Origin of the sequence: Bacillus sp. 3255 (assembly GCF_031456485.1) — a bacterium.
Taxonomy (GTDB): Bacteria; Bacillota; Bacilli; order Paenibacillales; family NBRC-103111; genus Paenibacillus_E.
Genome location: NZ_JAVDUS010000024.1, coordinates 1 through 57,671, shown reverse-complemented (window position 1 = coordinate 57,671; position 57,671 = coordinate 1). Strand labels below are relative to the sequence as shown.

Annotated in this window: 49 protein-coding genes and 1 pseudogene (1 of these 50 running past the window's edge); 44 read left to right on the top strand and 6 right to left on the bottom strand. The window is 48.5% G+C overall.

The window, feature by feature from the left end:
• The 3 genes in view from J2X61_RS30070 to J2X61_RS30060 are tightly spaced (each overlapping or abutting the next) and all read left to right on the top strand, a layout consistent with a single transcriptional unit that may run on beyond the window.
• Positions 1-473, top strand: partial view of an ATP-binding protein gene (locus J2X61_RS30070; RefSeq protein ID WP_310193385.1) — the 3' end only. 2,062 nt of this gene lie to the left of the window's left edge; the window shows 473 of its 2,535 coding nt (coding positions 2,063-2,535); its start codon lies off the left edge, out of view; its stop codon occupies positions 471-473.
• Positions 474-2,210 (top strand): DEAD/DEAH box helicase family protein, encoded by a 1,737-nt coding sequence (locus J2X61_RS30065; protein ID WP_310193382.1) that lies wholly within the window; start codon positions 474-476, stop codon positions 2,208-2,210.
• Positions 2,207-2,926: a hypothetical protein gene (locus J2X61_RS30060; RefSeq protein ID WP_310193379.1), complete on the top strand. Its 720-nt coding sequence runs from the start codon at positions 2,207-2,209 to the stop codon at positions 2,924-2,926. The genes J2X61_RS30065 and J2X61_RS30060 overlap by 4 nt, the downstream gene beginning before the upstream one ends.
• 19 nt (positions 2,927-2,945) lie before the next feature.
• Here the strand turns inward: J2X61_RS30060 and J2X61_RS30055 are convergent, their stop codons facing one another.
• Complete coding sequence (locus tag J2X61_RS30055; RefSeq protein ID WP_310193378.1) at positions 2,946-3,386, bottom strand: very short patch repair endonuclease; 441 nt, start codon at positions 3,384-3,386, stop codon at positions 2,946-2,948.
• 202 nt (positions 3,387-3,588) lie between these two features.
• Between J2X61_RS30055 and J2X61_RS30050 the strand changes: the two genes are divergently transcribed.
• Positions 3,589-6,219 carry an ATP-binding protein gene (locus J2X61_RS30050; RefSeq protein WP_310193376.1) on the top strand — a complete coding sequence of 877 codons (2,631 nt, stop codon included), beginning with the start codon at positions 3,589-3,591 and terminating at the stop codon, positions 6,217-6,219.
• Entirely contained in the window at positions 6,212-8,578 is a 2,367-nt protein-coding gene (locus J2X61_RS30045; RefSeq protein ID WP_310193373.1) for a hypothetical protein, read from the top strand. Before J2X61_RS30050 ends, J2X61_RS30045 begins: the two co-directional genes overlap by 8 nt.
• 325 nt (positions 8,579-8,903) lie before the next feature.
• Here J2X61_RS30045 and J2X61_RS36515 read toward each other — a convergent pair whose 3' ends face one another.
• On the bottom strand, positions 8,904-9,182 hold the full coding sequence (locus J2X61_RS36515) for a helix-turn-helix domain-containing protein (RefSeq protein ID WP_396135524.1): 279 nt from the start codon (positions 9,180-9,182) through the stop codon (positions 8,904-8,906).
• A gap of 266 nt (positions 9,183-9,448) precedes the next feature.
• Between J2X61_RS36515 and J2X61_RS30035 the strand changes: the two genes are divergently transcribed.
• The 7 genes from J2X61_RS30035 to J2X61_RS30005 all read left to right on the top strand — a co-directional run bounded on the left by J2X61_RS30035 (position 9,449) and on the right by J2X61_RS30005 (position 22,608).
• A complete protein-coding gene (locus tag J2X61_RS30035) occupies positions 9,449-10,714 on the top strand; it encodes a class I SAM-dependent methyltransferase (protein WP_310193371.1) in 1,266 nt (421 codons plus the stop codon).
• Positions 10,715-10,716: 2 nt separating this feature from the next.
• Entirely contained in the window at positions 10,717-13,302 is a 2,586-nt protein-coding gene (locus tag J2X61_RS30030) for a metallophosphoesterase (RefSeq protein WP_310193368.1), read from the top strand.
• Between the two features lie 80 nt (positions 13,303-13,382).
• Complete coding sequence (locus J2X61_RS30025) at positions 13,383-13,826, top strand: hypothetical protein (protein ID WP_310193365.1); 444 nt, start codon at positions 13,383-13,385, stop codon at positions 13,824-13,826.
• Between the two features lie 527 nt (positions 13,827-14,353).
• Complete coding sequence (cysD, locus tag J2X61_RS30020) at positions 14,354-15,277, top strand: sulfate adenylyltransferase subunit CysD (protein ID WP_274472640.1); 924 nt, start codon at positions 14,354-14,356, stop codon at positions 15,275-15,277.
• A gap of 1 nt (position 15,278) precedes the next feature.
• Positions 15,279-17,018 carry a GTP-binding protein gene (locus tag J2X61_RS30015; RefSeq protein WP_310193362.1) on the top strand — a complete coding sequence of 580 codons (1,740 nt, stop codon included), beginning with the start codon at positions 15,279-15,281 and terminating at the stop codon, positions 17,016-17,018.
• A 42-nt stretch (positions 17,019-17,060) separates the two neighbouring features.
• A complete protein-coding gene (locus J2X61_RS30010; RefSeq protein WP_310193359.1) occupies positions 17,061-17,201 on the top strand; it encodes a hypothetical protein in 141 nt (46 codons plus the stop codon).
• A gap of 313 nt (positions 17,202-17,514) precedes the next feature.
• Positions 17,515-22,608 carry an S-layer homology domain-containing protein gene (locus tag J2X61_RS30005; RefSeq protein WP_310193357.1) on the top strand — a complete coding sequence of 1,698 codons (5,094 nt, stop codon included), beginning with the start codon at positions 17,515-17,517 and terminating at the stop codon, positions 22,606-22,608.
• 58 nt (positions 22,609-22,666) lie between these two features.
• Here J2X61_RS30005 and J2X61_RS30000 read toward each other — a convergent pair whose 3' ends face one another.
• Positions 22,667-23,497 carry a WYL domain-containing protein gene (locus J2X61_RS30000; protein WP_310193354.1) on the bottom strand — a complete coding sequence of 277 codons (831 nt, stop codon included), beginning with the start codon at positions 23,495-23,497 and terminating at the stop codon, positions 22,667-22,669.
• Positions 23,484-24,794: a helix-turn-helix transcriptional regulator gene (locus tag J2X61_RS29995; protein ID WP_310193352.1), complete on the bottom strand. Its 1,311-nt coding sequence runs from the start codon at positions 24,792-24,794 to the stop codon at positions 23,484-23,486. Before J2X61_RS29995 ends, J2X61_RS30000 begins: the two co-directional genes overlap by 14 nt.
• Positions 24,795-25,142: 348 nt before the next feature.
• Between J2X61_RS29995 and J2X61_RS29990 the strand changes: the two genes are divergently transcribed.
• The 8 genes from J2X61_RS29990 (at position 25,143) to J2X61_RS29955 (ending at position 33,649) form a co-directional block, all read left to right on the top strand.
• A complete protein-coding gene (locus J2X61_RS29990; protein WP_310193349.1) occupies positions 25,143-25,286 on the top strand; it encodes a hypothetical protein in 144 nt (47 codons plus the stop codon).
• Between the two features lie 155 nt (positions 25,287-25,441).
• Entirely contained in the window at positions 25,442-26,548 is a 1,107-nt protein-coding gene (locus J2X61_RS29985; RefSeq protein WP_310193346.1) for a slipin family protein, read from the top strand.
• A 22-nt stretch (positions 26,549-26,570) separates the two neighbouring features.
• Positions 26,571-28,145, top strand: a complete 1,575-nt coding sequence (locus tag J2X61_RS29980) for a limonene hydroxylase (protein WP_310193344.1) — start codon at positions 26,571-26,573, stop codon at positions 28,143-28,145.
• 40 nt (positions 28,146-28,185) lie between these two features.
• On the top strand, positions 28,186-29,412 hold the full coding sequence (locus J2X61_RS29975) for an RtcB family protein (RefSeq protein ID WP_310193341.1): 1,227 nt from the start codon (positions 28,186-28,188) through the stop codon (positions 29,410-29,412).
• Between the two features lie 94 nt (positions 29,413-29,506).
• Entirely contained in the window at positions 29,507-30,073 is a 567-nt protein-coding gene (locus J2X61_RS29970; protein ID WP_379241040.1) for a Uma2 family endonuclease, read from the top strand.
• 261 nt (positions 30,074-30,334) lie between these two features.
• Entirely contained in the window at positions 30,335-30,997 is a 663-nt protein-coding gene (locus J2X61_RS29965; RefSeq protein ID WP_274472650.1) for a CPBP family intramembrane glutamic endopeptidase, read from the top strand.
• A gap of 390 nt (positions 30,998-31,387) precedes the next feature.
• Entirely contained in the window at positions 31,388-31,564 is a 177-nt protein-coding gene (locus tag J2X61_RS29960) for a hypothetical protein (protein WP_310193338.1), read from the top strand.
• Between the two features lie 1,734 nt (positions 31,565-33,298).
• Positions 33,299-33,649, top strand: a complete 351-nt coding sequence (locus J2X61_RS29955) for a DUF805 domain-containing protein (protein ID WP_274472689.1) — start codon at positions 33,299-33,301, stop codon at positions 33,647-33,649.
• Between the two features lie 61 nt (positions 33,650-33,710).
• Here J2X61_RS29955 and J2X61_RS29950 read toward each other — a convergent pair whose 3' ends face one another.
• Positions 33,711-34,415, bottom strand: a complete 705-nt coding sequence (locus J2X61_RS29950) for a YHYH domain-containing protein (RefSeq protein ID WP_396135523.1) — start codon at positions 34,413-34,415, stop codon at positions 33,711-33,713.
• Positions 34,416-34,439: 24 nt separating this feature from the next.
• Here J2X61_RS29950 and J2X61_RS29945 point away from each other — a divergent pair, with 24 nt between their 5' ends.
• The 3 genes from J2X61_RS29945 to J2X61_RS29935 all read left to right on the top strand — a co-directional run bounded on the left by J2X61_RS29945 (position 34,440) and on the right by J2X61_RS29935 (position 37,417).
• A complete protein-coding gene (locus J2X61_RS29945; protein ID WP_310193531.1) occupies positions 34,440-35,372 on the top strand; it encodes a phosphate/phosphite/phosphonate ABC transporter substrate-binding protein in 933 nt (310 codons plus the stop codon).
• 167 nt (positions 35,373-35,539) lie between these two features.
• Entirely contained in the window at positions 35,540-36,511 is a 972-nt protein-coding gene (locus J2X61_RS29940) for an aldo/keto reductase (protein WP_310193333.1), read from the top strand.
• A 33-nt stretch (positions 36,512-36,544) separates the two neighbouring features.
• Positions 36,545-37,417 (top strand): NAD-dependent epimerase/dehydratase family protein, encoded by an 873-nt coding sequence (locus J2X61_RS29935; protein WP_310193330.1) that lies wholly within the window; start codon positions 36,545-36,547, stop codon positions 37,415-37,417.
• Positions 37,418-37,772: 355 nt separating this feature from the next.
• Here the strand turns inward: J2X61_RS29935 and J2X61_RS29930 are convergent, their stop codons facing one another.
• Positions 37,773-38,750 (bottom strand): aldo/keto reductase, encoded by a 978-nt coding sequence (locus J2X61_RS29930; protein ID WP_274472657.1) that lies wholly within the window; start codon positions 38,748-38,750, stop codon positions 37,773-37,775.
• Between the two features lie 265 nt (positions 38,751-39,015).
• On the opposite strand from J2X61_RS29930, the gene J2X61_RS29925 reads away from it, so the two are divergent.
• The 21 genes and pseudogenes from J2X61_RS29925 (at position 39,016) to J2X61_RS29830 (ending at position 57,301) form a co-directional block, all read left to right on the top strand.
• Positions 39,016-41,055, top strand: coding sequence for a glucosidase family protein (locus J2X61_RS29925; RefSeq protein ID WP_310193328.1), 2,040 nt, complete (start codon positions 39,016-39,018; stop codon positions 41,053-41,055).
• 184 nt (positions 41,056-41,239) lie between these two features.
• A pseudogene (locus tag J2X61_RS36510) lies at positions 41,240-41,383 on the top strand (TerD family protein); the annotation flags it as partial.
• A 216-nt stretch (positions 41,384-41,599) separates the two neighbouring features.
• The gene (locus tag J2X61_RS29920) at positions 41,600-42,337 is read left to right on the top strand and encodes a TerC family protein (protein ID WP_274472659.1); all 738 of its coding nucleotides are present in this window, start codon (positions 41,600-41,602) and stop codon (positions 42,335-42,337) included.
• Between the two features lie 532 nt (positions 42,338-42,869).
• A complete protein-coding gene (gene eutL / locus J2X61_RS29915) occupies positions 42,870-43,535 on the top strand; it encodes an ethanolamine utilization microcompartment protein EutL (protein ID WP_310193528.1) in 666 nt (221 codons plus the stop codon).
• 19 nt (positions 43,536-43,554) lie between these two features.
• Entirely contained in the window at positions 43,555-44,058 is a 504-nt protein-coding gene (locus J2X61_RS29910) for a BMC domain-containing protein (protein ID WP_274472661.1), read from the top strand.
• A complete protein-coding gene (locus J2X61_RS29905) occupies positions 44,055-45,587 on the top strand; it encodes an acetaldehyde dehydrogenase (acetylating) (RefSeq protein ID WP_274472662.1) in 1,533 nt (510 codons plus the stop codon). Before J2X61_RS29910 ends, J2X61_RS29905 begins: the two co-directional genes overlap by 4 nt.
• Positions 45,588-45,618: 31 nt before the next feature.
• On the top strand, positions 45,619-45,906 hold the full coding sequence (locus J2X61_RS29900) for a BMC domain-containing protein (protein ID WP_274472663.1): 288 nt from the start codon (positions 45,619-45,621) through the stop codon (positions 45,904-45,906).
• Between the two features lie 6 nt (positions 45,907-45,912).
• Positions 45,913-46,725 (top strand): phosphate propanoyltransferase, encoded by an 813-nt coding sequence (pduL, locus tag J2X61_RS29895; RefSeq protein ID WP_310193323.1) that lies wholly within the window; start codon positions 45,913-45,915, stop codon positions 46,723-46,725.
• Positions 46,726-47,586: a hypothetical protein gene (locus J2X61_RS29890; protein WP_310193321.1), complete on the top strand. Its 861-nt coding sequence runs from the start codon at positions 46,726-46,728 to the stop codon at positions 47,584-47,586. It begins immediately after the preceding gene.
• A gap of 5 nt (positions 47,587-47,591) precedes the next feature.
• A complete protein-coding gene (locus tag J2X61_RS29885) occupies positions 47,592-47,894 on the top strand; it encodes a EutN/CcmL family microcompartment protein (RefSeq protein WP_310193318.1) in 303 nt (100 codons plus the stop codon).
• Entirely contained in the window at positions 47,876-48,217 is a 342-nt protein-coding gene (locus tag J2X61_RS29880) for a BMC domain-containing protein (protein WP_310193315.1), read from the top strand. The genes J2X61_RS29885 and J2X61_RS29880 overlap by 19 nt, the downstream gene beginning before the upstream one ends.
• 3 nt (positions 48,218-48,220) lie before the next feature.
• Entirely contained in the window at positions 48,221-48,661 is a 441-nt protein-coding gene (locus tag J2X61_RS29875; RefSeq protein ID WP_310193313.1) for a EutP/PduV family microcompartment system protein, read from the top strand.
• A 53-nt stretch (positions 48,662-48,714) separates the two neighbouring features.
• Positions 48,715-50,139 (top strand): sensor histidine kinase, encoded by a 1,425-nt coding sequence (locus J2X61_RS29870; protein ID WP_310193310.1) that lies wholly within the window; start codon positions 48,715-48,717, stop codon positions 50,137-50,139.
• Positions 50,136-50,747, top strand: coding sequence for an ANTAR domain-containing response regulator (locus tag J2X61_RS29865; protein WP_310193308.1), 612 nt, complete (start codon positions 50,136-50,138; stop codon positions 50,745-50,747). The genes J2X61_RS29870 and J2X61_RS29865 overlap by 4 nt, the downstream gene beginning before the upstream one ends.
• Entirely contained in the window at positions 50,740-52,215 is a 1,476-nt protein-coding gene (locus tag J2X61_RS29860; protein ID WP_310193305.1) for an ethanolamine ammonia-lyase reactivating factor EutA, read from the top strand. Before J2X61_RS29865 ends, J2X61_RS29860 begins: the two co-directional genes overlap by 8 nt.
• Positions 52,212-53,573, top strand: a complete 1,362-nt coding sequence (locus J2X61_RS29855) for an ethanolamine ammonia-lyase subunit EutB (protein WP_310193302.1) — start codon at positions 52,212-52,214, stop codon at positions 53,571-53,573. Before J2X61_RS29860 ends, J2X61_RS29855 begins: the two co-directional genes overlap by 4 nt.
• 15 nt (positions 53,574-53,588) lie before the next feature.
• Positions 53,589-54,440 carry an ethanolamine ammonia-lyase subunit EutC gene (eutC, locus tag J2X61_RS29850; RefSeq protein WP_310193298.1) on the top strand — a complete coding sequence of 284 codons (852 nt, stop codon included), beginning with the start codon at positions 53,589-53,591 and terminating at the stop codon, positions 54,438-54,440.
• A 56-nt stretch (positions 54,441-54,496) separates the two neighbouring features.
• Positions 54,497-54,625 (top strand): hypothetical protein, encoded by a 129-nt coding sequence (locus J2X61_RS29845; RefSeq protein WP_274472674.1) that lies wholly within the window; start codon positions 54,497-54,499, stop codon positions 54,623-54,625.
• A 45-nt stretch (positions 54,626-54,670) separates the two neighbouring features.
• A complete protein-coding gene (locus tag J2X61_RS29840; protein WP_310193295.1) occupies positions 54,671-56,194 on the top strand; it encodes an amino acid permease in 1,524 nt (507 codons plus the stop codon).
• Between the two features lie 86 nt (positions 56,195-56,280).
• On the top strand, positions 56,281-57,039 hold the full coding sequence (locus J2X61_RS29835; protein WP_274472676.1) for a YwmB family TATA-box binding protein: 759 nt from the start codon (positions 56,281-56,283) through the stop codon (positions 57,037-57,039).
• 52 nt (positions 57,040-57,091) lie between these two features.
• Positions 57,092-57,301, top strand: coding sequence for a hypothetical protein (locus J2X61_RS29830; RefSeq protein WP_274472677.1), 210 nt, complete (start codon positions 57,092-57,094; stop codon positions 57,299-57,301).
• Positions 57,302-57,671: the final 370 nt, after the last annotated feature.

The following is a 57,671-nucleotide window of genomic DNA, read 5'->3' as shown; positions in this document are numbered from 1 at the left end:
TTGAGGACAACCCTGAAAAAATCAGAGCTGATATTAATAGTTTTTTTGATTCCGTTAAGGAAAGACTTCCCTTGCTCTTCGGAAGCCTCATTTCTGATATATTTGATGATTTAACCGAAGAAGAGAAAAAAAATCTTGTTATAAACATGCTCGGAAAAGAAGACATCAGCCGTATCGGGGAAATGAGAATGGATGGCACATACCTCAAATATTTAGATGAGGAAATAATCGCAGGTTTATTTAATAAATACCCTGAAAAGTTTTTCGATGGGAATTTATGGACGACACCATACACTGGAATTAGTGGGCTGCCGGATACCGTTCTTGCTCCAATTCAATCTCGAATTAAACAAACATTTGGTAACTGTTTATCAGACATATCTGGTTTTGCGCGTGACCGCTCGCCGGAGCCTGGCATCTCCCAACGGGCCAGAATGTCCTTGGATTACTTGCTTCAGAAGGTGGCAAAATAGATGTTTTTTAATGAGGAAAGTTTAAAGTCAGGAACTTGGCAGGCTTTTGAAAGGACTGTCGGAAGACTCCTGATTCACAGTGGTTTTGAAGGGGTTAGACTAGTTGGGCAGTCAAGGGACCGCGGTGCGGATCTGTTAGCTCAATTTGCTGGCAAGCGGTGGTTGTTCCAAGTTAAACATTGGCGACAGAAGGTTGGCGTTTCAGTAATAGGAGAAACACTCGAAGCTTTACGTGTTTACCGCGCCCAAGTCCCCGTAATAGTATCACTTAGTGGATTTGAAACACAAATGCAGGAGCACCAGCGTGCATTGTTGAGTCGTCATATCCCATTACAATTATGGGATTCAAAAATGTTAATTACCAAGGCTATGAAATTGCCGGAAATGCCAGGCTTAAATCGTCCCCCCAGGCGTTATCAAGAGCAAGGGATACAAGACTTAATCAGAGTATATAACTCTGGGATAAATAAAGCTTTGGTTGTAATGGCCACAGGCTTAGGGAAAACTTTTGTGGCAGGGGAAACTGTGCGAAGATTAAATGCAATAAAACCTTTACGTGTGTTGGTCATCGCACATACTAATCCACTCGTATATCAATTAGAAAAGGCTTTTTGGCCGTTTTTGAATAAGTATCAAAATACTGTAGTATGGAATGGGTATGAGCATCTTTCCCATGAGCAAATAGAAAAAGCCTCATTTGTTTTTGCTTGTCTTAATACCGTAGAAGCGTTTATTCGAAATAGGAGAGAACTTGACCATTTTGATCTTGTTATAATCGACGAATGCCATCATGTAGGTGGGCAAATGTACAACAGCATCATTCAAGAATTGACGGCTGGGCAGGAGAATGGTCCATTTTTACTTGGCCTGACGGCAACCCCATGGCGACCGGACGAAGTGGATCTCAAGCAATATTTTGGTGAGCCCGTTGTTAGTGTTGATATAGTAAAAGGATTAAAGCAAGGATTCCTCTCCAATGTAGATTACCGCATGTATACGGATAATATAAACTGGGCTTCTTTGACTAAAATCAAGGGCAAGAACTTTTCCCCTCGTCAAATAAATCGTACGCTATTCATTACCGAATGGGACGACGCGGTTGTATACGAGCTGCGGTCTGTATGGAACGAACAAAAAAAACCGAGGGCAATTGTCTTTTGCGGGACGATAGATCACGCTATTACTATGCGAGACCGAATAAACGCTCTGGGATTTTGTAACGCCTCAGCAGTTTATTCGCAGACAGTAGCTGGCAGGGTAATGGAGCCTTCCGAGCGTAACCGAATCCTGTGTGATTTTCAAGACGGAATAATAGATGTCTTATGTGCTGTGGATATCTTAAATGAGGGTGTGGATGTACCTGATGTAAATATAATCGTTTTTCAGAGAGTGACCCACAGTCGAAGAATTTTTATTCAACAGTTGGGAAGAGGACTTCGTATTGCAGATGATAAAGACAAAGTCATCGTATTAGATTTTGTCTCCGACATTCGAAGGTTCGCCGCGGGCATTAATTTGAAAGACAGTTTATATGACGAGGAAGGACCTGCACCTGGTTCACCTGTCAGAATCAGCTTGCAGCATAAAGTATCTTTTAGGAAAGCTGGAAGTGAGGATCCTCGAACAGAATCGTTTATAAGGCGATGGCTAGAAGACGTGGCGGAGATTGAAAATGCAGGGCTAGATGCATCGGTGCTGAAATTTCCGCCTGAATTACCAGGGGGCAAAAAAAGATGAAGTTTGACAACGTTTTATCCGACTTGGAGAAATTGGTTGGACTCAGGTTACAAAGTATTAAACCAGGGGCGGATGTAAGTTTAGAGGAAATTGATAGAAAAAATTTGAAAGTTTGGTTGATCGCGAGTAACGGTGACCGCAAAAGCCGACCGTTTAGTGAATTAGAAAAGATATGGCTTGCTTTATGTACCGAGCCAGCAGTTCATGTGGAAAAGGTACTTGGAGGATCAGGTTCAAGCAGGAACCAGCCTGAAACATTGATGGCCAACTTGCCATATATCGAGTGGTGCTATCTTGCAGGAAAGAAAAAACATTTAGTGTTGAAATCTGGGGCTACACACCATTATGGTACACTAAAAAAAATGGATGATATTGAAGCTCTATCATTATCAGAACGATTGAAAGGCAAACTTGCGCCTGATTCAGGGATGGTTGTAATAGTTACCGATGATATTTCAGTTGTATCATCGAAGTTGGAACATACTACGGGTGTAGGGTTAGAGGCTAATGATAATGGTATATATCAACATTTACATAGTGGTTTGAAAATATTAATAGTTCAACAAGGAATTGTAGGCTCCCTGCTAACCTCTGGAACTTATGCAGTTATTAATGGTAAGGCAATACCGCAAGGAGCATTGCAAATAAAAATTGATGGACAAGTATATTACGTAATTAATAAAAACGGAATGAATTTGCTTCTGAATTTAATCTGATGGTCACTGAGACGGCATTTTAATCCGTCTCTTTTCTTTTATTTTGAAAACGTGCATCTTCAATAAATTTAGCAATTCGTAAAACTGTGTCTTCGAGATTGTCATTCAGATCATGTTCCCAGATGCGCAGAACCTGCCACCCCAAATCTTGATAGTATTTAAGTATATCCTCATCACGACGTTTATTCCGCTCTAATTTCTCGATCCAAAAGGGGGTGTTCGATTTGGGGATATGCCCGTGTTGCTTGCAGAAATGCCAAAAACAAGAATCAATAAAAATGACGATCTTATATTTCTTAATCGCTATGTCTGGTTTCCCTTTCAATTTTCGGACGTTTTTTCGGAATCTAAATCCCATGTTCCACAACGCATTGGTTACTGTATCTTCTAGCTTTGTATGAGTTGACCGAATTGCACTCATGTTCTTACTTCGCGCTTCTTTGCTGATTTTGTCTGCCAAAATTAATCCCTCGTTTCAGAATGATTTATTATTCAAGCATGATCATTACACAAAAGTTTATTCACAGACTTTATTAAAACAATTGGATTACAATCCTAACATTGCTTACTAAAGAATACAGAAGAATATTATGATGTGGGGGTCTGTACCTTTAGAGGATAAAATTGGATCGTGTCGAAAAGTAAGTTAAGGAGCTGATATTATGAGGTTGAAAATAAACCCAAGGGTCATTGAACAACTTGGAAAAGAGTTAATTACTAGCGATGAGATAGCAATTGTTGAGTTGATAAAAAATTCATACGATGCAGGAGCTAGAGAAACTAACATACACTTAATCGACAATAAATTATCTTTCTATTTTCAAAACATGCTCGTTGATGTTGATCAAGATTTGAAATATACAGTTATGAAAAATTTAAAAGATACTTGTATAATAATTGAAGATAACGGACATGGAATGGGACTAAGAGAATTACAAGATGGTTTTTTTACAATAGGGACAACTATAAAAAAACTACAAAAACAGAATATCAAAAGTAATGATAGAGCTCCTTTAGGGGAAAAGGGTATTGGAAGATTAGCAGCCCAGAGATTAAGTAAGAAACTATATATTGAAACTACAAATGCCGAGTCTAGCCATACATTTTTGGTAAGTGTAGAGTGGGAATCGTTTATTAATAATGAAAAATACTCTGAATTAGATATTGAAGTAAGTACATTTCGTAAAACTGCAGAATCATATACCCGGCTTTGGTTTACTGATCTTAATTTGAATTTGGATTCTTTAATTGATTTAAAGAAAGCGAAAGAATTATCCAAAGCGGATCAAAATCATCCTAACACAGAATTTAGAATTATTAGAGATAATCTGCAGTCCGCATTAGGTTTTTTAATGTCACCTTTTGAAAATTTCAAAGAGAATTTTGTAATAAACCTGTACTACAGAGACCTTCCTATCCCCTCCAGTTCTGGAATAAATCTGATTAACGTAGCAGAAAACGAATATGATTTCAAAATTCAAGAAAAAGATGGCGAAATAAGAATAGTTTGTGGGCTTGTTATAAAACCTTGGTACATAGAAAGAATTCATCAAACATTAGTTGGTAAAGAGAGTTTTTTGGAATTAAGAAAGAGTCATCTATTTTACGCATCATTACTAAGGGAACATAAAGATAGGTTTAATAAATCGTTGAAATCAGTTGTGTCAGAAAAAACATTAATCAAAGAATTAAAACGAATAAACCAAAATCACAGCTTATTGAATGAGGACGCTGCTAAAATGCTTCTCGATTTAGTTCCAATAGAATCAAAAGTTTATTCGTTTAAGCGTGATCCGAAGATTTCAGCGAGCGCAATTGAGTCAGCAAAAGAAAACGGCTACTTAAAGAACATTAACTTTAATACAGCTAATCTTAGGAGCTTTTTAGAGTATCATAATGGAATAAAGCTATATCGTGGTAACTGTAGGATATCGACATTAGGGGATAAGGATAATGATTGGCTTCAACTACAACAAGCGAGAACTAGAGGTCAACAATTTTTTAGATTCGAACTTGGTAATACTATCGGTTACATCAACATCAATGACCCCTTACAATCGTATATTAAGGAAATTAGTTCAAGGCAAGATCTTATACAAAATGAACACTCACTGATTCTTAAAGAGGTCATAAAGTTAATTCTCAACAAATATTTCTACGAATTTAGTAGAAATGCATATTATATTACACAAGACATATTGAAGGAAGAAGGACTAGTCTTAAGACGATCAATTGACACATTAAAAGAGGAAATAAAAAATAATCAAAAAGTAATACAAGATAATAAAGAGAATTTAAAGGATTTTGACCAAAATCTAGAGATCATTAATGAGTACCTCAATAAAGCAGAAGTTGATGATAATGTGAGGAAAGCATTTAGTTCTTTGAACAATACTTCGGTGAATCTAAAAAGAAACATCGAGCATACTTTAACGTCAACAGAAAAGACTAATCGAGCGTTGGAGAAAGTGGAACAGGAAAGGAAAATTATAGAATTAGAAACTTATAATAATTATAAATTAATGGCCAACGGACTTATTACAGAAGTCATTACACATGAACTTCATTCAATTTTATCTAACTTGGATAGTGAGGATAAAACAAAGCACCAGTTCGATAATATTGAAGATTACTTAATAAGTAATGAAGCTGATGATATTTATTCTGAAGACTTTAAGCCTATTAAAAGCAGATTTAAATTAATAAACTCTAAGATGCTTGATATGAATCAATTTTATACTTTCCTAGAAAAAACCTTTTTGTATAAAGGTACACATGAGGATTTCGAAACTCAAGATGTATTTAGCTTTTTGGAAGATTTGGAGAAAAGGTTTGAAAATAAATTAAAAAAATACAAGATTACTTTAGATTACAAAAAAATTGATCTTCAGTGGAAGGTCCCGCGAGGCGCACTCATTCATGTATTTTACAATCTAATAGACAATTCCATTTTTTGGGTAAACCAGCGTCAAATAAAGGCTAGGAATGATAAGATCTACATAATTGAAGAACGGGATAGTATTCTTATAGACCAAGCCGATGAAAATATGATTCTAGTCAAAGATTCAGGAATTGGCGTATTTAAACGAGTTGAGAATATATTATTTCATCCATTAGTTTCGGGGAAAGATCGAAACGGTAGAGGAATGGGCTTGTATATTGTAAAGAAATTATTAAATTCTTTTGGGGCAGATATAGAACTGCTTCCGGAAAGAAATAGGTTTGGAAATAAATATATATTCGCTATTACATTGCGAAGCGAACTTAATGAAGGAGAAGAAGCAGATGAGTAATAGATTTTCTGAATTAATAAATCATCTGAATGTTAGAGCTTGTTTTTTAATAGATGATGATTTTAAGCAAGTAAGTGATATTGAGCAGATAATTTGCGATATGATTCAATTAAATCCAGCCGATCAATTAATGCTTATAGATACATTGAAAGAGCTGCCTGGTAGTAATAGCGCTCTGAAGGAAACTTACGAAAATCTTTTTAAGTCCTTCTCAGAACTTGATGAAACGCTAAAAACGAGAATATTCAAGACTGGGAAAGTGATAAAGTTATTAGAAACGGTTACAGAGTCGGAAGTAAATAAAAATGTCCACTGTTTAGCGTTGGAGTTCCATGCAATGATAAATGAATTGGCTCAATCTAATGAAGATGATGTAAGTAAACTTTTTTTAAGGTTCGGAATATCCGAAAAGTTGGGAAACTATGAATTTATTATTGATGAAATCGATTCGGTCTATGGAAGCTCTAAACGAATATACAAGGAAATTGGAAGTAATGTTTGGGATGATATAGAAACTGATTTGCGAAACCTTCAAGTCAGAAGCAACGAATTTGTTCTCTTTATTGTAGATAAAAATTTAGATGGTAATACTGATGCCGGTGAGACATTTATCAGAAATTTTTTATTAAATAGAGGAGTTAAAGAAAATATTATTAGCGTATTATATACCAGTAACAAAGAAGAGGTTGTTTCAAGCTCTTTAGAGAACGATGTTTATGTGTTCCAAGTTAGTAAAACTGAGAGTAGCAAACTAGATAAAATGGCTGAAGGCTTAGCGAAGTGTTCATATGTTCATCTATTTAAACTTATAAAAAAAATACATTCAGAATCAATAGATGATTCCTTTAGTTTTGCTTTGAATAGAATTGAAAATATGAATTTCCTTGCCAAAATGGCTAAAATCGAGGGCGTTACTTCATTGGAGATAATAGAAAAGTGGATCGAACAATTAAAGAATCAATACGTTGTTGAAAAATTGTTTAAAGCAGGTGATGGGGAGGAACCACAATATAACCAAATTGCGGGGTTAACTAAATTTATTAATGAAAAATATCTATCAGAAGAAGTTGACAGAGTAATAGAAGAGGAAATTGAGCGCAAGATTCATGAGCTAAATACATATGAAATATTTGATTACACAGTGAATAGTAAACAATTGCCGCCCGCCCCAGGGGATGTTTTTTTAATAGACAATGAAATTTTTGTGCTTGTCGGACAGGATTGCGATACCATTGTTAGAGTGGGTAAAGAATCTCTATCGAGAAATACAAAAAATGCAGATCTACTGCATGCAGCGTTTAAGATTAGTAGTTTTAATGAAAAGTTAAAAGTTGAGCCTAAAGAATTGCTGTTTAATTACTTCAAAAACGCTAGAGGTGAGGTAGGTGTACTTTCAGTAAAATTGGAAAATATGAGTTTCGCTGATTTCCCAGTATTAGACACTTGTGTCTTTAATCCAAATGGTCAATTTGAATTAAGTCTAGATGCATCCATCCCGATAGATAAAGAGGCTCTCTTACCGGAATATTGGAAAAGATATTATAAAGATTTACAAAACCAATTAAACAGAGTTGTTGAATATGCTCAACTTTTAAACGCAGCAGGGAAAGATATTAGCAACCTGGCAAATAATCAATTAAGTATCTATAATTTTGAACACGATTCAAAACTAAATAAAATTTCTTTTAAGGGCCAAAGAATTTGCCGCTTAGTAGGTCAATTTAAAGACGTTTTAGTTAAAAATTATTGGGAATACAGGTCCAGAATAGGATATAACGGTATTTTATTTAATGAGTTTATTCCTTTTTTAATTAATAATGTTGAGTGTCAAGTTCAAGGTGAAACTGATGTTGAGAGTTTATCTACTGATGATTTAAAGACTTTTTTGAAATTTGAGCGTGGCAAGTCCCCTCAAGACATGGTTTTAGTGATCAATAAGAGTGATTTAACCCGGCTTATTCCTGACATTCAACTAAGCAATAGTTTGATAGAGATTAATGATTTCTATTACGATAATGTAACAAAGGTAAAAATTGTAAAGATTGTTCTGGCTGGTGGAGGAATAGGAATTAAAGTGATTAATCCATGTAAAGTGCATGGCAGCACAAAGTTAATTGGTAAAGAACATATCAATGTTTACGATATTGTGGATGATATGTTGCGGCAACGTTTAATTAAAGAAAAACCAGATAAACTGAAATTCATGGATAGTGGTGAGGAACTGGATTTTAATGAAGGCAAAGGACCAAGGAGATTTCCTATTGGGGAATTGCGAAGAGGAATTAGCATACCAGCACTTCAGATTGAAATTATATTACACAAGGGAGTTATAAAGATACAACTCGATGATGCCTCTTAATTTATTTTTTTGAAAAATAAAAGAGGAAGCGAGATTCTTTCAATTATTGAGGCAGTTTTTTTGACTCCCTCGTCTCAATATACAACGCCTAGATGATGGGGACGGATTGGGGACGAAAACTCTCATTTAGATGAGTAAGAGAACCGAAACGGTAATTACTTGGTCAGAGGAAACCCTTATAAATCAAGGCATCAACACATCGCGGAGGATAGGAACCAAATAGCCTGTGTTCCCGCATACGGTGCATGTGTATTCATTTAAGATAGGCGGTATAAATCAATAAAACCCACCTTTGTAGGCGGGTTTTATTGATTTTGCTTTTCTACTAACCGAGACTCATATCTACGCGGCAAATAAAGACTCTCTCTTTTAAAAAATCAGCTTCCTCCTGTGTTAGACTCTCTTTATTACCCGATAAGAAAGCAATATCATCTAGACTTACTTCAAAAAAGTCAGCCAATGCAACAAGCGTTGCAAAATCGGGTTCACGAGTGCCTTGTTCATAATTAGCGATCTGTCCACGTGATAGGTTCATCTGTGTTGCAAGCTCATATTGACTAATGCCTTTATTGTTTCGGAGTTCTGCCAAATGTTTGCCGAACATGTACAATCACCTCAATATCCATTATCGATTTTATGATAAAACCCACCTAAGGTGGTTTTTTTGTTTTATACCTAAATGCGGCTCATATTTCACGAAGCAAGTTAAACCCCGAAATTAATCGTAATAATCCCCTCTCGTAATACTTCCACCCTGTTCGTTAACACCCAAGTAAGCGAAAATAGGTTTCAGAAGATCTTCGACGCTTTTCACTACCGCTCAAGGTGAACCTGCAAGGTCCTCAATTTGAAGTTCAGGAGTAGATTGAGATGGCGATCGTACAAGTCAGATCCACCAATCCGCAGTTTTCGTTTTTGATCAAGAAAAACCCAAGCTCCGGCATGATGCTTCGCTCGATCCGCAAGGGCATGGCGTACGGCTGGTACACGGATGAGCAGACTTATAATGTGTATTTTAAAGATGCGGACAATGAAATCTCCTATAAGCAGCATGAGCAGGAAAACTTCGAATATTTGAATGTATCGAGATACAACACGCCTTTATTTCCGCTGAATGCGATTAATGAGTTCTTTTCCGCGCCGCTGAAGACACAGGACGAACGTGACTCGGACGGTTATGAGCATACTTTCTACATCAATATGATCCATATCGAGCTGGTGAGGTACATTGAATTCTTTGAAAAACATTTACCTGATTTCTCTTTTGAGCTCATCCATCAAGCGCATAAAAGCTATTCCCTTACGATCACGACGAGGAGGAGTCTGTACCAACTGCTGCATGCAGTAAGTGTGCTGTGCCTATTCCTCTCGATGTTCGGCAATGAATATATCGATATTTCGGACAGCATTCTGGATAAATACATCAAGAGCCTGAATGTGATCGATGCGCCGTTTTATATTCGGAGTCTCTTTGTGCGGAATTTCTTGTCTTCGAGAGAGAGGTTTCAGAAGTACAAGGCGGAGCTGGAGAAAACGGAGCGTTATGAGATCCGGTTCGCGTACGGAGGTACGGCGCTGCAGCGGAGATCTTATATCGGAGGCGCACTGGCCTTCGACAAGTCGATCTTGGATGTGGGGTGTGGAGAGGGCTTCTATGCGCTCCCTTTCGCCGGGAAGATTGAGGGCAGCTACTACGCGATTGATATCAATGAGGAGCTGCTAGGCAAGGTGAATCGCAAAGCCGCGGCTAGAGAGATCGACAATATCGTCACGTTCAGCTCGATCGATCAATTCCTGGAAAGCTATAACGGGGAGCGGGTTGATGTGATTTTGACAGAGGTTATTGAGCATATGAGTGAGGATGAAGCTAAGCGGCTAATCCATCAGATATGCGCGCATGTCGATTTCGACAACTTCATCATTACTACGCCGAACGCCGATTTTAACTGCTACTATGAGCTTAGCGAGTTCCGGCATGACGACCATAAGTGGGAGATGGGGGAAGCGGCGTTCCAACAGTGGATGCGTGATGTGATTAAGGGAACGGGACTGCATGCGGAATTCGTAGCTGTCGGGGACGGCGTCAACCATATCCAAACAACGCAAGGCGTTATTATCAAGAAAAGGGGGGCCTGACCATGGAAATTCAAACTAAGGTGCATACGGTTTTCATGCTGATCGGGTCTACGGAATGCGGCAAAACGACGTTCACCAAGGAAGTGCTGATTCCCGGGCTGCGGTTTGAGGATGCGAGCCGTAATGTCAGGACCAATGTACAATATTTGTCCTCCGACCAGATCCGCCAAGAGGTGCTTGGGTATGAGTACGACAAGTATGACCAGGTGATGCTCGAGGCCAGTGAGCAAGCTTTTCATTTGCTATTTGAAAGATTGAAGATGGCAACGTCTTTTCCGGTCAATGCGGAGTTCGTGGTCGTGGATACAACCGGGTTGTCTGAGGATTTCCGGGCACAGGTGAAGGAGATTACGTTCCAGAACAACTATCATCTCGAGGTCATTGTTTTCGATTATCGCAAGCGGGACGATTACTATGCATCGGAGCGGTCGAAGAAGCTGATCACGAACCATATTAACCGGCTGCGGAAAGAAGTTCTCGGCTCGCTGGCCCGTGAGGGATATGGCAAGATTCATAAAGTGCGTGCCAAGGATTTTTATCTGGCTGAAGAAGGCAGAGCGAATCCCGAATACAGCGTCGTCATCGAGGATTTGGATGCGTACTTAGCGACCATTCTCCCTCAGGATGGGCAGTATATTATGATTGGGGACGTTCATGAATGTGTGGAGGATTTGAAGGGGCTGCTGCTCGATCATGGGTATAAGCTGGATGCGGGCAGGCTGGTTTTAACGGAGAAGTTGAAGCATACCAAGCTTATTCTGGTTGGCGACTGGATTGACAAAGGGAAACAAACGAAGGAGATCGTTCAATTTCTTTATGATAATCGGGAGCATTTCTACTTCGTGCTAGGGAATCATGAGAACTTCGTCCACAAGTATCTATTGGGCGAGATTAACGGCGTCGATCAGGAGATGCTTCATTCCTATTTTGACTCCACACAGATATTGTTAAAAGATTCGGAACTGCTGGCGAAATTTCAGCACCTGGTATCGATATCGCAGCCCTTCTACCGGCATGTGGGGGTTAGGGGGCCATCCTTCTATGTGACTCATGCTCCTTGCAGGAATAAGTACATCGGGAAGCTGGATACGAATTCCGTTCGGCATCAGAGGAATTTCCGGATTGACCGGGATGCGCCGCTGGAAGAGCAGCTTGCCTTTCTGCGGGAGGAAGCAGTTCGAAATCATCCCTACCATGTATTCGGTCACGTCGCGGCTAAGCAAGCTTTCCGCCTCGGGAATAAGCTGCACATCGATACAGGTACGGTACATGGCAACCAGCTGACTTCTGTCAGCATTTCGTATAAACCGTTCATGAAATCCCGGAAATCCCAGCAAGCGGTCATTTCTGAAGAACTTCAGACCTTATTTAGGGAAGAGCGCAAGGTTTCGATTCGTGAACTTGACGAGGATGACATCCGCCGGCTCCGTTACTGCTCTCGGAACAAAATCAATTTCATCTCAGGCACGATGTCCCCGGCGGATAAGAATGAGGAGACGAATGAGCTGGAGTCTTTGAAGCGCGGCCTCGCATATTTCAGGGATCATGGTGTCCGGCAGGTTGTTCTGCAGCCCAAATATATGGGGTCGAGATGCAATGTCTATCTGCATAAGGATCTGGATCAATGCTTTGCTGTCAGCCGTAACGGCTATAAAATCAACCATGTGGATCTATCGGATATTTATGATAAGCTGCTGATGAAGTTTGGCGGTTATATGCAAGAGCATAAGATAGCTATGTTGATTCTGGATGGAGAGCTTCTTCCGTGGAAGGCGCTGGGGGAAGGGCTGATCGACAGACAGTTCAAGCCTATTGAGAGGGCGTTGGGGACAGAGCTTTCGTTCCTCGAGCGCAACGGTTTTGAAGCAGCTTACAATACGCTTATGGCTGAGTATGAGGGGAGCGGATTCGAAAAGGACCAGCATCATACCGCCAAGTCCGCTTTGAGTGACAAGTATGGCCCGAGTACGTATCAGAACTATAAGTATGTTCATGAGGTCAGGGACAACTATGTCCCATTATCCGAACACACGGCAGCTTACCAAACGTACAAGAGACAGTTGGAGCTGTACGGTGAGGATGAGGTCATGGAATATAAACCTTTTGCCATTCTGAAAATTGTACAGGAAGATGGGACGGAGCGGGTCCCGGAATGGACGACATCGGAGATGTACAGCTTTCTTTCGGAGGATCAGGCGGTTACGCTGGATTTGCTTGAGCCGAGCTGCTTGGAACAAGCGGAACGCTATTTCGCGATGCTCACGCTTGAGAACCATATGGAAGGCGTCGTGATTAAGCCGGAGCAATGGAATGGCACAACGGTACCGTATATGAAAGTGCGGAATCCGGATTATTTGTCCATTATTTACGGATATGACTACAAGTTCCCGCGCAAGTACCGGAAGCTGCTCAAGCAAAAGAATATCAATCAGAAGCTTCGCACTTCACTTAAGGAGTACCAGCTGGGGATGCGGATGCTGGCGTTGCGCTTCGATGAAATTGCGCCTGAGCATGTGGTGTACCAGGAGGTCGCGGCGAACATGCTGTTTGAGGTGGCGCAGGAGCGGGAGATAGATCCGCGGTTGTGATTCGCAGATGTCTGAATCTTAGATAAGGTTCAGGCATCTTTTTGTATATTTTCCAACTGGCGGAGTAGGGAAGGGTTATAATGGAAGTATTAGTCGAAGCATTTATTCCGGAGTTTCAGTTATCATCCGAAGAGTTGAACCCGTTGCAGAGGGCTGTCCAGTATAATGGTATTGCACCCTGTTTGATCATCTTTGGTATTGTTGTGATCGGTGCTGCATTCTATTTACCGCTCTTATATCTTCTATTGCCAATAGGCATGCTAGCTTGGTATAGACAATATTCCATCAAACATACTCGATGGGGGACTTATCGTAACGAATTAATCATTTCAAAACAGGGTATGACCAAAACTACCGTTTATTTGCTGCGTAGGGCTATGGAGTCAGTCGTAGTGGGGGAGAGCAGTAACCAAAAACTTTGGAAGATCAAGAGTATAAAGATTGATATGGATTCGCCTTCTCGTGGCAGTGAATATAAGTTGGTGGGTTTGAGTGCCGCTGAGGTAAATATGGTGCTGGAGTGACGTAGGGAAGGCCTGATAAAACTGAATAACAGGAGTTGATCCCGTTAATCCCTACCAATTATAGCAGATGGGGTTGTACTACTGGAATTTCTCCAGTTAATCAGCCGTCTAACTCCTTATAGGTGCAGTTTAGCAACGAATTAACTTGATGAATTCCAGCTAATCAGGTTAGAAGCGGCGATTACAAAGAGATTATCGGGAGAATTTCCTGCTACGAATCATCAGAGGAACCTCAAAGGCAGGAATCGGATAGCGAGAGTTCCTTTGTCAGACAGGGAATTTATTCTTTTGCTGAGATTGAATAAAAGTTATACACCTCCCCAGGGCCGCGAACCATCGCGTCCCCAATTTTCATTATAAAACAAACCCAATTTATTCCGATATCATAGGTAATCTTCGGTTAGATTCAACAAATAGCACAGAAAATTAGATTTTTTACTTTCTTCCACTTTGCATAAAAGCTAGAATCTGATAGTATATAAGAAATACCGATAGATTTAGTGAGGATTAAAAGGAGGCACCTTTCCATGCAAAAACCGATGCTTGATTCTATACATGAAATGACGCATCTGGACCAACTCGAGGCTGAAGCGATTTATATTATAAGAGAAGTGGCGGCGGAATGTGAAAATCCCGTAATGCTGTATTCGATCGGAAAGGATAGCTCCGTGATGCTGCATTTGGCGCTGAAGGCTTTCTATCCGGAGAAGCCGCCGTTTCCTTTCATGCACATTGATACAACGTGGAAGTTCAAAGAGATGATCGAATTCCGCGATCGCAAAGCGAAAGAGTTCGGGATCGAAATGATCGTTCACTCGAATCAAGAAGGTATTGAGCAGGGGATCAACCCATTCGATCATGGTGCCGCTTATACCGATATTATGAAAACCCAAGCGCTGAAACAGGGATTGGACAAATACGGATTCACAGCTGCGTTCGGGGGCGGAAGACGTGACGAGGAGAAGTCGCGCGCGAAAGAGCGGATTTTCTCGTTCCGGAACAAGAACCATGCCTGGGATCCGAAAAATCAACGCCCGGAAATGTGGAAGCTTTTCAACACTAGAATTAACAAAGGCGAAAGCATCCGCGTATTCCCAATCTCCAACTGGACGGAGAAGGATATCTGGCAATACATTCGCAGAGAAAATATTGATATTGTGCCTCTTTATTTTGCAAAGGAAAGACCCGTTATTGAACGCGATGGACATCTCATCCTGGTGGATGATGACCGGATGAAGCTCGAGCCGCATGAGAAAATTGAAATGAAGAAGATGCGGTTCCGCACCTTAGGCTGCTATCCTCTTACGGGCGGAGCCGAGTCGGAAGCGGATACGCTGGATACCATTATCGAAGAGACGCTTGGTGCGGTTTCATCCGAACGGACAACCCGGGTTATCGACCAAGAGGCGGCTGGAAGTATGGAAAGACGTAAACGGGAGGGCTATTTCTAAGATGAAAAGTCTGCTTAAATTTATCACTTGCGGAAGTGTAGACGACGGGAAGTCCACATTAATTGGACATATGCTTTATGATGCGAAGCTTTTGTTCGCTGACCAAGAGAAAGCGTTGGAGCTGGACAGCCGACTTGGCAGCCGCGGCGGCAAGATCGACTATTCGTTGCTTCTTGACGGATTGCTGGCCGAACGCGAACAGGGGATCACGATTGATGTGGCCTACCGTTATTTTACGACGGATCACCGTTCGTTCATCGTAGCGGATACGCCGGGGCATGAAGAATATACACGGAACATGGCTGTTGGTGCATCCTTCGCGGATCTTGCCATCATTCTCGTGGACGCGACCAAAGGGATCATTACCCAAACCAAGCGCCACTCCCGGATTTGCGCACTCATGGGGATTAAACATATTGTATTAGCTGTGAATAAAATGGATTTGGTCGGTTTTGACCGGAAGAGATTTGAAGAGATCAGAGAGGATTTCTCCCGCATGACCGCTGAATTCAACTTTCAAACCATCCAAGTGATCCCTGTTTCTGCAACAGAAGGGGATAACATTACCAAAAAGTCGCCAAACACACCTTGGTATGAAGATCTTGCTTTGTTGCCGTATTTGGAACAGGTAGATGTTCATCAAACCGACGACACGAAACAATTCATGATGCCCATTCAGCGTGTATCCCGACCGGACCATACGTTCCGCGGTTTCCAAGGCCAGATTGAGGCCGGAAGCATCGCAGTCGGCGATGAGTTGACGACGCTGCCAAGTCATGAGAAAGCGAAAGTGAAGCGGATTTTGGTGACGGACCAAGATCGGGATGTGGCTTACGCCGGACAGCCTGTAACGATTCAATTGGATCGTGAAGTTGACGTATCGCGCGGCTGCGTCTTTACCAAAGACGATAAAATCAAAGAGGCTGACAGTTTTACCGCCACGATTCTATGGATGGATGACTCCGTGCTGACGCCGGGCAAAAATTATTTGGTCAAAGTAGGGACAAAAGTACTGCCGGGTACTGTGACGGCAATTACGCATAAAATCGATATTAATACTGGAAAGACAGTTCCAGCTGATCATATCGTCAAAAATGAAGTGGCGAAATGTGAATTTTCTTTATCGGACAACATTGTTATTGATTCTTTTGATCAATATAAAAGCATTGGCGGATTTATTCTGATCGATCGCGTAACGAATATGACCTCCGCTTGCGGTGTCATCGACGAAGCTCTTCAAGGCTCTGCCAACTTGGTAAGGCTTGAAGCGGAAGTGACGAGAGATGTTCGTGCTCAGCAAAAAGGACAGAATCCGTTAACGCTCTGGTTCACCGGTGCGGTTTCGGATAAATCGACCCTTGCGAAGGAAGTCGAAAAACGTTTGGTATCGACAGGCCACCATACCATGTTACTCGAGAATGGCCGGGGAGAATCGTTGCAGCGGTTAGCAGAGGTTGCAAAATTGATGAATGATGCTGGACTTATTGCATTGGTATCGAATGATTCCCCGACCGAAAACGACCGAGAAACCGCGCGCGACATCATTGGCAAAGAATATATTGAAGTTTATGTAAACAGACCGCTTGCAGGCAGCCCGAGCACAAATGAAACGCCTGGGAACCCGGAAATCGAAATCGATATAAGCAAGTTTTCAAACGAGGAAGCTGCAAACTATGTAGTGAAACGAATTATCAAATATTTAATTAATGAGAGCAGTCGTGGACAATTCCTTAATTTCTAATGCGGCAAAGTGCTGAACGATGCGGGATTGATTGCTTTGGTGGTGTCCGGGTCCGATAATGACCGGGCTGCGGCGCAGGAGATCATTGGCAGCGCGTTTATCGATGTTGATTCCAGCAAGGGGTCCATTGAAGAAGCTGCGAATGATATTGTGAAACGGGTTGTAAGGCATTTAATCAATTAGTAGAGAGTTTCTGGCACAACGGAATAGATCTTGCAGGAAAGTATCCCTACATCCTTGATGTAGGGATATTTTTTTGTCTGATAATGGGGAACAAATTATTAAGTTTTGACAAAGTTAGAGGGGATTCGCTTCTTATAACGAAATCATTAGGATTGGAAGAGCAGTTAATATTTGCATATCCCGGTGGATCACACAGGGACTGAATTTGAATGAAGAGGGGGATGTTTTCTCAGCAGCTTCATATACAGAAATTAATTTGTAGTATATTACTGACACAAATGACTTTAGATCAAATAGGAGGATTGTGTTTTCCATGCACACCAGAACATACAGGAAGTTATTAAATAAGAGAATATCTATAGTCTTGCTGGCTATATTTATGATCCTCTCATCTTTCATTTTCCCAGGAATTAATGAAAACAAAGCATATGCAGGAAGTGAAACCCCTCCTTCCCTTACACTTGAAAATCCAATCAGGGAATGGGTTTTGGATGAAGCGAGAGGGTATATTTACGCTGTTTCCCCTAAAGCCAATACGCTGCTATTTATCCGAATGAGTGACCTTAAGATTGAAAAGTATTTAACTGTCGGTTCGGGACCTTCAGATTTAGTACAGGCTGGTGACAAACTTTACGTTGCACTGTCTGGTTCCAATACCATTGCTATCGTGGATCTTGCGCAAAAGTCAGCGGTGGGATCGATTACAACCTCTATCAAGCCATACGAAATAGCCATGGATGGCAGCAAGTTGTTTTATGCAGAATACGACCAGTGGTGTAAAGTGGCGGCCTACGATATAGCAACACATGTAGAGTCTATGCTGGGTCCAGGAATTGCGAAAACTTTTTACAACCCCGATCTTGCTGTCGATGCGATGAACCATATTCTATTTATTGGCGAGTCGAGCATGAGCGGCTCCAATCTTTTTTCGTACAGCACGACGACCCTGCAGCCCATTGTGAAATCTAGTTATGATAACGGCTACGGCTTCAGTTATCCAGCCAGAAAGGTGCTTGTCGATGGGGGGCAAGTTTTCTATGCGCGCTATCGATTCAAAACCACAGACCTAGCATCCATTGAAGGGAGCTATAAGCATAATGTCATGCATATTGCAGGCGACAAAGTGTTTACTAGCGACTCAGGAAACTCTGGGGCAGCTGCGCCATCCCATAGCTACTTGTATGAGCGGGACGGATTTTCTCAAATTGCCGAGCTTCCTGTTGCAGCCAGAAATGTTGTAGTGGATAGTCAGAATCGCATTTATTCCTATACGGGGTCTGACGTTTGGAACTCGAATATCCCGAATGTTATTCAAATCATCCACGCAGATCCAACGACTCCGAAACCTCCGATATCGGATGGTCAGAAGGTTGTGCTTGATAAAACAGTGACGGATGTCGTATATAGCAGCGATGGTGCGAATTTGTTTGCCATTTCGGCCGAAAACAATCAATTAATGCGAATACGAACAAGCGATATGACCGTTCAAGAAACCAGAACGATAGGCTCTCAACCGAATTCCATCTACATGGATCATAACCAACTATATATTAGCTTCGCATCAGCTAATAAAATTGCTAGAGTGGATACACTTTCTGGAACCAGTGTCAGCGGATCTGTCTATTCTTGGGACATCGGCAGTTTTGTCAGTCAAGTTGTATATGGCAATCAAAAGCTGTACTACACCGCAAGCGATAGAACTTTTTCTGGGATTCGGGTTCTGGATACGGCTACTGGAACTAAGGCTACCTATGCTGCGAGTATTGATACTCCAGGACGAATGATTCTCAGTGCAGCTGATAATGCCTTATATTTCGGGAAAGCGAATGAGTACGCAGCAGGTCAGGTTTTTAAATTTAATCTGACCGACATGTCACAGCAGGTTGCTTCACCATTATTCAGTTACCCTGACTTTCCTAAAGGCAGTCTCACGCTGAGTGGAAACGACCTCTATTACGCAGGCTTTCTTTTGGATAAAAATACGCTGCTCCGTTCATGGAACGGCTATTCCGGAGCAGCTATTATTGCCGCTAACGGAGTCAACGTTTTTGCCAAAGATGCGGTCTGGAATCGGGATTCGTATGCTATTCAATACCATCTATCATCCGTCGCGAAGATTGTATTACCTTTGCCAAACGGTGAAATTGTAGTGGTATCTGAAGACGGAAAAACCCTTCAGAAGTTCACTAATATGCAGGCGCTTCGCGATCATGCACCGGAATTCAATCCTCCGGATCTTAGAGTAACAGATGTTAGCTTTTACGATACTGAGTCGACTAAAGGAGTAATAGGAGGTACGGTTTCTTGGTACAGTATGCCGCCAGGCACCTCCATCATAACCGGCTATACGATTTATTTTCTGGATGAAAACTTGAATAAACTAGGACCTCTGATTGGAGAAGCTCCGTATGAATCATCTCGGTGGTATTATAACTATTCAATTCCCCAAACAAGCATTATGCCGGGAACGAAGTATTTAGGCGTTTATACAAAGAACGCTAACGGAGAAAGTTCTTCCGCTGCGACGGTTGAGCTTTCGGATTATGTCAATACGCCAGGTAGCGGAGGCGGAGGGAATTCACCCTCCTACTTTAACTACACACTTGAAGATCAGAGTACCGTTCGTGGAAACATCCATCCGTTGGTCTCATGGTACACGCCAATTGAAATGAACTATACCGGTTATCAAATATCATTTGCGGATGCTTCTGGAGCACAGCTCGGTGGTAATTACAGTGTTTCCAAGCATACATTGCCTGGTATAACTTATCGTGTTGATGTTGCCGAGAATATTGTGCCTCAGGGGGCCGTTTATCTCGACTTAAGGCCGAAAGATCTGGTTGGGAATGTTGGAACTGAATTGTACCGGATGCAGATTTTTGATAATACGATAAGTAGTCCGGTTATTGAAGGAACGAATACAGCGATTCCCGCCCCGGATCTTTTCATGGGTCCAAACTTGGATAGAGATGTATCTCAAGGAAGCATTGGCGGTTCGTTCAGTTGGAGAGAAGCCTCCTCGGAAGGAGCGGCAACAAGCTATGTACTTTATTTCGTCGACGGGAACAATGTTAAACTGCAATCCATTGCCGAAATAACTAGAAATAACCTTAATCGCCCCAATCAATGGGTGGGTTATCCGTCTTATGAAATTACACTGCCGCACGGGACTGCAATTCCAGCAGGTACTCAAAGGATCGGGATTTTCGGCAAAAATAGTCAAGGTGAGGGCAAGGACGGACTCTACTTCGGATTATGGGACAGTATCGACGCTGATCCAGGTAATGATTACTTTGAGGACTTAGATGCTCGCGCTTCGAAAATTGATGGCGTATTGCACTGGATTCCTGTCTTCAATGAAAATATGGTAAGCAAATATGTGGTCAGCTTTGTGGATTTAAATCTAATGACTATCGGGCAGCCTATCGCGGAGGTGAACAAAGGGCAGCAGCGGTATAACCTCACTATTCAGGATATGCAAATTCCAGCGGGTGCTTGGGGCTTGATGGTAAAAGCGGTGAATCCGACAAATGAGGAGGTTTTATTGGGGTATTATAATCTGGTTGATAATATATCGAGTGAATCTGTTTCTACCTTGCCGACGGATAGCCAATCCCCTGCCATTAGTGTGAACCAACTGGATTATGATGGAGATGCAGGGGAAATAGGAGGGACTCTACTCTTTTATTCTGGTAATAGCTTCTATTCTACAACTCGTTACGATATTTATTACGTCAACGATCAACTGCAAAAACTTAAAGCAATGGTTAGCATTCCAGGAGGCGGATTTGGCATATATCAGGCTAGTATCCCTATGAATACCCAGATTCCATTAGGAGCAACGAAGATTGCAGTTTATGCCGTGTCTTCGACGGGAATGAGCACTCCTGTTACCACTAACATAATTGATCGGACGTACGGATTATCCTTGAATCCCGATCAAATTCAAATTACTAATAATAAAACCGGATCCTCTGATACGATTACTGTATCGGGTCTGAATTACAGAGATATCGTAAGGGTGTATCGCGATTCCACGTCAGCCAACTCATACTTACGTCAAGAAGTTGCCCCGGATGCTGCTTCTTTGAGCTTTACCGTTCCTCAGCTAGGGTCCGGGGAGGGGAGTTTGTATTTCTCCGTGCAGCATGGCGGCGGCTATCCAAGTATGAAGATTGCAAAAACCTATACAGCTGAACCTGCCGCCCCTGGGGTCGGTGGAGCAGGCGGAGGCGGTGGTGGTGGCGGAGGAGGCGGAGGCGTAAGCTTGCCGACGCGTGACGCCAACGGCAGAATGACTTATTCCTTCCAACCGGCTCATATAGATATGTTGATCGATCTCGCCAAAGAAGCCAAGAAGGAGCTTATCCTTGATGCTACGGCTAAACAGCATCTTGATATTACTACCGTTAGCTTCGAGGGAGATATCGCTAAGATTGCGGCGAATAAGGGCAAGCCTATCATCATTAAAGCAAACGACGTGCATTTCATATTCCCCGTTAATTCCTTAAGTGGGGCATACGAATTTGAAACTGTGAAGCTTACAATTGCTTCTGAAGACGTTCAGATCCTTGGAGACTTCGCAACGGCATCCCCGATCCTGGAGCTTTCATTAGCTGAAAAAGATAAGGTCCTAACAACGTTTGAGACGCCTATTGAGGCAACTTTCCGCTACGATCCGTCAAAAGTAACGAACGATAAGAATTTGGGTGTGTATTGGTTGGATGAGACAACGAGCACCTGGACCTATATCGGGGGACGGATAAATGGCGACGGAACAATTACCGCGTCATTATCACACTTTTCGAAGTATGCCGTTTTGGAGAAGACGGCAGCAGCCGAGAAAACATTTGCGGATACCCAAGGGCACTGGGCTCAAAAAGACATTGATCAGCTTGTCGGCAAAAAGATTATCGATGGTATGGACGAGCAATCCTTTCAACCGGACAGCAACATGACGAGAGCGCAGTTTGTTACCATCCTGCAGAAGGCACTTCACCTGTCCTCTCAAGCAGAATCAAAAGCTTTTGAAGACGTAGCTGTTGATTCATGGTATGTGGATGCTGTGAACGCCGCTTATGCTGCGAATATCGTAGGAGGGACAAGCGACAGCACCTTCTCTCCAGAGGCTTATGTAACGCGAGAGCAGCTGGCGGTTATGATGGTCAATGCGTATTTGAACGTTACCGGTAAAAAACTGAGCGATATTGTTTCAGATCTACCGAATGATTATGCAGATGCAAGCAGCATAAGTGAGTGGGCTAAACAATACGTTGCAGCGGCTACATCACTTGGCTTGCTGAATGGTGTGGACAATACCCATTTTGCACCGTCTCAAAATAGCACAAGAGCTCAAGTGGTCACCGTTGTCGTACGTATGCTAAAGCAAATTAACGACATGAAATAAGCTTTATGCCAAAAAACTCTACATCGTTGATGTAGAGTTTTTTGATGTTCATTTCTCCTTACCCTAGCAGTTCTTCCTCCTCCTCCCCCGCAACAACCCCATATCGCTCCAAAGCCTTCCCCGATGACTCCAGCATCCGCCTTTTCAAATAATCGCCCTCGGCCACCCGGACGCGTTTCCCCAGGAAGCGAATTTTGGAGAGCAAATACTCCATTTCATCCCCTAGCAGTGTGATTCTGACCCGATAGGTGTCGTTCGCCGCATCGTACTCCACGTCTTTCTCGAAGCTGGAGAAGGCGTACAGAATGCGGGACAGCTCCGGATTATAGAGGCGGACGATCTCGATAAGCACTTCGCTTTTGCGGGAATCGAGAGTTCTTCCAATCTGGTTCCGTATACGATCTGCTGCCGACGGTTCGATGGACTCTTCCGTGAGCGCTTGAATTTTGTTCAGTCGGGTGCTCTTGAAGGCGTGATGCCGCGTGTGATACCAGAGCAGATACCATTCTCTTTTGACCATGGAGTACTCCAGCTTGTAGGGAACGCCGGAATGATCCGTATTCACGCGGCCGCCCTTAATTTCGTAGGTCAGACGGATGCCAGTCCTGTTCATGATGTGCCGGCGCAAGGTTCGCAGGAGCGGGTGGTAGACCTGCTTCTCCGACATGCGGGCTTTCTCCACCAAGTGGCGGGAGGTATCCATGACGGGATCCGGCTCGAGGATGGAGCGCAGCTTATCCAGCGTGTCCGCCGTGAAGGCATCGGCTGCCGCCGGCTGTTCGAGCATCGTCTTCAGCCAAGCACGTTCGTGCGAGGTGACCATGAAGGTGCCGGAGTCCTCCAACCGGGAGATGATCTGGTGGTTAAAAATTTTCTCAAACAGATTCATAGTAAGACTGAATCTCCTTCCATTCGGCAATCATTTCCCGCCGCAGCCGGCTGGGCTCCAAGATCTCGCAGCTGGAGCCGAAGCTGCGCAGCCAGGGCTTGATTTCGGTCGTGCCGTTGACTTGGATTTCATATACGAATGATTCCTCATCTTCATCCACAATCTCTCCCCATTGCCCCTGCAGCAGGACCCGCTCTTTGACGAAGTTCGGCTCCGAGCCTTCCGGATGATAGAATCGGGCGCGCACGGTCACGGGTAAGCCGGTATCGATGAGCCAGCTGTATTTTATTTTCTCCGCAAGCTCGTTCTTCTTGTCCTCATGCCAAGCCTCATCCACGGTTTCATCCTCTTCGATTTGGGTGATGCCTTCCATGCGGTATTTGCGAAGGCCCTCTCTGCCGTGAGCGAGCAGATACCATCTGCCATATTGATGATCGTACACAATCTTAAGCGGAAGCGTCTTCTCGGCTTTGCCCTCCGTGTCCCGTGCGAAGAGGGGATTGGTGTTCTTGGAAGCGTAGCTTTTCTCAGACTTCGGCGAGAAGTACAGGAAACGGACCTTGCGCCGGTGCCGGATGGCATGAAGGAGCGTAAACAGATGCGCCTCATCCAGGATTCGGGAGTGATAATGATACTTATATAGAAATGGTTCGAGCGTATCCTGCCGGGCTGGGTTGCGCAGCAGATGCTTTTTGAGACCGTCGCGAAGCAGATAGCCCTGAACCGAAGGGACCTGCGTGTTCGCCATCACATCCACGAAATCGTACAGATCGATTAGCTCCTCATCCGATAAGCTTCGAACCAGATCATTTTGAATCCGGTATCGGTAGGGGCGGGGGCCTGGTTCTCTTCGAATGACGCCAACCTCCTCCAAGTATTTGAGGTCTGAGCGTATGGTTTTCTCGTCGGGCATCGGAAGATCGGCGGGGAGGCTGCTGCAGCACGTATCCAAAAGTTCCATCGCGGTCATAGGCTGATCGTTCAGCGCGGCTATGAGCAGCGAGATGCGCTGACTTTCGGATTCCTTGACGGATTTGGCGCGGAACAGGAACAAGAGCAGAGGATCGGTGGAGTCGTAGTAGCTGAACCGAATCGTTTGGGCTAATTCCCGGCTTTGATCCTTGGGCAAATGCTGGTGCATGGAGCTCACGACTTCTTTGAGCCGGCGGATCGTTTTATCGAAGGTATGGACGGAAATGCCGAGCCGCTCCGCGAATTGCTGCCTGCTGAACGCCCCGCTGGTAAGCACGAGCATCCGCAGGAACTGAATTTCTTTATCAAAGCTCTCTTTGGCCACGAGGGATCCTCCGTTCAAAAGTAACATGTTCTTCCATTGTAACAGGGGATGGATTTGGGTGGAATGGAAAAGTTTATGCGGCGTCGTAATACTTTCGCCATGTTCGTTATTACGGAAATGAGCGAAGATAGAACCTGTAGACGATAAACGCCAAAGGGCGTTCCCATCCTACATGTTTCTTGTTCGGACGGTCGTAACGAGGCGGGGATATCGAGATATCCCGCAGTGCCGCGCATCGTATGATGCGGTATCCTGTACGATCGGACGGTAAGAAACCATTATTTGGGGTTCGATTCCCCAATCGCATAGTGAGCGATTCTGGTAGAACACTCGACTTCCACTCGAGCGATGAACAATTTTATTAGACCTGTTAGCGGGAATCCTCAGTTTGCCATCGGGCAGGCACTGAGAACGCAGCTTAGCAGCCAGCGGATACCGGATAGGAATAAGGTGCATGGCCAGGTAGCGGCAAGAAGAGCGGGCGCGGACTGAAATGGAGATCGCATTCGCTATCTGTAAGTTACGTGTGTCGGTGCCGATTTTCCCAACCTCAAGCTTGGCTCCGCTCCTGAATCAGGGGGATTCCCTATGAGAGGTCACCAACCACCATCAAATCATCAAAGTTCCGTGAAATGAGGAGATAAATTATGTTTAAGAAAATCATTGTGAAAGCTGACGAAAGAGGACTACTGTTTAGAAAAGGCAGTTATGTGAAGCACTTGCAGCCGGGCGCTTATCGGATCGCTCCATTTTCTGATGATGAGATCGTCTTGTTGAATGTTACGAAGCCGTTTGCCGTGCAGGGGAAAGATCTGAACTTGTTTCTTCAAGATGAACGTTTGCTCGGGGAACTTACCGTTATCCATGTTCAGGATCATGAGTACGTGCTTCATTATGAGGATGGCAAGTTCTTGTCGCTGCTGACAGCCGGTAAATACGCTTTCTGGACTGTGCTCAAAAAGCACGACTTTACTCGAGTCGACATTCGCCAACCAGAGGTTGGTTCAGATATAGATAAAGCGATATTTGCGAAAATTGCTGGGTATCTCTATGCGTCCGAAGTGGCCAGCCACGAGACAGGGGTGCTATTTAATAACAATGTCATGCAGAAGGTGCTTGCCCCGGGGAAATATTACTTTTGGAAGGGGCCGGTGATCGCATCGATCAAAACCGTCGATTTGCGGCAGCAGCAGCTGGATATGACGGGTCAGGAAATGATGACGGAAGACAAGGTAACGCTTCGTTTAAACTTCGTCTGCCAGTACAAGATTGTCAACCCGCTGCGGGTGCTGGAGATCAAAGCTTTCGAAGATCAGGTCTATATTCTTCTGCAGTTAATTTTGCGTGAATATGTCGGGACTTTGAAGCTCGATAACCTGTTGCGGATGAAGCAAGAGATTGCGGCATTTGTACTTTCCCGTCTGAACGACAAGAGCGAGGATTATGGGGTCAAATTCTATTCCGCCGGTGTCAAAGATATCATTCTGCCTGGGGATGTTAAAGAGATACTGAATACGGTTCTGCTAGCCGAGAAGAAGGCCCAAGCCAACTTGATTACCCGTCGTGAGGAGACGGCTTCCACCCGCAGCCTGCTTAACACAGCCAAGCTGATGGATGAGAATCAGACTCTCTTCCGATTGAAGGAAATTGAATTTCTCGAGAAAATGTGTGAGAAAATCGGGACGATTTCGCTGACCGGCGGGGGTAATCTGTTGGAGCAGTTGAATTCGCTTCTTGGTGGGGCTAGACAATAATAATAAATATGGGAACAAGGTGATGAAAACAATGTTACTCTTTTTCAATAAAGCAGTCCGTCCGCTCTGGGAAGGCAAGAGCTCGATTTATTCTTATATTAAGGAGCAAGGCGAATCCGTGGACGGATCGCTGCCGGATGACGAAGAGTTCTGGTCTGGCAGTAAGATGAAGTGGGTAGCGGGCGGTTTGGACGGTGCCTTAGGGCACCATGCGGGGCCGGGTCAGATGACAGACGATACCCGTGAGTTGGTTCAACTGCTGGCGAAGCAGTCGAGAAAACCGAAGCAATCCGTTCGTAAGGCGCTGTATGCCAAGCTTGTGAAGGCGGATATTGGCAGCAAGATTGATGCCATACTCGACGAGGTGCGTAAGCTGCCGGGCATAAAGCCAGAGGCCGTATTCGATGAGGCGAAATGGTTAGCCGAAAATGGAACGCACCGGAATGCCGTCAAGTTTGGGATTGCGCTGCTGGGTCTTTTTCAGAACGAGCAAGTGAAGGAACTGCTTCTAACATTAGGGAGGCACGATGAATTTACTTTATATGCCGTGGTAGCGATACGAAATGGCATGGAAGACAGTAATCAAGTACTTTTTGAATTGGCTAAGCATGTTCATGGGTGGGGGAAAATTCATCTCGTCGAGAGACTCGAGCCGACTACACAGGAGATCAGAGACTGGCTGCTGCGCGAGGGCTGCCCCAATAATGTCATGAATGAGTACTTAGCTTTCACTTGTGCGAGAAATGGCGGCCTGCGGGAGGCGCTTTCGGCTGAGCATGTGGATAGCGCACTGTTCGAAGGAGCAACTGATATCATTGAAGCGTTAATGAGTGGCGGGCCGGCGGAGGATATCGATGATTATGAGGATGGTCCGCAGGTTATGTCCGATTACGTAAGGCTGGCCAAGGAAATGGGCTCGACCGCTAGGCATTTGTCGGTGATACTTAGCATTCGCGACTTCTTGGCCGGGGATGGGGAGCGTTGGTCCCGGCGAATGTCGGAGGGATGGACTGAGCAGATAAGAACCGATAATAGGGATGCATGTGAACTGCTTATTGCCAACGTGAAGTGGATAAGCATCGTGAAGGATGCTGTTAGCGCCGGTGATTCATCGGCTCGCTACTATGGTTCAGCTTGTGCGGATAAGCTTGGCCTGGACATTTGGGATACGCTGTATGACCAGCTTGCTGCTAATCCGCTGCAGGATTTCCATTACTTTCAACTCATGAAATCGAGCGATCCTAACCGAATTCGGCGATTAATACAATTTGCCACCGAGCATCTTCCTCTTCATCAAATTGCTACCGGTCCCAGGGATGAGCTGGGATTAGGCCAAGAATTTGCTGTGCATCGGAATTTGGATGCTATTTTGCAAAGTTTGGATGGGCATGAAGGGGTTGGTGTAGAATTGATCCTGACAGGTTTGAACAGTCCTGTAACCCGCAATCGGAATCTAGCGCTCAAAGCGTTAGAGGGTTGGAGCGCTGCCTCTTGGGGAGAGCGGCTTATTGGAGTGGTCCATCAATTATCACAGATTGAACCTGACGGCTCGGTCAAAGAACGGATCCATAAGCTCTTGGCAGCCAAAGGGATTTAAACTCGGGTAAGATTACAAGATGTAGGAGTTGAAATAGGATATGGCTTATCAACATATAGAAGGCGTTCGTGTCTGGGGGAATCCCGACAGCGGGGCGTTAGCGCAAGCGAAGATGTGTGCGAACACTGGTAATGTTGTCCAAACACTGCTTATGGCGGACCATCATAAAGGGTACAGCCAACCGATCGGCGGTGTTGTCGTCTATGACGGACAAATCTCTCCTTCCGGTGTGGGGTATGACATTGCATGCGGCAACAAAGCGGTGCGTACCAATTTGTTTGCCGAATCTATGAAGCCCGCATTAGCGAGGAAGATGGACGAGATCGCCCGCAAAATCTCTTTTGGCGTGGGCCGTGTTAATAATGAGAAGGTGGATCACGAGCTTTATGACGATCCGGATTGGGCCGTCTTCAAGGCGGTGGGCAAACAGGAGCACGACAAGCTGAAAGCCTTGGCGCAAAGTCAGCTCGGCACCGTCGGCAGCGGCAACCACTTCGTAGATTTGTTCGAAGAGGCGGGGACCGGCCGTGTGTGGATCGCGAATCATTTCGGGAGCCGCGGGTTCGGTCACAAAACGGCAAGCGGCTTCATCAACTTGGCTGCCGGCAGAGAGTTTCTCGCGAACGCCCCCGGTGAGAAGATGGATCAGCCGCCTGTCCTGCTGGATCTGAGCAGCGAGCTTGGCGATATGTACTACCGGGCGATGAAGCTGGCGGGGCGTTATGCCTATGCCGGGCGGGATTATGTGATGAAGCAGGTATTGTCGATTATGGGAGCGGAAGCGGACCTGGAAGTGCATAACCATCATAACTACGCTTGGCAGGAGGAGCATAACGGCAAGCAAGTCGTGGTCGTCCGCAAAGGAGCAACTCCGTCCGCACCCGGTCAGGTTGGCTTCATCGGCGGCAGTATGGGCGATATCTCCGTTATCGTGAAGGGGAAGGATAGCCTGGAGAACCGGGATGCTTACTACAGCACCGTTCATGGAGCGGGGCGGGTCATGAGCCGGACTCAAGCGGCAGGGAAAATGAACTGGAAAACCCGCGCCCGAAACGGCGGTCAAATCAGTGCGGAACAAATGATGAAAGCTGTTCGGGATTATGGTGTGGAGCTGCGCGGCGCGGGTACGGACGAGAGTCCTTTCGTGTACCGGAAGCTGCAAGAAGTGCTGGATGCGCATGCGGAAACGATCGAGGTTATGCATGTACTGAAGCCGATCGGTGTTTGTATGGCTGGAGCGGATGAGTTTGATCCGTATAAGGATTGATTTTATTTTCAACCGGCATTATCGAAAAAGAGTGATCTAGCGTGAGTAAGCTTAATGAATGGTTCAAGAAGTAGACATAAGGAGGTCGAACATCGTGTCAAATCCGGATGAGAAGAAAATCCACACCTATCAAGATTGGTTGACTTGGGAAGGAAATTGGGAGTTAATAAACGGAAAAGCTTATAACATATCGCCGGCTCCAACTTCATTGCACCAATTTATTGTAGGCGAGCTTCATTTTGAATTGCGGACATTTTTTCAGGATCGGAGTTACTATGTGTTCGTGGCTCCATTCGATGTTTATTTCAGTGAAAGCGGCGAGTACGAAACACCTGATCATGTTACACAGCCGGATCTCTCGGTTGTTTGCTCGAAGGATCAAATATCCAAAAACGGTTGTTATGGTGCCCCCAAGTTAATCATTGAGGTTCTGTCACCATCCACGGCGTTGAAAGATTTTAATGAAAAGTTTAATTTATATCAGAAGTATGGCGTACAGGAGTATTGGATTGTTGATCCTGGGAATCGAACGATTCATGTATACACGCTGCAGGAGGGCGCTTACCAGGTACGGAATCTGTATACGGAGCAGGAGGAAATTCAATCTTTCGTTTTCAAAGATTTGCATATGTCTGCGAGCAGACTGTTTAGCTGGGAATAATGCATAAATGAATCAGCAGAAAGGCATCGTAATCTTCTTTAACAGGAGGGACGGTGTCTTTTTTATATATGAAGTCTTTTCCTTGGACCACTTAACTATGTTGCGGAGAAGCGCCAGCATAATGGATTAAGCCACTCGGACTTTATCAAATCTTTATACAGACTTATGTAAATCTTCATCGACATTCGAATTTAATTATGTAAAATATTGTGTGGTTGTAGATCTTTTCAGATTGGATCAATGAACTTAAGGAGCACATTCATGATAAACTTTGAGGAAAGAAAAAGGTTAATCTCGTTAATTATCGTACTATGCTTTGCATTTTTATGGCCGATTATTAATTCAACATATCTTCTATTTCACCCAAGTAGTGGGGCGGTAGGCGGTAGTCATTTGGACTTCGGTTTTAGCGTGGTCCTTGAACTGCTTGCATTAATCTTACTTGGCGCCTCACTCCGGAGTCAGCAAAGGAGCTTCAAGGAACTTGGCATTACCTTCAAAGTCTCCGATCTTGGTCATGCGATATTACTCTATTTCTCGTTCTATATACTCGAGATACTAATGTTTCTATTTGTCCCACACATGAATGCTGAAGTTCGTAACATTGGGTTTTTAAAAAGCGATATGACACCATTTTATCTCATATTCATCCTTGTGAATCCTTTCTTCGAAGAGTTGATCGTGCGGGCTTATGGAATAACGGAGTTTCTTCACTTTTTCAAAAAAGAAGAGATCGCTGTGCTGGCTAGTACACTGATCCAAACGTCGTATCATTTGTATCAAGGTGCAATTCCCGCGATATTAAACGGGGTACTATTTTTTGTTTTCTCCATTTATTTTGCGAAAAAGAGACGCATTATTCCCATTATTCTGGTTCATGGGTTTCTTGATATGTACGCGATGATTCAATTTCATGGGACTTGATAATGTTTGATTTTGGAGGAAGCCACGTGAGTGGTTTCCTTTTTTAGTATTCATCGTTTTCAAATTGGTTTGTGGGAGGAAACAAAAGGTAAACATGATTGAAATATAGTAATAATTGTATATTTCCACAAACTATATTAGCATTATAGCTAGCTACAATGAGTAAAAGTAAAACTAGGAGGATCGGAACTTATAAATAGAAATTCGGGAGCGAGTCATAACGCACTTTTTGCCCCTAATAGTTCTATTAGAACTGATTTTAATTTTCTGCGATGCATGTCAAAGTAATTATCCCTCGAGCAAGCCCTCTCATTCGGAATCTGCATCAGCCCTGGAGCCAACCATCAAGGGATATATAACAATTCAAATTTAGTGAATGGAGATGGTTGTGTGGGTGAAGATGTAAAGTGGGATTTATCGGCTGTATACTGGGGACTCTTCTCTTCAATTTTACCTTTTATTTTGTTATTTGTTGTTGTAGTTATAGTTATGGTTTATAACGTAAAAAATAGTAGAGAATTAAATAGAGTACTTGAAGAAATCCAAGAACTAAAAAAGAAATTCTAGAAAAGACTTGTTGCAAAAGTAATACCAATGAGAATACGAGGCACAATGAAATTTGGGTTCTATGCCCTGATTAATATGTATCTTCTTTGAAAACATAGCAAAGAGAAAAAAGATAGAGGAAATGCTGATTAATATAATAATAGAAAGTCTGACAAAATAATTCTTTAATCCTATACGAATAGAAATACACCTCTCAATCTCAAAATCAACATTCAATAAGTGAAAAAGGCCACCCCGCAAGAGAGTGACTTAATGTACTGATATTAAATCCCTGTTCTTTGACAAGTAATTCACTTATTTTGAATGAGGTATGAAACGAAAATGACTAGAGATGTAATAAAAGCACCTAACCATCCGATAGTAGGAGCATACTCTACATAGCTCTGACCATACAAAACAAACAACATGAAGATAACGTTTAACACCATAGCCGAAACTACTATTAATTTACTTTTCATAACAGTCTCCTTACATATACGAAGTGGCTATACGCTTCATCAATTAATAGGAACTTGGATCTTTTTGGCATGTGCCGGAACAATAGCCTACCACGGATCCTGATACAACAGTAAATACGTTAATTCAGGATCAATGCATCCTTTATTTTTCACCCCTTACTTATTAAGTAAAATAAATATAATTATTACAACATACGTACGATAAAAAATAATAAATGTCTATGAAATATGAGAAAATTTGTAAAATCTTTATGCTTCTTTAATGTTATTAATTTATTACTAGAGGAATAAGGAGGAGATTACAGGGATTATCGAATGTTACTATGTCGACTCGGAGGGGAAAAGAGTTAAATTAGATAGGAGCATGTTTCATCCTTACAAAAATGTAGCTGTTGATACTTACTTTGCCGACGGAAGACGTGGGCGGATTCCTCCCGTGTTGGGGGTGTATATTGGATCCGTAGATCAATTAATGCATTTCATAGAATTGAATTTCCATGTTAAGTTATAACGCTAGATCGTAGAATGGAAGGAGTTTAACAATCAATGAAAAGGTTCTTGATTTACGCCTTAATTGTTGTCTTAAGCTACTTTTCGGGAGTCCTGTCCTACAATACGGCTCACCACCTACTTGCCATACCTGATAATAACGAGATGGATCAACTATATCCCTGGGTAAACATCTTTTTTTTATTTTCAGCACTTCCCATATATTTTGTAATCGTTTTATTTTTTCGCCTTTTTAAGACTCGTTTCTTCGTAATTAATACCTTACTTAAGACAGTATATTTAATAGGAATTAGCTTAGTTATCGCGGCAATGGTGCCCTATATGTTCGGTGGATTTGGGTATTTAGCAAGTCCGGAATTTTTATTATCGGAATATGCAATCCTGCTGTATTCGTTCTTCGTAGGAGCGGCCCTCGTATTCGCTATCAGCTCATCCATTGTGGAAATGTATGTGAATAACAAGAAATGACCAGCCTGAATTCATTTTCCAATCATCAAACACCCCTCACCTTCATAAATATAAAAGCATGACATCTTTCGTTGAAAGGGGAAATGCCCGTGTCCCATGCGAACATCATTAGATTCTTAATTCTTAATGACAAAGGAGATGGCATTTATTGAGTAAATGAGGGAGTAAATGTCGAATTTTATCAAATCTTTAGGAAGAGTTTTGTGAATCTTTATGGACATTCGAGCATATTCTTGTAAAATGTATCTGACAACTGTTTTACATAAAGATTTTGATGAATGTTGAAGGAGGAATAATGATGGATTGGTATTTAAAGGTGTTGAAAAATTACGTAGGGTTTTCAGGAAGAGCACGGCGCAAGGAATATTGGATGTTTGTGCTTTTCAACTTGATTATCTCTATTGGACTTGCAATTATTGAACGCATATTGGATATTAAATCCGTTTTAACCGGTATCTATTCTTTGGCTGTCTTGCTGCCGTCACTAGCCGTTACATTTCGGAGACTCCACGATACGGGGAAAAGCGGTTGGTGGATCTTGATTGGCTTGATCCCTTTTATTGGAAGTATCGTTCTTATCGTATTTAATTGCATGGACAGCGAGCCTAATGAGAACAAATATGGTCCGAACCCGAAGCAATTTGCGTAAGTAAGTTGTCCGTCAAATAATCAGCTAACCCCATCCTGAAGGGATGGGGTTAGTTGTTTTTTTATTTAGAAATATAAAAAGTGTTGTTTGCAAAATTAATGGTTAGACCCAACTCGTCAACGGCATAGTGCCATGTCATTGGAAAATAGGTCACATCGTTTAATACCAGCAATGGATATTCCTCAGCGCCATTATCGATCCATGCATCGTTTACATAGATATTAAAGTCCGGTTTGCTTGCATACAGGTTGGAGCTTGTAGAACCATAGTCCAGTTCAAGGTCTCCGGCTTTATTGGAAGTCTTACGAATGACAAAACCAACATCCGCATCCCAAACGGTCTCTAATGCAAGGGCCTGAGTAAACTTGAAAGTCATTGGGAAATACGTAACATCTTTATACGAGATAACAGGGTATTTAATAGATGTATTCGGTACAGATGTACCATTTACATTAATAGCGTATGTTGGTTTTACAACTTTGACATGTCCGCTTGGAATCGTTTCCGCCGGGGTCGCAGGTGTACTCTTGGAAGTTGATCCACTGGACGATCCAGATGTTGATGATGAGCTGCTTCCGGATGAAGATCCGCCATTGTGGTAGTGATAGCCGGAGCATAATCCTTTGGCCTGGGAGCTTGCTGAACAATTATGTCCGCCGTTAGCGTCCGTTCGGCCTGAATGCGCATAAACGGATTGCGAGACACACAATGTGAATACGAAAGTTACTGCTAGTAGTCCGATTTGCCTAAACTTCAATTCTTTCATCTCCTAAAATCTAGTAGTATTTAACTGTGTGATAGTACCAGATATTTCAAGGGCTTTCAAATTTTATTTTCATGCCTACTTGCTTCATATCCATATGTGCCACAGAATAACACGCCAGCATCAGCTACATTTGTGCCCGACGGATTAACGATTCAGTTCGTACCGTCCCAAAACGCAGAAACTTTGGAGGCCAAAGCAAAACCACTCGAGAAACTACTTGGTGATCGATTAGGGATTCCCGTTAAAATGACCGTTTCCAACAGTTATCCCAATGTTATTCAGGCAATGGCTACCAAGAAAGTAGACATTAGTTTTCTGCCGCCATCCCAATATGTTTATGCGCACGATAACCTTAAGGTGGCCGATGTGCTTATGCAAGCATTGCGTTATGGTGCGGATCCGCTCACGGGGAAGCCGACTCAGAAGCTCGTTGACTTTTACCAATCTATGATCGTTGTTAAAGCGGACTCACCAATTTGGAATTTTGAGGATTTAAGGGGCAAGACCATTGGATGGCAGGGTGTGACTTCTGCTGCAGGCTACGTTTACCCAGGTTTGGTGCTAAGGAATAGCGGAATAAATCCAGTGAAAGATGTTGAGGGGAAAATGTACCAAGGTCACGATAGAGCCATTGTTGGCTTGCTCAAAGGTCAAGTCGATGCTGCAGCTGTCTTTCAGGACGTTCGCTCACTCATGCTGCGAGATTTTCCTGATGTATTGAAAGATACCCGTATTCTTGCGTTCTCTGATAAGATCCCTAATGACACTATCGCCATACGATCAGATATGGATTCAGAATGGCGGAAGAAAATTCAGGATGCTTTTGTTTCTTTAGGGAATGATCCAGTCGGAAAGAAAACGATTCAGGATGTATTTGCACACCAGGGGTATACACTTTCTGAAGACAATAAGTTTGAAATTGTTCGTGAAGCGCTTAGCTCAATAAGTGAAGATTAACCGGATCACTAGAATTGGACCTTCTCCCTTACTACAGTGGGGGATTTTTTTATTTCCTTACTTACCGCAACGTAACTAACTGACATCTTTTTCAGTTCTTATGCAGTTATTCCTTTGCTTGTATAATAGCAATGAAAGCAAATCCGTGCATGGATGGAGGGCTCACAATGAACTATAGAACTCTTGGCAGAACAGGGTTAAAGATATCGGAAATCGGTTACGGAGCATGGGGGATTGGCAAAACGTCCTGGATCGGGGCGTCCGACGATGAGTCGATCGCTGCACTGAACCGTTCCATCGAGTTGGGACTGAACTTTATTGATACGGCTTTGGGTTACGGGGATGGCCATAGCGAGAGGCTGGTTGGACAAGTGGTGAAAGCTCACGATCAACCGATTTATGTGGCGACCAAAATCCCGCCGAAGAACAGACAGTGGCCCGCCCGGGACGGAGTGCCGGTGGAAGAGGCATTTACAGCGGAGCATGTCATAGCCAGTACGGAGCAAAGCCTGCGCAACCTCGGTCTGGACACGATCGATGTGCAGCAGTTCCACGTCTGGTCCGACGAATGGGTGGGACAGGGCGACTGGCTGGAAGGTGTCCGCAAGCTGAAGGAGCAAGGCAAAATCCGCCATTTCGGCATTTCGATCAACGATCATCAGCCGAACAATGCCTTGAAGCTGATTGAAACGGGGCTGATTGATACGGTGCAGGTGATCTATAACATTTTCGAGCAAAGTCCGGAGGATCAGCTGCTTCCTGCCTGTGCGGCACACAATGTCGGCGTCATCGTCAGGGTTGCGCTGGATGAAGGCGGCTTAACGGGACGCATTACACCGGATACGACTTTCAGCGAAGGTGACTTCCGCAACGGTTATTTCCGGGGCGACCGCAAACAGCAGGTCTATGACCGCGTACAGCAGATCGCATCCGATCTGGAAGCATCCGTGGAACAAATGCCGGAAATCGCTCTGCGGTATGTGCTGAGCCATCCTGCTGTGTCGACCGTTATTCCGGGCATGCGCTCGGTCCGCAATGTGGAAGCGAATATGCGGGTTGGCGACGGGCAAGGGCTGACTAAGGAACAGCTGGAGAAGCTGAAGCCGCATCGTTGGATTCGGGATTTCTACAGAGGTTAGAGGCAGAGACAGCTAAGGGAGGATTATAGATCAATGGATAAAAAACGGATCATTATCACTGGCGGCAGCGGGAAAGCGGGTCAGTGGATTCTGAAGCATTTTGTGGATCATGGCTACGATGTCATTAATCTGGATGTGAAAGCACCGGCGGAACCGGTCTGCCGGACGATTATTACGGATCTTAACGATTTGGGACAAGTTATCAACGCGCTGTCGCCATATAGCACAGGGAATCGGAAAGAGGTGGCGGGGATTGTGCATTTTGCCGCGATTCCGCAGGCCTACACGCATACGAACGATGTGTGCTTCCGCAATAATGTGATGAGCACATACAATGTGCTGGAGGCTGCAGCGAACTTGGGCATCGGGAAAGTCGTTATTGCATCGAGTGAGTCGTCTTACGGGATTTGTTTTGCCAGCGAGTTTTTCGAGCCTCAGTATCTTCCGATCGATGAGGATCATCCGCAGCTGCCGGAAGACAGCTATGGCTTATCCAAAGTCGTGAACGAAGTGACGGCACAGGCGTTCAACCGGCGCACCGGCATGCAGGTGGTGAGCTTCCGCCTCGGCAATATTCTTGTGCCGGAGAGCTATGCACAGATCAAGGCCAATTTCGACGATACGGACGCTCGTCTGCGTATTCTGTGGTCTTACATTGATGCGAGGGATGTCGCCTCCGCTTGCCACAAGGCGATTGAAGCGGACGGGCTTGGCGCAGAGGCGCTCATTATTGCGGCGGATGACAGCTCGTCGAACCGGATGACTCGGGAGCTCGTCGAGAAATACCTGCCTGGCGTCCAAGATATTCGCTCCCCGCTGGAGGGGAGAACATCGCTGATTTCCAATGCGAAGGCGAAACGATTACTGGGCTGGGAGCCTCAGTATAAATTGATGGAGCAAGCATGAAAGAAAAGGCGGCTGATCCTTTAGGGGATGAGCCGCCTTTTCTTCTGCGATTGCGTCACTGCTGCGAGGAGGGAGCCGGTTCCGGGTCTCGCTATCGGACACAGCAGCCCTTATTCGTTGAAAAAGGGCCATTTGAAATATGTAACGGACACCAGCGCACCTATTTGCTCATTTTGGGTGGATTTTGCTCCGAAATGGGCTAAATAGGGTCTGCTGTGTCCGTTAGAATCGAAGCGCGGAGCGCATTGCGCATATAACGGCTGTTGTGTCCGTAAGGTTGTCAGGGCGAGCACTCCCCCAGAAGAAAAGGCCATCCCCTCAGGTCCTAACAGGACCTTGGGGACGGCCTTTTTCATTACCAGGCGTATGCTTCCGGCGCCGGTTTGCCAGGGCCTGGGAAGATTTCGTCCAGCTTCTTGAGCACATCCTCGCTCAGGGTTACTTCCGGTACGCGCAGCGAATCCTGAAGCTGCTCGAACGTACGCGGTCCGATAATCGGCGCAGTAACCGCGGAATGCGAGAGGACCCAAGCCAAGGCGACGACGTCTTCCGGCTCGCCGATCTCTTTGCACAGCGCCGAGAACTGCTCGAGTTGAGGGCGGTGCTTCGCGACCCGCTCGGCCGAGCGTGCGCTGCGTGCGCCTGTACCGGTCAAGGCATTGCGGCCGAGCAATCCGCCCGCGAGAGGGCTCCACGGGATAACGCCGAGGCCCAGCTTCTCGGAAGCAGGGAGGACCTCCAGCTCAGGAAGTCTGTCCAGCAGGCTGTATTTATGCTGCTCCGATACTAAGCCTAAGAAATGGCGGGCCTTGGCCTCTGCTTGCGCGACCGCAATATGCCATCCGGCGAAGTTGGAGGAGCCGATATAGTCGACGGTCCCTTGGTTGACCGCGGATTCGAAGACGCCCCACAGCTCTTCCCAAGTGACATTGCGGTCAATATGATGCATTTGATATAGCTCTATGTGGTCTGTCTGCAATCTTCTGAGCGAGCCTTCCAGATGACGTCTGATTTTGTAAGCGGATAATCCCCGCTCGGCATTAGGTCCATCATGGGGATCGTTCATGTCCCCGTAGGCTTTGGTAGCCAGGATGACTTTCTCCCTGCGGCCTCCGCCTTGTTTGAACCAGCGTCCGATGATCTCTTCCGTCCATCCTCTTCTCTCAACACCGCCATACACGTTAGCCGTATCGAAGAAATTAATTCCAGCATCCAGGGCGGCATCCATAATACGAAAAGCTTCTTTCTCCTCAGTTTCCGGTCCGAAGTTCATCGTTCCCAAACATAACTGACTGACCTTCAAGCCCGATTTGCCTAAGTATGAGTATTTCATGGTTCATCCTCCCACATTCCTCTTAAATTTAGTAGAACCTAATGCTGTGAAGAGTAGTTCGTGATGACAGTTATATTTTATCGAAGTTTCCAATCCATTGTAAGTAGTGAAAATGCTTTTAGTATGTGTGCCGAATGTTACTAGCTAACGTTGAGGTTATTAACTAACCGGGGAGGCGCGGACAATTTTTCCGATCATGAAGTGAGGTTACTTTAAATACAATAGGACATGACATATGAAAAGATATGGCGATAGGAGGTCAACTATGCGTGCAAAAGAGCAGCGCCCGCGCGTTTTCCCCGACTGGTGCGATACGGGCGGCAAGACGGGCGATGGGGACGCCTTACGGCATGTGTTGGACGAGGATGGCAGCATCGTGTGGGACATCTCGCAGGATAAGCGTCTTCCTCATTACGATCATATAGAGATGAGCGGATTTCAGGTTTCGGTCATCGTCAGTTATGGTGTGGGCGACAGTGGTGAGCTGAAGCTGAACCGGCATGCGGTTTTTCCGGGTTTGCGCACCATTCCTAATGATACGAGGGGGAGCTTATCGCATAATTTCGGCTTGGAGGCTTCAGCCGTCATAAAGGTCGACGGGCAGCCGGTTGAGAGTGAGTATCCGCGTCTGATCAGAATTCGGGGATTTCTCGAAATTACGAGTATAACCAAGCAGGGGCTCGAAATCGTGCGAAAACTGATGCCGGCCGTAGACGAGGCGGCGGTGATCGAGAAAGTGACGGTACGCAACTGTGCGGCCAAAATTTTGGAGGTCGAAGTGAACGTACCGGCGTACCTGCATGTGACAGATCCGGCGGCGGGCGTGGCAGGCTCGTACGAGCTTAGAGCGAATTTGGCCAACTCGGACAGCGAGTATGTGTCCAATAACGCCTGCTATAATTATCGGAGTATGGAACCGGGAGAGAGCCACACGTATTACTGCCTATTTAGTGCGGCCCCGCTGAACCGGGTTCTTGTTGTGAATGCGCATGCGGAAGAGCGGAAGCGGCTCGATTTGGTTGAGCAATGGTTCGGCGCCCTTCGGCTGGAAACACCGGATCGTACATTGAACGCTGCATTCAACTACGCGAAACTGCGCGGCAGCGAAAGTATTTTCCTAACCCGCAACGGCTTGATGCATGGACCCGGCGGTGGTGACTATTATGCGGCATTATGGACCAATGACCAGTGCGAGTATATCAATCCGTTCTTTCCTTTTCTAGGGTATGAGGCAGGGATCGAACAAAGCATTAACGGCTACTCCTTGTATATGAACCACATGGGCCCGTTATTCAGCAAGCCGCTGGTTTCCAGCCTCATCGCCGAAGGGACCGATTATTGGAACGGAGCAGGCGATCGCGGGGATGCGGCGATGTATGCTTATGGGGCGGCCAGGTTTTGTATGGCGAATGGCGATCCGCAAGTTGCAGAGAAGCTGTGGCCGGGCATCGTCTGGTCGCTTGAATATTGTAGACGGCAGAAGAACGAGCACGGCGTGATCCGCAGCGATTCGGATGAGTTGGAGAACCGTTTTCCTTCCGGGGAGGCGAACCTGTTTACCTCTTGCTTGGTGTATGACGCTTTGCGCAGCACGGCCATGCTCGCCAAGGCAATGGGGAAACATACGTTGACGGTTGAGAAATACTACTTGGAGGAAGCGGCTGAGCTTCGGGGAGCGATTGAGAGGTATTTTGCAGCGGATGTCGAGGGTTATGCAACCTATCGCTATTATGAGGGCAACGATATTCTGCGGTCATGGATCTGCGTGCCTTTGGTGATGGGCTTGTTCGAGCGGAAGGAGGGGACCTTGCAGGCACTCTTCTCGCCAAGGTTGTGGACGGAGAACGGGCTATGTACCCAAGCGGGCGATACGACGTTCTGGGACCGGGCGACGCTGTATGCGCTTCGCGGTGTTTTTGCTGCGGGGGAGCCGGACTTGGCTTTGCAGCATTTGACCGCTATCACACGCCAACGGCTGCTCGGGGAGCATGTGCCTTATTTCGTAGAGGCGTACCCGGAGGGGAATCAGCGCCAGCTGTCGGCGGAGAGCGGGCTCTTCGCCCGCGTCTTTACGGAGGGCCTGTTCGGCATCAGGCCGACAGGCTTCCGGAGCTTCACGTGCAACCCGCAGCTGCCCTCGAGCTGGCAGGAGGCTGCTTTGCGGGACGTGAGGGCGTTCGGAACGGCCTTCGATCTGGAGGTTAGCCGGACGGGGACGGGGAAACGGTTGCGGGTGTATGTGCAAGGGGAGCTTGTTTGCGACCAACAGGCGGGGCTGCGGGATGAGTTCCGGGTGGAACTGTAGGGAGGGATTAGAGCGTTAAAAAGAGTTAGGGTGACCGGAGGGTCACCTTTTTTTGTATATTCGGCAGGTTTCTTCCCCTCCTGATAATGGATTCACTGATTTTAGCGGGAAATGTATATGAAATTTCGAATAGAATCTGTCGGCTCGTCAAGTCTGGCTTGACTAACCGGCTGCCGGCAACAAAATCGGAAAGCAATTCTCGGTCGAAACCACCATTGTCGTCAGAGAATTATACAGATATAATGGCGAGTGGAAGTTTAACGTGGCAGCTGCAGGTTTCTCCGGCGGCTCGGAGCACTGTTTGGCAATTCCGGTGTGGATGCGGTGAGGGGATTAGCACCGTCGCCGCCACCTAACGCTCAATCCCATTATCATGAAAATGGACGAGCATAGCAGCCGGTTTCCGATGTGTGCGGTCGCCATGTTCGGAACGGTGACAATATGATTCCGGGCACCGGGAGCTCGATAAGCCTATAACCGGGGACTACGTTGGGTGGCAGGCAGCAAATCATTGATGGACGAATGAAAGGAGATCGGCAAAGCAATGTTGGATTTTTTGGCTAGCTTTATTCAAAATTTTACGAATTTCTTCAGTTGGGATGTTCTGAAAACGACCATTACCGACCCAGTCAGCTGGGGGATCATCGGCACCTTGGTTGTGCTGGAAGGACTATTGTCTGCGGACAACGCGCTCGTGCTGGCGGTGATGGTGAGGCATCTGCCGAAAGAGCAGCAGAAGAAAGCTCTCTTTTATGGGCTGATTGGGGCTTATGTGTTCCGCTTTCTGGCGATTGGCGTGGGGACGTTCCTGGTCCAAATTACGTGGATCAAAGTTCTCGGCGGCCTGTACTTGCTATGGATCGCTATCAGCAACCTCTTTCTTAAGAAAGAAGAGGAAGATGAGCAGGTCGAGGGCAAAGCTTTCTCGTTCTGGAGAACGGTGCTGGCTGTTGAGTTGATGGATATTGCCTTCAGCGTGGACAGCGTCCTGGCTGCGTTCGGGGTGAGCGACAAGGTATGGGTCTTATTCCTGGGAGGTATATTGGGCGTACTGATGATGCGTGGAGTGGCGCAAGTATTCCTGCGGCTGATCGAGAAGTTCCCGGAGCTGGAGAAGGCCGCTTTCGTTTTGATCATTATTATTGGACTCAAAATGATTCTTGGCGCATTTGGCGTGCACATCTCGCATGCGGTCTTCTTCTCGCTGCTGATCGCAGTGTTCGTAGGCACGATGATCATCAGTGCGGTGCGAAGAAAAGGCCAGACGGACGTAGGGGCTTAATAATTACATAAGGGAGGGAGGCTGCGCTCCTCTCTGGGTAAGGGGCGAGCGAACGGGCTTGCCCCTTATTTTTTTTTTGGGGCGGATCAGCGATGGCTACGGAACGGATGAAGAATCTGGATGGAGCGTGCCTTATAGCCTCGCTAACGGACAGAGAAGCCTCTATTCGAAGAAAAATGGGCTCATCGATTATCTAACGGACACCCGTGCAGTTAATCGCTCTAGTTGAACCTGATTTCCCTACGAAATCAGCAAATAAGGACGCTGGTGTCCGTTAGCGGCACATCGTGATGCTTTTTGCCAGATTAACGGCCGCTGAGTCCGTTAGATTTGTCTGAGGAGCACCGCCCCCTTTGAACAAGCTGCTGCCGGCCGTATAAGGAGGCATATCCACCCTTCGCACAGCATATCCATTAACAAAAGCATACAACAGGCAAAGGTGCCTCAGGTCTTAGAACGTCGAGCCGTTCTCCGTACCGGGGCGCTTTTTTGCTATCAGCATCGAGGCGATGAGGTGAGGGATGTGAGCCATGTGAACCACAATCAAAAACCGATACGCGCCGTACCGCTCGCCGTCCGCATCATCCCGAACGCCGACGCCGGACTGGCGCAGCAGCTGTCGTTAAGGCCGGGCATCCGCAGCCTCGGTCTCCTAACCTCAACCATCGACGATGTCGGCTACACGGCAATCGACGAAGCGACGAAGAAGGCGGCCGTCGAAGTGGTGTATGCCCGCTCGTTCTACGCGGGAGCGGGTCATGCGTCCGGTCCGCTGTCCGGCGAGTTCATCGGCATCATCAGCGGCGCATCGCCGGACGAGGTGCGCAGCGGGCTGGACGCCGCCATCCAAGTGATGGAGGCCGGAGCCTGCTTCTACGCCCTTAATGAGGAGGGCTCGCACGCGTACTATGCGCATGTGGTCTCCCGAACAGGCGCGTACCTCTCCAAGGAAGCGGACATTGCCGAGGGCGAGCCGCTGGCCTACTTGATCGCGCCGCCACTGGAGGCGGTGTACGGTCTCGATGCGGCACTCAAAGCTGCGGATGTGCGCATGTGCAAATTCTTCGGTCCGCCGACAGAGACGAATTTCGCGGGAGGCTTGCTGACGGGCAGCCAGTCGGCGTGCACGGCGGCGGCGGAGGCGTTCGCGGATGCCGTGCGGGGCATCGCGCGCGACCCGAAGCGAATAGGCTATTAGAAGGCAGGTGCTTGGCATAATGGATCAACAGCGGATGTCCTTAGGCATGATTGAAACGCATGGCTTACCGGCTCTGATTGCGGCGGCGGACGCCGCAGCGAAAACGGCGGATGTCAAGGTGGCGGCATACGAGAAGGCGGACGCCGGCATTGTCACGGTTTATATATGGGGCGACGTGGCTGCGGTCAAGGCGGCTGTCGATGCCGGAGCGGCGGAGGCGGCGAGGGTAGGCAGGCTGCTCGGCACGCAGGTCATCCCGCGCCCGGACCCCTCCGTCTATACGATGCTGCAGGGAGCGGAGGCGGTCTCCCAAGCGCCGGCACCGAAACCAGCGCCGACCGCAGCGAAGCAGGAGCTGCCCGCAGCGCGTTGGAGCAAAATGAGCGTAGCCCAGCTTCGCGAGCTGGCTCACAGCACACCGAAGTTCCCGCTTACGGGGCGGGACCTCCAGCTGGTCAGCAAAGCGGAGCTGATCCGGCTCTTCACGGAGCTGGAGGGTGAAGGAGGCGAGCCGGCGACATGAAGCTGGACAGCGATTTGCAGGCGATCCAGGAGGTGCGCAATTGCTTGCAGGAGGCGAGAGCAGCGCAGAAGCTCCTGGAAACCATGTCCCAGCCGCAGATAGACGCCATCGTGGCGGCTATGGCCCATGCGGCTGAACAAGAGGCGGAGCGGCTGGGCGCGCTGGCCGTGCAGGAGACGGGCTTCGGGAAGGCAGCCGACAAGAAGGCGAAAAATTTGTTCGTCGCGAAGGAGGTCTACTCCGCGATGAAGGACATGCAAACGGTCGGCATTATCCGCAAGGATGAAGCCAGACAGGTATGGGACATCGCGCAGCCCGTAGGTACCATAGCGGCGATCATCCCATCGACGAACCCGACCTCGACGGTTCTATTCAAATGCATGATCGCGCTGAAGGCGCGCAACGCGATCGTCATCTCCCCGCACCCGTCGGCGCTTCGCTGCTCACAGGAGTCGGCGGCCGTCATGCGGGCTGCGGCCGAGAGCGCGGGCGCTCCGCCGGGGCTCATTCACTGCCTCTCGCAGCCGACCCTGGAGGCGAGCGGGGAGCTGATGCGGCACAAGCTGACGGATCTCATCCTGGCTACGGGCGGAACGGCCATGGTGAAGGCCGCCTACAGCTCCGGCAAACCCGCATATGGGGTAGGCCCCGGCAATGTACCGGTGTATATTCACCGGAGCGCGCAGATCGAGCGGGCGGTACGCCTCATTCTGCAGAGCAAAACGTTCGACTACGGTACGATCTGTGCCTCCGAACAGGCTTTGGTTGTCGATGAATCGGTCAAACCGGCGCTCATCGAACAATTGCAGCGGCAAGGCGCTTACTTCCTGAACGTACAGGAGAAAGCCAACGTAGCGGCGATCCTCACCGTGGGGAAAGGCATGAACCCGCGGATCGTCGGCCGGTCGCCGCAAGTCATCGCAGCTGAGGCCGGCATCACCATCCCGGAGGAGACGCAGGTGTTGATTGCCGAGGAGTCTCACGTCGGTCCCGAACATCCGTTCTCCATGGAGAAACTTAGCCCCGTCCTTGCCTTATATACAGTCAGCGGCTGGCAGGAAGGGTGCCAGAGGTGCATCGAGCTGCTTACCCTTGGCGGTCTGGGCCATACGCTCGGCATCCACGCGGAAGAAGCGTCCGTGATCGAAGCGTTCGGGCTTGAGAAGCCGGCATCTCGAATTGTCGTTAACACAGGAACGACGTTCGGCGGCATAGGCGCGACAACGGGGATCTTTCCCTCGATGACGCTGGGCTGCGGAACCGCAGGCAACAACATCACCTCGGACAATATCGGGCCGCAGCATTTGCTGAACATCAAACGTGTGGCTTTCGGCATCAAGGAGATGCCCGTCGCCGAACCGGTTCGAGAGACTCCGATTCCCCGTCCCGGATCCGGTTCCGGCTCCGATGCCGAGCCATTCGCCCGGCAAATGGCGGAAAGTTTGGCAAGTGCCCATCCGCTTGGCATTACACGCGAGGAAGTTGCGCAAATCGTGAGGAACGTGCTTGCCGAGATGCAGCGGAAATAAAATATCGCAATTATCAAAGGAGGAGATCGCAATGGCAGGTGAATTGGCCGCTTTAGGTATGGTGGAGACGAAGGGCTTGGTAGGTTCGATCGAAGCGGCGGACGCGATGGTGAAGGCGGCGAATGTGAGGCTGGTCGGCAAAGTTCATGTCGGCGGCGGGCTAGTAACCGTAATGGTCAGAGGCGACGTCGGTGCGGTCAAAGCCGCTACGGATGCCGGGGCTGCCGCAGCGGAGAAGGTGGGCGAGCTCGTTTCCGTGCACGTGATTCCGCGTCCGCATTCGGACATCGAGTTCATCCTTCCGAAGCTCGAAGGGTAGCAGCCGATGGCGCTCATTACGGAAACGTACCTCCGAACGCAGTTGATCCGGGGGTTGCCGAATCCGTTTCCCATCACGGATCGGGATATGCTCACCCCTGCAGCCGCCGATTTCTTGAAGGAGCGGGGAATCGTCTTGCAGCGCGCGGCCTCAAGCCCGACCGCCAATCCGTGCTCAGCGGCGGAGCCTGTGCTCATCCCGGTCGGCGTCTCCAACCGGCACGCCCACCTCTCGCCCGGCGACGTCGAGGCGCTGTTCGGCAAGGGCCGCAGACTGACGCCGCTGCGCGAGCTGTCGCAGAAGGGGCAGTTCGCCGCCAGCGAAACGGTGACGCTTCAGGGGCCGAAGGGCTGCATCGCGAACGTACGCATCCTGGGCCCTTCGCGCGGTGCGACGCAAGTGGAAATTTCGCGCACGGACGGCTTCGAGCTCGGCGTTCACCCGCCGTTGCGGCTTTCGGGCGATCTTGCGGGCACGCCGGGGATTACGCTCATAGGGCCGAGCGGCTCGGTCGTCGTTCCCCAAGGCTTAATCGTCGCCCGCAATCATGTCCATGCCTCTCCGGAGGATGCACAGCGCCTTGGACTACAGCATGGGGAGCCCATTATGCTGCAGGCTGCGGGTGAGCGGCCGGTTATTTTCGGGGATGTGACGGTACGGGTGAGCCCGCAGTTTTCGTTGGATTTCCACATCGACCGGGATGAAGCGAATGCCGCCATGCTTGGCACGGGCGATATGGTTCGTTTGATCCGCAGGAGCGATAACGAAAACGATGACGAGAACGATGCCGGCACACATGCCGAGAGGAGGCGGCGCTAGGTGGAAATCAAACAGATGGTCGAAGCGATCGTTCGCGAGCTTGTGAAGCAGGAGCTGCCCAGGCCGAAGGTGCTCTACCTCTTTTACGACAGCACGGCGCATGAGGCGTTTACGGATCATTTTATCACCTTAAATATTCACGGCATTGACCATGACCGCTTGTTCCTGGACGGCGAAGCCTCCTGCTGGCTGGGCAAGCACCGGATCGAGTGCGGCGGGCGGGGCCGAACGATTGCCGCCGATGAGTTCGCGCCATCCCCGCTCGAAGTGCCGATGGAATATGAGGGTATCGTCATTCCGGAGATTGATCTGGACAATGCGGCCAGAGCGGCGCTCGGACTGAAAGGGACGATGATTTCGGAGATTATTTTCTCCGCGCTTGTCCAGCAGAAATTCGTCCTCATCGGCGAGGACATATCAGGGCTGAAGAGGACTGACCGGCGCACGCTGCAAACATTGACGCTGCCTAAGCCTTACCGCAATCTGTTGGATTATTACATGATGGAGCTGCAAATGTACGGCGTCGAATTCGCGCCCGTGAAGCTGCTCGCCGAAAGAGCGGCAAGCAAGCTCGGCAAAACCCCGGCCCTGGCGCCCGAAGCGCCTGCATCCGAAATGTCTGGACCCGAAGCTTCTGGACCCAATGCGCCGGAAGCACCCGAACCCCATGTAACGTCAGCCCCCGCAACCGCCCCGCTCATCTGCGAGGGGAGATTGGTCTCGGCGGATTGGCTCGCGCGGGAGCTCGCGGCACGGCCGTTTCGCACGTTAAGAGTCGGCAAGCGGACAATCATTTCTGCACTGGCGCAAGACATGTTGAAAGAGCGGAACATCGCAGTTGAATTCATAGGGGAAGGGTGAGGTCCATGTTCTATGGCAAAGTCATCGGCAGCGTATGGGCGACGCAGAAGGAAGCCGGTATGGACAACCTGAAGCTGCTTGTCATTCAACCGATGGATTTCAACGGGACCGGGGCCGGTACGCCTGTTGTTGCCGCAGATCGCATTGGAGCGGGGGTCGGCGAACATGTGATCGTATCCAGAGGCAGCCCGGCCCGAACGTTGTTCACGGATAAAATGGTGCCCATCGACGCGATGATCGTCGGTATTGTCGACAGCTTCGAGGTCGCGAAGGAAGCCGAGGAGGAAACATGGAAGAGCAGAAGATGAGAGTCATTCAAGAATATGTGCCGGGCAAGCAGCTGACGCTCGCTCATGTGATCGCCAGCCCCGATCCGTCTCTGTACGCGAAGCTTGGCCTTGAGGGGCGCAGCGCTATCGGCATCCTCACGCTGACGCCGACCGAAACGGCAATCATCGCCGCCGATGTGGCGACCAAAGCGGCCGATGTGGGCATCGGCTATTTGGACCGCTTCACCGGATCGCTCGTGCTCACGGGGGAAGTGGCTGCCGTGGAGATGGCGATTGCGGCCGTGAACGCTTTTTTGCTGGAGAAGCTGAAGTTTGCTGCGGCACCTGTCACGAGGTCTTAGCCCATGAAGAAAGTGATGATCATCGGCGGTGTCGGTGCAGGCAAATCCACCCTCATCAAAGCCTTATTCGGGGAGCGGGATCCGGCCTCCAAGACGCAAAGCCTTACATATCGCGATTGGACCATCGATACGCCCGGCGAGTACAGCGAGAACCCGCTGTATTACCGGTCCTTGATGGCCACCTCGCATGAGGCGGCAGTCGTGCTGCTCGTGCAGGACGCCACGCGGGACAGGAGCTTTCTGCCGCCAGGATTCGAACAGGGCTTTCCTATCCGAACTTTAGGAGCGGTAACCAAAATCGATCATCCCTTGGCGGATATCGACCGGGCTATCGCTCTCTTGAGACAGTCGCTGCCGGAAGGCGAAATCGTGCTGACCTCCGCTGCTGCGAATGAAGGCATTTCGGAGTTGAAACATAAACTTATGCAAATCGTCCGGCCCTGAACTTAATGAATGAAGAGGGATTCCCCATGGCCTCCATTATGGAAATGTGCGCAATGTATACGCGTTTGAGCGAAGAGGATGCTCGAACGATCCAGGAGATGGCGGTTCACCTGCCGCTGATTGCCGATGTCTCCGAATCGGATGTCTTCATTGATTGTCCGCTTCCGGACCCAGGCTCGGCGCTCGTCGTTGCCCAGGCGCACCCTTGCACAGGTTCCTCCTTGTACACCTCCTCCGTCGTCGGGCAGCATGCGTTTGTGCAAAATGAACCTGCCGTCATGTACTGCTTGCTGTCCGGTCAACCGGTCATCGGTTCGCGAGGCATCTCTCAGGAGCAGATTGCGATCCAGCAGAATGTCGTCCCGATCCGCTCCAGAACGGGTCAAGTCATTGGTGCTTTGATCATGGAGCAAGATATTTCTCACAAGCTGGAGCAGGAGAAGAATGTGACCCGGCTCATGGCAACGACTGAGGGGCTCAGCGAAACGCTGCTTAACGTAGCGATGTCGCAAGGCAGCATGCAGTCGCTGATGCATGAAGGGATTATCGTCTTCGACGACAGGGAACGGGTCACGTACACGAACCCTCGCGCGCTCGACATGCTGAAGGATATCGGCCACGCCGACGCTGCTGCCGGTTCTCCGGTCGTTCCGCTGTTTTATGGCAAATTGGCGGTGTCCGGCCGTTCGGGTCTCCTTCATCAGGAGCTGCAGATCGGGCAGGTGACCTTTGATTTGAAGGTCATGTCCATTTATAGGGATCAGCGGGAGGTCGGCGGGATTATTTTGCTCCGCGATATTTCGGACTTGAAGGAGAAGGAGAAGCAGCTCGTCATCCAGTCGGCGGTCATCAAAGAAATTCATCATCGGGTCAAAAATAATTTGCAAACCGTCTCCAGCCTGCTCCGGCTGCAGATGCGCAGAACGAAGCACGAAGAGGTGGAGCGGGTGTACCGCGACAGCATCAACCGGATTAATTCGATTGCCGTCATTCATGAAATGCTGGCTTTCGACGGCTTGGCAACGATTCAGTTCAACGAGGTGGTGGACCGGATTATCAAAAACATCATTTCCTCCTCGTCCAAACCGGATCAAACGATCGTCCCGGTTATTACCGGAGATGAACTGGTTCTGCAATCCGATGTAGCGACGACGCTTGCGCTCGTGGTGAACGAGCTGGTCCAGAACTGCGTGCTGCATGCCTTCGGGGAGCGGCTCGCCGGACATATCGAAGTTTCGCTGCAGCGGCAGGATACGTTCATTCGTGTCCGGGTGACGGATGACGGCGTCGGCTTCCGTCCGGAGATGGGGGGAGGAGCGGGCAAAGCCAAAGGCCACCTCGGTTTGAAAATCACGGAAACCCTCATCGCAGAAAATCTCGGCGGCGTCCTTGACATCATGACGGATGAGCGCGGGACCGACGTGCAGCTGACGTTTCCGGCAGCGCGCCAGCGGGAGAAGGAGGAGGAAGCGCCATGAGAAACGCCATCGTGGTCGTCGATGACGACCCGATCATCCGTATGGATATTCGCGAAATGCTTGAGGAGGGCGGATATTTCGTTGCAGGCGAAGCCAAGAACGGTGAGGAAGCCATTGAATTGATTGCCCGTGTGAAGCCGGATCTGGCCATTATGGATATCAAAATGCCGGTTATGAACGGGATTAAGGCGTCGAACATCATCCGCAAGCTGCAAGCGGACACCTCGGTACTGCTTCTGACGGCGTACAGCCAGAGAGAGCTGGTGAAGGAGGCCCGCGAGGCGGGAGTGGCCGCTTTCCTCGTGAAGCCGGTGTCGGAGGAGGATCTGCTGCCGGCGGTCGAGATCGCTTTGAGCCAGAAGGAGAAGATGGACTCGCTGAAGCACGATATCAGGCTGCTGCAGCAATCGATTGAGGAGCGCAAAGTCATCGAGAAAGCGAAAGGCCTCGTTATGCGACAGCTTGGCGTCCATGAGGAGGAGGCTTATGCCCGTATGCGCGATGCAAGCATGGCGGCACGAATTCCTCTTGCGAGGCTGGCGGCCGACATCCTGCGGGACGGTGTGAACCTTTTGTCCGGAGCAGCGGGTGAACGGTTGCATGGCTGAACAGTGGATGACGAGTGTCGGTCTGGACATTGGAACGAGTACGACGAAGCTGGTCATCTCCCGGCTGCGAATCGTCCGCGCCTCCGGTGCGCTCAGCTTGCCGCGCTTCGACATTGCGGAGCGGGAGCTGCTCTACGCAAGTCCCGTTTACAGCACACCGCTGATAAGCGGTGACGAAGTCGATGCGGAGCGCATCTGGGGCATCGTGACGGCGGCGTACGAGGAGGCGGGCATACGGCCGGATGCCGTGAAGTCCGGCGCCGTTATCATTACCGGCGAGACCGCGAACCTCAAGAATGCGGAGCATATTCTTCATCAACTGGCCGAGCGGGCGGGCGATTTCGTCGTCGCGACCGCGGGCAGCGACCTGGAAGGGCTGCTCGCCGGGAAAGGCGCAGGCGCCGAGCGGCGCTCCATGCAGCTGCGCGGCGCTGCCTGCAACATCGACATCGGCGGGGGAACGGCCAACGCGGCGGTTTTCCGGCGCGGCAAGCTCGCAGGCACGGTGACCTTCCGCGTCGGCGGCAGGCTGGTCCGCATCGATGCCGAGGGCACGGTGCGCGAGGTCTCGCCGTCGCTCCGCCCGTGGCTGGCGGCGAGCGGGATCCGGCTTCAGCCCGGCGACAGGCCCGGCCTGCCGCGGCTGAAGGAGCTCGCGCGATCCATGTGCCGGTGCATGATGGATCATTTAAGCGGGCGCAGCCAGCCGGAGGCGCCGCTGCGCGCCCTGCTGCTCGGCGAGCCGTTATTGTCCGTTCCTTCTATAGAAGAATGGACGGTATCGGGCGGCATCGGCGAGCTGCTGGCGGCGATGCCGCCGGAGAGCATGGCGGAGGCGGCGCGGTATGGCGATATCGGCTTGCTGCTGGCGCAAGCCTGGAAGGAGCTCGCCGCCGGATATGCGATCCGCCATGCGGCGGCTGAGCAGACCGTCCGCGCGACCGTCATCGGCGCGGGGATGCAGAGCACGGAGATCAGCGGCGCCACCGTTCATGCCGATGCAGCGCTGCTGCCGGTCCGCAATCTGCCCGTGCTCAAGCTGGAGTTGGATGCGCGGCTGCTGGAGCCGGATGGCGGGCTTGCTCTGGCGCTAGAACGGCTATTGGTAACCGGCGCAAGCTTGTACGCGGGGGAGCGCTCGCTCCCGTTCGCTCTGGCGATGTCGGGGACGGGTCATTTGACGTACGCATCGCTCCAGCGGGCAGCGGAATTGCTTCACGCCAGCTACATCCGTCATTTTCCAGAGAGTGATGCCATCGTCGTCATCTGTGAAACGGATATCGCCCAAGCGTTCGGCCAATCCTTGGCGAGACGGTGCGGGCAGCGACCGAAGGTGATCTGTATCGATCAAGTCCGTGTGGAGCACGGGGATTACATCGATCTCGGCGAACCTTTATCCGGCATTATGATCCCCGTCGTCGTCAAAACGCTGGCATTCCAGCGAGGAGGGGAGGGCGGACGCCCTTGAACTTGAAAACAACGCTGCTCGGCACAACCTTCCAATTCCGCGATTTGAAGGAAGTGCTGGCCAAAGCGAATGAGGAGAAATCCGGCGACCAGCTTGCCGGCATCGGCGCGCGGGACGCGAAGGAGCGGATCGCTGCCAAGGAGGTGCTTGCCGGGTTGACGCTCGCAGACATCCGCAACCATCCCTTGCTGCCGCCGGAAACCGATGAAGTGTCGCGGGTGATCGAGATGAGCCTGAATGAGCAAATTTACGCCGAGGTGAGGGGCTGGTCAGTGGCCGAGCTGCGCGAATATTTGCTGCGGCAGGAGACGGGGGACGCGGAGATTCGGCGGATTTCCCGAGGTCTGACGAGCGAGATGGTTGCCGCAGCCGCCAAACTGATGACCAATCTGGATCTGGTGCAGGCCGCCTCGAAGATGGAAGTCACGACACATTGCAACATTGCTATCGGCCAGAGGGGCGTGCTTGCCGGACGCGCTCAGCCCAACCATCCGACGGACAGTCTTCCCGGCATCCGGGCGGCCTTGTACGAGGCTTTGAGCTACGGCATCGGCGATGCCGTGATTGGCGTCAATCCGGTCATCGATTCGGCGGACAGCGTGAAGAACATCCTGCAGATGACCAAAGAGGTGATGGCGAAGTGGCAGATCCCGACGCAGAACTGCGTATTGGCTCATATCAAAACGCAAATGCGCGCCATTCGCCAGGGTGCTCCGGCGGATTTGGTGTTCCAGAGCTTGGCGGGAACGGAAGATGGCAATAAGGCGTTCGGCATCGATGTCGCTTTGCTGGACGAAGCCGATGAGCTAATCGCGCGGGAAGGCACCGGCACCGGGCCGAACCTGTGGTATTTCGAGACGGGCCAAGGCTCCGAACTGTCCGCCGAAGCGCATCACGGCATCGACCAGGTCACGCTGGAGTCCCGCTGCTACGGCTTGGCCCGCAGCTATAAGCCGTTCATCGTGAACACGGTCGTAGGCTTCATCGGACCCGAGTACTTGTATGACAGCAAGCAGGTCATTCGGGCCGGTCTGGAGGACCACTTCATGGGGAAGCTGCAAGGGCTGCCCATGGGCGTGGATGTGTGCTACACCAACCATATGAAGGCGGACCAGAACGATATGGACAATTTGGCTGTGCTGCTGTCCGCTGCAGGCGTGAATTATTTGATTGGCGTGGCGATGGCGGATGACTGCATGCTCAATTACCAGTCGACCAGCTATCACGATATCGCCACTCTGCGCGAGCTGATGCGGCTGCGGCCGGCGCCGGCGTTCGAACAGTGGCTGGTGAAGATGGGCCTTATGGAGAACGGCCGGTTAACGCCGCTGGCTGGAGACCCGACCCTTTTTATGTGAAGGAGGCCGCACACAATGAATGATGCTTTCCCCATCGATGCGCTGGTGGATAAGGTCATGGCGGAGCTCGAGAAGAAGCTGTCCGCGTCCCGCCTTCCGCCGCCTTCTGCGGAGGATGTTCCGATCCCTGCCGCCGAAGAGCCTGAGTCCCATATCCCGAGTCCCAAATGGGAGGAGGGGATGCATGAGCTGCTCGCCAGCACACCTTCGCGCATTGGCGTATGGCGCTCGGGGACGAGGGCGCTCACCCGCGAGGTGCTGAAGTTCCGCCGCGACCATGCCGCTGCCGTTGATTCCATCTACGGTCAAGTCAGCCAGGCGCTTCTGGATCAATTCGGCTTGTTCACGGTTGAAACACGTTACGGGAGTACGGAGAACTACTTGAAACGCCCGGATATGGGGCGTATCGTCACGGATGAGGGTATGGCCCTCATTCGGCAGAGATGTCTGATGCGTCCGCAAGTGCAAATCATCGTCTCCGATGGATTGAGCGCGAACGCAGTGGACGCCAATCTGAGCGATGTATATCCGGCGCTGATCGACTCGCTGCACGCTTATGAGTTATCCACAGGTACTCCATTTTTTGTTCGTGGCGGCCGCGTGGCGGTCATGGATCATATCGGCGACATGCTGCAGCCCGAGGTGCTGGTGCTGCTGATCGGCGAGCGGCCTGGGCTCGTTTCCTCCAAATCGCTCAGCGCCTACATTTGTTACAGGCCGCACAGAGGCACGGTAGAGAGCGACCGCTCCGTTATCTCCAACATTCACCGCGGGGGGACTTCGCCGTTGGAAGCGGGCGCGCATATCGGCACGCTCGTGAAGAAGATGCTGGAGCAGCAAACCAGCGGCGTCCATCTGGACATTTGACATCGTTCCTGGTCCACGCGTTTGCGATTCCGACTCTGATGAAGGAGGTGGACGATATGGGGCTGGCGATTGGAATCGTGATTGTCGCGATTACATGCTTATTCGCAGGATGGATTGTGCGCATCGCGAACCGCAGCATTCGCGAATTCGACGAAAGCAAGCATGAGAGCTTCTTAGGGAAATGACCTTGTGAGCATTCATCGTTAAGTTACGGATGAGGAGGAGTAAAGATGAGCGTATCTTCCAATCATCACGACAAGGACAAAAGCGATTTGAACAAGTTCGGCTATGCTCAAGAGCTGCTGCGCAGCATGGGCGGGTTCTCCAACTTTGCGATCTCGTTCTCGATCATCTCCATCTTGACCGGGGCCGTTTCCTTATATGGCCACGGGCTTACGTACGGCGGGCCGGGTATGATGGGCTTCGGTTGGCCGATCGTCGCCTTCTTCGTCATGTGCGTCGCGGCTGTGATGGCAGAGCTGGCTTCGGCGATTCCGACGGCAGGCGCCTTGTACCACTGGGCCGCGATCCTGCGGAACAAACGCTGGGGCTGGTACACCGCCTGGATCAACCTCATCGGCCAGATTGGCATTGTCGCCGGGATCGATTACTCCGTCGCGCTGTTCACCGATCCGTTGATCGCGAGCGTATTCGGCTATACGTCGAGCGATACGACCGTGCTGATCTGCTTCACCATCATCTTGCTGACGCATGGCATTCTGAACCACATCGGCATTCGGATCGTTGCCAAGCTGAACGATTTCTCCGCCTGGTATCATATCGCGGTGGTGGCGGTGCTCGTCCTGTCTCTTGCCTTCTTCACCAAAGGCAGCCTGAACCCGGTCGCTTATTTGTTCCAAGTAGGCGAAACGTTTTCGGATAAACCGTATATGCTGGCCTTCCTGATCGGGCTATTGCAAGCCCAGTGGACATTCACCGGTTACGACGCTTCGGCGCATACGATTGAAGAGACGATCGATCCGCGTGTCCGCGCGCCTTGGGGCATTTTCACATCCGTCGCCTATTCGTTCGTCATCGGATTCATCATGCTGGCTTTCGTTACGCTGTCCATCAAGGATGCCGGTGCTGCCGCCAATTCGAGCAACGCATTCATCTACGTCATCTCCGAAGCGCTCGGGGGCACGTTCGGTTCCGTCATCTTGTGGCTGGTCACCGCGGCGATGTGGTTCTGCGGACTCGCATCCATCACCTCTTTCTCCCGCATGATGTATGCTTTCTCCCGGGATCGTGGGATGCCGTTCAGCGCGAAATGGGCGCAGATCTCCAAGAAATACCGCACGCCGGCCCATGCGATCTGGCTCGCCATCATCCTCTCCTTCCTCCTCGCGTTCATCGATTACATCATCAAAACGGTCAATCCGGATGCATCCTACACGACGATTGCGTTCCTGACGGCGGTTAGCGTTGTCGGTCTCTATGTCGCATACGGCATTCCTATCTATCTTAAGCTGCGGGCCAAAGCCGAAGGAAGATTTCAAGAGAAGCATTTAGGGCCTTGGAATCTCGGAAAATACAGCACTTTGATCTCCGTTATCGCGCTGCTCTGGATTATTTTCATCTGTGTAATCATGGTCATTCCTCCGAATCAAATGGCTGGGTATGCCGTCGCGGGAATGCTCGTTCTCCTGATCGTGATGGATTTGGCTTATTACCGAAAGCACTTCCCAGGGCCGCAGGCCGCGCTTAATACGTCTATGGAGGAGATTTTGCGGCGGGAAAAAGAACTGGAATAGACTTAACTCTCGCAGGGTTTAGTATTCGATAGATTTGGGCATCCTTTTACTAGAGTTGGAGATTCTAGTGACGGGGTGCTTTTTATATGCAGAGGAACTGGGTTAAAGCCATTATCGCCTTATCGATTCTTGGGATTATCTTTGGTTGGGTTCGTCACGCGGATGCCCGCGGCGAGCAAGAAGCCCTTCAGCTTCTAAACACCGTTAGACCCTATATGGCAGCTGAGCAGCAAGTCACATTGAAATACACAGGGTACTATGGCGCATGTTCCGGTAAGGTCTCGTCGTTGCTGCCAACAGGCTTGAAACTTTCTCGAGCCTTTGATATAGCGCAGGTTAACGTTTTGGGTGAGTCTAACGGGCATCCGGTTTATAAAGTACAAGCCGGGGTTACCGGTGGAGCTGTGGTATCGTTAACCGTGGCAAGTCCGGAAGGTCAGCACGGCTGCTACGTCGTCTTGCGGCTCGATGCATCTGAGGAAGCCGAACAAGCGGAGTGGCTGAAGTGGCAGGAGGAAGCCGGGGATGCGTTGAAGAGGCTCGGCATTCAAGGCCAGTGGAATGTGATGGTGCAGGGGTATGTGAATGAACAAGAACAGGAACAGGCTAGGCACAATGGTGCGGAAGAACTGGTCTCGCAACTCGCTCGTGATTTCAAGGGCAGCATCGTTGAAGGTTACAGTGATTCCTCCACGATCAGCAGGTCAGTGGCAACGGATGAGTTCCAGACCTCCGTCCAAAGCGGGAACCACAAGGTCAACCTACAGCTTGCCCTGCATCAGGAATCGACGACAGGTCAATGGCGGTTGACTGCAGGTACACCCGTTATAACGATGGAGTATTAAACGGGGCTGGGACTTGAGAATACAATACATAGAAAGCTGAGGAGTGAGGATCATGTCAACCATAATGAAACCGGTGATTCCAGGAATTATTGCAGAGTCGATCGAAAGCTTGCGGCGCGATGGGTGGGCGGATGACGATTTCTTTAACTTTCCCAACTATGATGAGGAACGATCGGAAGCGCGGATCTTGTTCCACTTCTTCCGAAACAATCGCGTTACGTTCGCTGCTGCGATCGTTAACAGCTATACAATTCAAGATTAGATGTGCCATTGCGCCTGCGTTATTAGCAGGTGTTTTTTGTTGCATAAATGGGAAAATAAAACATTTGCATTTGGGATATCGGACATGTTATATTGTCATTCCGGCCGCAAGACATGCAGGACATGTCGGTTGGAAGCAGCTCGAAAAAAGATTTTAAAAAAAGAGTTGCAAAGTAAAAAACGATATGGTATATTACATTTCGCTGCTTCGGAAACGCGGTAGTGAGCGAAAGACATTGATCTTTGAAAACTGAACAACGAGTGAGTAAACTTGAGCGAGCAATCGTTCAAACATGAGATTAATAATCTCGCTAGCAAGTCAATTGAGCTATTCAGCTTTCAATAAATGAGCGAGCAATCGTTCAACTATT

What these genes read in the sequence shown, in the direction of transcription:
- J2X61_RS30065 (WP_310193382.1), top strand. Translation starts at nt 474, where the DNA reads ATGTTTTTTAATGAGGAAAGTTTAAAGTCAGGAACTTGGCAGGCTTTT.
- J2X61_RS30060 (WP_310193379.1), top strand. Translation starts at nt 2,207, where the DNA reads ATGAAGTTTGACAACGTTTTATCCGACTTGGAGAAATTGGTTGGACTC.
- J2X61_RS30050 (WP_310193376.1), top strand. Translation starts at nt 3,589, where the DNA reads ATGAGGTTGAAAATAAACCCAAGGGTCATTGAACAACTTGGAAAAGAG.
- J2X61_RS30045 (WP_310193373.1), top strand. Translation starts at nt 6,212, where the DNA reads ATGAGTAATAGATTTTCTGAATTAATAAATCATCTGAATGTTAGAGCT.
- J2X61_RS36515 (WP_396135524.1), bottom strand. Translation starts at nt 9,182, where the DNA reads ATGTTCGGCAAACATTTGGCAGAACTCCGAAACAATAAAGGCATTAGT.
- J2X61_RS30035 (WP_310193371.1), top strand. Translation starts at nt 9,449, where the DNA reads ATGGCGATCGTACAAGTCAGATCCACCAATCCGCAGTTTTCGTTTTTG.
- J2X61_RS30030 (WP_310193368.1), top strand. Translation starts at nt 10,717, where the DNA reads ATGGAAATTCAAACTAAGGTGCATACGGTTTTCATGCTGATCGGGTCT.
- J2X61_RS30025 (WP_310193365.1), top strand. Translation starts at nt 13,383, where the DNA reads ATGGAAGTATTAGTCGAAGCATTTATTCCGGAGTTTCAGTTATCATCC.
- cysD (WP_274472640.1), top strand. Translation starts at nt 14,354, where the DNA reads ATGCAAAAACCGATGCTTGATTCTATACATGAAATGACGCATCTGGAC.
- J2X61_RS30015 (WP_310193362.1), top strand. Translation starts at nt 15,279, where the DNA reads ATGAAAAGTCTGCTTAAATTTATCACTTGCGGAAGTGTAGACGACGGG.
- J2X61_RS30005 (WP_310193357.1), top strand. Translation starts at nt 17,515, where the DNA reads ATGCACACCAGAACATACAGGAAGTTATTAAATAAGAGAATATCTATA.
- J2X61_RS30000 (WP_310193354.1), bottom strand. Translation starts at nt 23,497, where the DNA reads ATGAATCTGTTTGAGAAAATTTTTAACCACCAGATCATCTCCCGGTTG.
- J2X61_RS29990 (WP_310193349.1), top strand. Translation starts at nt 25,143, where the DNA reads ATGAACAATTTTATTAGACCTGTTAGCGGGAATCCTCAGTTTGCCATC.
- J2X61_RS29985 (WP_310193346.1), top strand. Translation starts at nt 25,442, where the DNA reads ATGTTTAAGAAAATCATTGTGAAAGCTGACGAAAGAGGACTACTGTTT.
- J2X61_RS29980 (WP_310193344.1), top strand. Translation starts at nt 26,571, where the DNA reads ATGAAAACAATGTTACTCTTTTTCAATAAAGCAGTCCGTCCGCTCTGG.
- J2X61_RS29975 (WP_310193341.1), top strand. Translation starts at nt 28,186, where the DNA reads ATGGCTTATCAACATATAGAAGGCGTTCGTGTCTGGGGGAATCCCGAC.
- J2X61_RS29965 (WP_274472650.1), top strand. Translation starts at nt 30,335, where the DNA reads ATGATAAACTTTGAGGAAAGAAAAAGGTTAATCTCGTTAATTATCGTA.
- J2X61_RS29955 (WP_274472689.1), top strand. Translation starts at nt 33,299, where the DNA reads ATGGATTGGTATTTAAAGGTGTTGAAAAATTACGTAGGGTTTTCAGGA.
- J2X61_RS29950 (WP_396135523.1), bottom strand. Translation starts at nt 34,415, where the DNA reads ATGAAAGAATTGAAGTTTAGGCAAATCGGACTACTAGCAGTAACTTTC.
- J2X61_RS29940 (WP_310193333.1), top strand. Translation starts at nt 35,540, where the DNA reads ATGAACTATAGAACTCTTGGCAGAACAGGGTTAAAGATATCGGAAATC.
- J2X61_RS29935 (WP_310193330.1), top strand. Translation starts at nt 36,545, where the DNA reads ATGGATAAAAAACGGATCATTATCACTGGCGGCAGCGGGAAAGCGGGT.
- J2X61_RS29930 (WP_274472657.1), bottom strand. Translation starts at nt 38,750, where the DNA reads ATGAAATACTCATACTTAGGCAAATCGGGCTTGAAGGTCAGTCAGTTA.
- J2X61_RS29925 (WP_310193328.1), top strand. Translation starts at nt 39,016, where the DNA reads ATGCGTGCAAAAGAGCAGCGCCCGCGCGTTTTCCCCGACTGGTGCGAT.
- J2X61_RS29920 (WP_274472659.1), top strand. Translation starts at nt 41,600, where the DNA reads ATGTTGGATTTTTTGGCTAGCTTTATTCAAAATTTTACGAATTTCTTC.
- J2X61_RS29910 (WP_274472661.1), top strand. Translation starts at nt 43,555, where the DNA reads ATGGATCAACAGCGGATGTCCTTAGGCATGATTGAAACGCATGGCTTA.
- J2X61_RS29905 (WP_274472662.1), top strand. Translation starts at nt 44,055, where the DNA reads ATGAAGCTGGACAGCGATTTGCAGGCGATCCAGGAGGTGCGCAATTGC.
- J2X61_RS29900 (WP_274472663.1), top strand. Translation starts at nt 45,619, where the DNA reads ATGGCAGGTGAATTGGCCGCTTTAGGTATGGTGGAGACGAAGGGCTTG.
- pduL (WP_310193323.1), top strand. Translation starts at nt 45,913, where the DNA reads ATGGCGCTCATTACGGAAACGTACCTCCGAACGCAGTTGATCCGGGGG.
- J2X61_RS29885 (WP_310193318.1), top strand. Translation starts at nt 47,592, where the DNA reads ATGTTCTATGGCAAAGTCATCGGCAGCGTATGGGCGACGCAGAAGGAA.
- J2X61_RS29880 (WP_310193315.1), top strand. Translation starts at nt 47,876, where the DNA reads ATGGAAGAGCAGAAGATGAGAGTCATTCAAGAATATGTGCCGGGCAAG.
- J2X61_RS29875 (WP_310193313.1), top strand. Translation starts at nt 48,221, where the DNA reads ATGAAGAAAGTGATGATCATCGGCGGTGTCGGTGCAGGCAAATCCACC.
- J2X61_RS29870 (WP_310193310.1), top strand. Translation starts at nt 48,715, where the DNA reads ATGTATACGCGTTTGAGCGAAGAGGATGCTCGAACGATCCAGGAGATG.
- J2X61_RS29865 (WP_310193308.1), top strand. Translation starts at nt 50,136, where the DNA reads ATGAGAAACGCCATCGTGGTCGTCGATGACGACCCGATCATCCGTATG.
- J2X61_RS29860 (WP_310193305.1), top strand. Translation starts at nt 50,740, where the DNA reads ATGGCTGAACAGTGGATGACGAGTGTCGGTCTGGACATTGGAACGAGT.
- eutC (WP_310193298.1), top strand. Translation starts at nt 53,589, where the DNA reads ATGAATGATGCTTTCCCCATCGATGCGCTGGTGGATAAGGTCATGGCG.
- J2X61_RS29845 (WP_274472674.1), top strand. Translation starts at nt 54,497, where the DNA reads ATGGGGCTGGCGATTGGAATCGTGATTGTCGCGATTACATGCTTATTC.
- J2X61_RS29840 (WP_310193295.1), top strand. Translation starts at nt 54,671, where the DNA reads ATGAGCGTATCTTCCAATCATCACGACAAGGACAAAAGCGATTTGAAC.
- J2X61_RS29835 (WP_274472676.1), top strand. Translation starts at nt 56,281, where the DNA reads ATGCAGAGGAACTGGGTTAAAGCCATTATCGCCTTATCGATTCTTGGG.
- J2X61_RS29830 (WP_274472677.1), top strand. Translation starts at nt 57,092, where the DNA reads ATGTCAACCATAATGAAACCGGTGATTCCAGGAATTATTGCAGAGTCG.